A 48353-nucleotide genomic window follows, 5' to 3' on the forward strand; every position below is an offset into this window, starting at 1 on the left:
TCGCGCTCGTCCGGGATGGCGCGGCTCGCGGCGCTCGACGCGATCATGGAGCGCGTGCTCGGCGCGCGTGAGCGCAGCCTGCTGTCCGCCGTGCCCGCGCTGCTCGGCACGCGCTTCGAGCGGCTGCGTGACGCGGAACGGCAGGCGCTGGCCGACGCGCAAGCGGCAGCCGATGCCGGCGCCGATGGCGGCGCGCCGTCCGCCGCGGTGATCGTGCCCAGCACGTGGCTCGAGTCGTTCCGCGACGAGATGCGAAGCATCCTGCTCGCCGAACTCGAAGTCCGGTTTCAAACGGTAGACGGGCTGCTCGCAGCCCTTCGTACCTGCTAATCCCTACGCTATGTCCAGAATTCGTCTTGATCTCGTTGTCTTCATCGCCGGCCTGCTCGCAGTCTGCTGGATTGGCGTCGGCTATGTCGCGTCGAACCCGCTCGCGGCGGCCGTCACGCTGCTGATCGGCGCGTGCTACGTCGCCGGTGCGTGGGAACTGCTGCGCTACCGGCAGGCGACCGCCACGCTGTCGCGCGCGGTGGCCGGCCTGACCGAACCGCCGGCGACCCTCGACACGTGGCTGGATACGCTGCACCCCGGCCTGCGCGGCGCGGTGCGTGCGCGGGTCGAAGGCGCGCGCGTCGCGCTGCCGGGCCCGTCGCTGACGCCGTATCTCGTCGGCCTGCTGGTGCTGCTCGGCATGCTCGGCACGCTGCTCGGGATGGTCGTGACGCTGAAGGGCACGGGCGCCGCGCTCGAAAGCGCGACCGACCTCGACGCGATCCGCGCATCGCTGATCGCGCCGGTGAAGGGCCTCGGCTTCGCGTTCGGCACGTCGATCGCGGGTGTCGCGACGTCCGCGATGCTCGGCCTGCTGTCCGCGCTCGTGCGCCGCGAACGCGTCGACGCGGGCCAGCAGCTCGACGCGAAGATCGCGACGACGTTGCGCGTGCATTCGTCCGCGCATCAGCGCGACGAATCGTTCCGGCTGCTGCAGCGCCAGGCCGACGTGATGCCGGCGCTGGTCGACCGGCTGCAGACGATGATGACGACGCTCGAGGCGCGCAGCGTCGCGCTGCACGATCGCCAGATCGAAAGCCAGCAGGCGTTCTTCGATCGCACCGAGCGCGCGTATGCCGGGTTGGCCTCGAACGTCGGCGACGCGCTGAAGGAAAGCGCTGCCGAAAGCGCGCGCGTGGCCGGCGCCGCGCTGCAGCCGGTCGTCGCGGCGACGATGACGGGCCTCGCGCAGGAGATGGCCGCACTGCGCGACACCGTGACGGGCGCCGTGCAGCGTCAGCTCGACGGGCTGACGGACGGTTTCGAGAAGACGACTGAAAACGTGACGGCCGTATGGAACCGCGCGCTCGACGAGCAGCGCCGCACGGGCGACGCCGTCGCGCAGCAGCTGCAGACGACACTTGGCCAGTTCACCGACACCTTCGCGCAGCGTTCGACGGACCTGCTCGACGGCGTCGCGACGCGCCTCGAATCGACCGAAAGCCGCCTGTCCGACGCGTGGCGCGACGCGCTCGCGCGTCAGGAGCAGGTCGGCGAGACGCTGGCCGGCCAGCATACGCAGGCGCTGGGCGACGCCGCCGCAACGTTCGAGCGGCATTCGGGTGCGGTGCTCGCCGCGATGCGCGAGTCGCATACGGGGTTGCAGACGCAACTGGCCGCGCGCGACGAGGAACGCCTGTCGGCATGGAATGCTTCGCTGACCGCGATGGCGACGAAGCTCGGCGACGAATGGCAGCGTGCGGGCGCGCACAGCGCGGGCCGTCAGCAGGAAATCTGCGACGCACTTGCGCAAACGACGCGCGATCTGACCGCGCAAGCGGCGACGTTCGAACAACGCTCGAACGATCTGCTGTCGACGATTCGCGAATCGCACACGGGCCTGCAGACGCAACTGGCTGCGCGTGACGAAGAACGTCTGTCGGCATGGAATGCTTCGCTCACGGAGATGACGACGAAGCTCGGCGACGAATGGCAGCGTGCGGGCGCGCACAGCGCGGGCCGTCAGCAGGAAATCTGCGACGCACTTGCGCAAACGACGCGCGATCTGACCGCGCAAGCGGCGACGTTCGAACAACGGTCGAACGATCTGCTGTCGACGATCCGCGATTCGCACACGGGCTTGCAGACGCAACTGGCTGCCCGTGACGAAGAACGTCTGGCGACGTGGAATGCTTCGCTCACGGAGATGGCGACGAAGCTCGGCGACGAGTGGCAGCGCGCGGGCGTGCACAGCGCAGGCCGTCAGCAGGAAATCTGCGACGCGCTTGCGCAAACGACGCGCGACCTCGCCGCTCAGGCGGCGACGTTCGAACAACGCTCGAACGACCTGCTGTCCACGATCCGCGATTCGCACACGGGCCTGCAAACGCAACTGGCTGCGCGTGACGAAGAACGTCTGTCGGCATGGAATGCTTCGCTCACGGAGATGGCGACGAAGCTCGGCGACGAGTGGCAGCGCGCGGGCGTGCACAGCGCGGGCCGTCAGCAGGAGATCTGCGACGCGCTTGCGCAAACGACGCGCGATCTCACCACTCAGGCGGCGACGTTCGAACAACGCTCGAACGAGCTGCTGTCGACGATCCGCGATTCGCACACGGGCCTGCAGACGCAACTGGCTGCGCGCGACGAAGAACGCCTGTCCGCCTGGAACGACTCGCTCGCCGCGATGGCTGCCGCGCTGCGCGACGAATGGGCGCGCACGAGCGAACAGGCCGCGACGCGCCAGCAGGACATCTGCGACACGCTGACCCGCACGGCGAACGACATCACCGCGCAGGCGCAGGTGCACGCGAGCGACACGATCAACGAAATCTCGCGCCTCGTGCAGGCCGCGTCGGAAGCGCCGAAGGCCGCGGCCGACGTCGTCGCCGAGCTGCGCCAGCGGCTGTCCGACAGCATGGTGCGCGACACCGCGATGCTCGAGGAGCGTAGCCGCCTGCTCGCGACGCTCGAAACGCTGCTCGGCGCGGTCAATCACGCGTCCACCGAACAGCGCACCGCGATCGACGCGCTCGTCAGCACGTCGGCCGACCTGCTCGATCGCGTCGGCGCACGCTTCAACGACACGGTCGATGCCGAGACGCGCAAGCTGGATGCGGTGGCCGCGCAGGTCACGGCGGGCGCCGTCGAGGTCGCGAGCCTCGGCGATGCATTCGGTGCGGCCGTGCAGATATTCGGCGAATCGAACGACAAGCTGCTGAACCACCTGCAGCGCATCGAGGCCGCGCTCGAGAAGTCGCTCGCGCGCAGCGACGAGCAGCTCGAGTACTACGTCGCGCAGGCGCGCGAGGTGATCGACCTGAGCATGATGTCGCAGAAGCAGATCGTCGAAGACCTGCAGCAGATCGCCGGTCGGCGGGCATCGGTCGGAGCGTAACGCATGCATGACGAAATCGACGACGGCACGCCTTCCGCGCCGGTGTGGCCCGCGTTCGCCGACCTGATGTCGGTGCTGCTCGGCGCATTCGTGCTGATTCTCGTCGGCGTGATCGGCATGCAGTTGCAGCTCACGTCGAAGCTCGAGGAAGCCGTGCGTGCGCGCCAGCAGGAGGCGCAGCAGCGCAAGTCGCTCGAACAGGCGCTCGCCGGGCCGCTCGCGGCCGGCCGCGTGACGCTCGTGAACGGTCGCATCGGCATCAGCGGCGCCGTGCTGTTCGCACTGAACTCCGACCAGCTGCAGCCCGAGGGCCGCGATCTGCTGAAGACGCTGGCCGGGCCGCTGGCCGCCTATCTGAAGACGCGCGACGAGATCCTGATGATCAGCGGCTTCGCCGACGACCAGCAGGTGCGCGCCGGCAACCGCCAGTTCGCGGACAACTGGGAGCTGTCGGCCAAGCGCGCGCTGACGGTCACGCGGGCGCTGATCGACGCCGGCGTGCCGGCGCGGTCGGTGTTCGCGGCCGCGTTCGGTTCCGAGCAGCCGGTCAGCTCGAATGCGGACGACGAAGGCCGCGCGAAGAACCGCCGCGTGGAGATCGCACCGGTGCCGCGCAAGTCCGCATCGAACGGAGGGAAGCCGAAGTGACGGACGACGCGACGCACGTGCGCGCGACGCTCGACGCGTGGCGCGAGCAGGGCGCCGACCGGCTCGATCCGGTGCGTTTCCATCGACTCGACGCGCTCGAGAAGCGCGCGGCCGCGTTCGACGGCGACGCGCGCGCGTTGCTCGATGCGCGGCTCGCGACGCTGCTGGCAGGGTTTGCGGAGATCGTCGCGCGAGCCGGTGAAGCGGCAGCCGCGAGCGAGACGGCGCAATCCGCCGCGCAGGCGCCTGCACGCGGCGCGCTCGGCGGGCTCGTCGAGCAACTCGCGCGCGATGCGCAGGCCGACCGGCGCGGTGTCGATCCCGAGCTGATCGACTACTTCCGCACGATGTGGTCGAAGGTCCGGACCGAACAGCAGTATCGCCAGTCGCTCGACCAGGTGCCGCGCAACGCGGGGCCGCTCAATTCGAACAGCCTCGTGCATCGGTCGCTCGCGACGATGCGCGAGCTGTCGCCGGAATATCTGCAGCAATTCCTGTCGTATATCGATGCGCTGGCGTGGCTCGAGGATCTGGCCGGCGGCGGCGCGCAGCCGGAGAAGGAAGCGCCGCGCGCGAAGGCCGCGAAGCCGGCGAAACCGGCGAGGAAGACCACGCGCACCAAGGCGCGATAGCGCACGCGGTCGGCCGCGTCGATTGTTGTCTAGCGGCCCGGCGCCTGCGCGTCGATCGCCGCGCGCAGCGCGTGCAACGCATCGGTGAGCGCCGACGCGAACGGCGGATGCGCGGCGATGCCCGCCGCATCGAGCTGGCTGCCGAGAATCGGCAGCGCGATCGACGCGCGCTCGACGATGCACGCCGACATCACCGACAGCGTTTCCCGCAGCGCCGCGTCCGCATGCGTCGCGCGCGGCGACGCGTTCAATACCGCGACCGGCTTGTACACGACGGCTTCGCATCCCACGACCCAGTCCAGCGCGTTCTTCATCACGCCCGTCACGCCGTGTGCGTATTCCGGGCTCGCGATCAGCAGGCCGTCCGCGGCGTTCAGCCGCTCGATCAGGTCGCGCACCGCGGCCGGCGACGGATGTTCGGCATCGGGATTGAACAACGGAAATTCGCCGAGACGATCGAAGCGCGTGATGCGCATCCCGCGTGGCGCGACGCGTGCTGCCGCATCCAGCAGCGCCGCGTTGTACGACTGCGCACGCAGGCTGCCGCACAGCGCGACGATGTCGATGCGGCGTTCGGAATCGGTTCGGGGCTCGGTAGCCATCGAGGCGGGTGTCGGTAGGTGGTTTGCGCGGCGGCGTCGCGCGAATCCGCCGGATTATCGCATCGACGCGTGATCGGCGTGAGCGACGCGACGAGCGTTGGCGGCGCCGCGCAGATGGGCGAGTTCGCGTCCCTCCTGCTGACATCTCGCGTCCTGACACCTTGCGCCAGCGACGTCCGTCATTCCGGTTGCCCGCGCCAGGTCACCGAGCGTCCACCCGTCGCCGAGCAACAGCCGGCGCGTATGCAGCGCGCCGTGCACGTGATCCGCGACGGCTTCGCCGAGATAACGCAGCGCGCGGCCTTCGACGTCGACGAAGCCGTGCCGGTAGTCGTGCGCGAGCGCGGTCCACAGCTGCGCCGCGCCGACCGACTGTCGTGCGCCGCTGATCAGGCACAGGCCCGCGTCGAGTCCCCAGCGATACAGCGTCGTCGCGAGGCCCTTGCGTTGCGCGGAACCGCGCAGCCGCGTATGCGGTGCGCGCAGGTAGCGGTCCGCGCGGCGCGGGAGTTCGGGCAACCGGTTGAAGATCGTGTAGCCGGCGAGCTGCCGGGCCGACGGATCCTCGACGTAAAGGAAGTATTCGCCGTCCGCCTCGCGGTGGCGGACGATCAGGCCCGAGTCGCCGAGCGCGACGGCCGGCAGGCCGTGCAGGCGATGGCCCGGCTGGTGCAAACGCGCATGGAGCGCGTCGAGTTCATCGTCGATGTCATGCTGGGAATGCTGTACGTCGATACGCATGGCAAAAGGCGCCCGTCCCGGGCGCATCGAGAAAGGGGTTCATCGCAACGGGGAAGGGACAGGGAAGCGGCCCCCGGGCTCGACGCGCGAGCCGGGGCCGCGAATCAGCTGGGGATGTGCTGGAAACCGGCGGCGATCGCGGCGAGGCCCGCGATGCAGAGTGCGAACAGGATCAGGACTTTGTGGATCACGCCTCTCTCCTCATGAACGCGCGGCGCCGAAGGACGGTGCCGCGGAGACGGTGACGGCGGGCACGGCCCGCGCGGCCGTCGTGCGGGACGACGGTCGGAGGTCCGGCGACAGGCGCGCGCGGACGGTCAGCACCATACGCGACCACCACGGGGCGGGCAATCGCACAGCGGGAGAAAAGCGATGAAACGCGGGGAATCGGCGTGTTTCGCGACAATCGGTCGCAAGCGAGCGGCGTGTGATGGCGATGCGTTTGCGTGAACAGGGCCCGGCGTCCGACATCGCGAATGCATGTGTGTCGCACGTGGGCGACCGGCGCAGTCGCTGCATCGATCGCACGCGTTCCGCCGGGCTGCCATGCTCGAGGCGCTCATCGAACCGATGAGCACGAGACACCCTCACACCGCCTGCCGCCCCCCGAACGCCTGCTTGATCCGCGCGAACAACCCGTGTTGCGCGATCCATTCCGCATACGCGCGATAGTCAGGATCCCGCATCAAATGCCGTTCTTCCGTCTTCGCCCGCGTGTAGTAGATCAGGTTGACCGCGACGAGCCCCGCGCAGTGCATGAGCCCCAGCTGCCAGCCGAGCGGCTCGACGAACGGCACCGACACCATCCAGTACGACAGGTTCTTCGCGATGTACGCCGGATGCTTCGTGAAGCGGTACGGGCCCGACGTGATGATCCCGCGGTTCGTGAGGTTCGAGAAACGCAGCCCGAACGAGATCGTCGACAGCGCGTAGGTCATCAGCAGCAGGATGATCACCGCGCCCCAGATCACGCGCAGCGTCGGCGCGGACAACAGCCAGTTGTCCCAGAACAGCGAACCTTCGTAGCGGATGTAGTTGTTCGAGATCAGCGACCAGAACGGCTGGTAGCACATCAGCGCGGCGACCCAGCCGAGCGTGGTCGGCTCGACGGTGCGCACGTGGCTGTCGAGGATGCGGAACGTGCACAGGTAGCCGACGGTGCCGAACATCAGGTCCATCGTGAACGACAGGTCGTACAGGAACACGAAGGTCGCGAGCGTCATCGGCGCGTGCAGCGCGTTCGCGAGCGATGCGCTCAGGTGATCGGCGTCCTTCGACAGGTAGACGGTCATCAGCGGCAGGAAGAACGCCTTCACGCCCCAGCCGGCGAGCATCTCGCGCACGGGCTGCCAGCTCGCGGGCTTCTCGCGGCGGAACAGGAGGCGGCCCCACAGCAGGTACGCGTCGTCGGTCTCGCGCTGGTGGCGATCCATCCACGCGAAGTAGAACGGCGCGGCGACGATCACGTACGGCGCGAGCGAGCGCAACAGCGACCAGAACGGCAGGTAGAACGCGCCGTGATATTCGGGCAGCAGCCAGTAGAGCAGGCCGATGCCGGCGTAGATCGACGTCAGCGCGCCGAGCCGCGTCGCGACGCGGGCGAGCCCGAGCGTGCGCACGGCCTGCCGCGACAGTCCCGCGCTCGGGCGCAGGTAGACGCGCGAGATGAAGATTTCGTGCAGCGCGATCGTGCCGATGATCGCAAGGCTGGCGATGACCGCGCGTGTGGCCGCGTCGAGGGTCGGCTGGTCGCGCGTGATCCACAGCGCGAACAGGCCGGCTGCGATGCCGAGCAGGCCGGCGCGCAATGGTGTGGCGGAACGGGGCGGGCGGTCCTGGACCGCGGCGATGCCGTCGATGGTGGAATTCATGATCGAATCCTCGTCGGGATGAGGGCCGGCGCCCCCGCTTGGCGGGTGACGCCGGCCGTCGGCCGGGCATTGGATTGGTACGCGCCCGGCCATTGGCCTGTGGTTTTGATGGGTGCAGCGTTACTTCTTCGGGGTGGCGCCGAGCAGGCCGCCGAGCAGGTTCGTCACCGGCGCGAGCAGATTGTTCGTGCCGCCCGCGGCACCGGTCGAGCTGCCGGTCAGGCCGGTCGTGACTGCGCCGCTGCCGGACGGCGTCGTCACCGTGCCGGCCGCGCCGCTCGGGCTGGCCGTGCCGAGCGCGCCCAACGCGCCGGCCGGCGACGTTAGCGAACCCGTCAACGTGCCGACGGGACCACTCGTCAACGCACCGCCGAGGTTGCCGGTGAGGCCGCCGCCCGGCGTCGTGACCGTGCCGGTCAGGCTGGCGCCGAGCGGGGTCAGCGAGTTGACGAGGCCGGTGACCGGCGCAAGCAGGCCGCCGACACCCGAGCCGCTGGTGCCGCTGGTGCCACTCGTTCCGCTCGAGCCGAGGCCGCCGAGCGCACCCGTCACCGTGCCGAGCAGGCCGGTGATCGGCGCGAGCGGGCCGCCGCTGGTACCACTCGTCCCGCTGGTGCCGCCCGACCCGCTCGAGCTGCTGCCGCCACCGAGGCCGCCCGTCAGCGTACCGAGCAGACCAGTGATCGGGGCGAGCGGGTTGGTGCCGCTGCTGGAACTGCCGCTGGACAGCAGGCCGCCGGTCGACGACACCGTGTTGCCGAGCTGGGACACGCTGCCGCCGGCGCTCGTGCCGACCGGGTTGCCGGTCGCGCTGCCGACCTGCGAACCGGCCAGGCCGAGGCCGCTGCCGAGCGTGCTCAGCAGGCCGCTGAGCGGGGCGCCGAGCAGGGTCGCGTTGCCGAGCGTCTGCGCGGCGCCCGGCGTCGTGACGCCGCCGGTCAGCGTGTTCGTGATCGGGTTGATCACGCTGCCGAGCTGCGTTTCGAGTTGCTGGACCGGCGCGGTGTTCAGCGCCGTGTTCAGCGCCGATGCGGTCGAGTTGACCGCGGTGCCGACCGCGTTGACCAGATCGCCGACCAGGGTCGTGGCCGGCGCGAGCGGCGACAGCGGTCCGCTGCCGAGGCTCGTCACTGCGTTGCCGAGGTTGTTGACCGCGCCGCCGGCGCCGGTCAGCAGGCCGGTGGTCGACGTGAGCGTCGGGCCGAGCGGGTTCGGCGACACGCCGATCGAGCCGAGGCCCGCCGCGACGCCGCTGCCGAGCGACTGCACGCCGTTGCCGAGGCTCGTGACCGCGTTGCCGATGCTGGTGGCCGTCGCCGGGTTCGTGCCGGGGACTTGCACGCCGCCGGCCTGCGCACCGCCGTTTGCGACCGTCGTGCCAAGTCCCGTGACGAGCGTGCCGGTTTGCTGGAGGACGTTGCCGAGCGGGGTGACGTTGCCGGAGGTGCCTGAAGTGCCCGAAGTGCCCGAGGTACCGGAGGTGCCCGACGTGCCGGAAGTGCCCGACGTACCGGAGGTGCCCGACGTGCCGGAAGTACCCGAAGTACCCGAAGTACCCGAAGTACCCGAAGTACCCGAAGTACCCGAAGTACCCGAAGTACCCGAAGTACCCGAAGTACCCGAAGTACCGGAAGTACCCGAGGTACCGGAGGTGCCCGACGTGCCGGAAGTACCCGAGGTACCGGAGGTGCCCGACGTGCCGGAAGTACCCGAGGTACCGGAGGTGCCCGACGTACCGGAGGTGCCCGAGGTGCCGGAAGTGCCGGAAGTGCCGGAAGTGCCGGAAGTGCCGGACGTGCCCGACGTACCGGACGTGCCCGAGGTGCCGGAAGTGCCGGAGGTGCCCGACGTACCGGAGGTGCCCGAGGTGCCGGAAGTGCCGGAAGTGCCGGAAGTGCCGGAAGTGCCGGAAGTGCCCGACGTACCGGAGGTGCCCGAGGTGCCCGAGGTGCCCGAGGTGCCGGAAGTGCCCGAAGTGCCCGAAGTGCCCGAAGTGCCCGACGTACCGGAGGTGCCCGACGTACCGGAGGTGCCCGAGGTGCCCGAAGTCCCCGAACTACCGCCTCCCGACGTTCCCGACGAGCCGCCACCGGAAGTCCCCGAACTACCGCCACCGGACGTACCCGTTGAGGTGTTCCCGGATGCGCCCGAAGTCCCCGACGTCCCCGAAGTCCCCGAAATGCCGGACGTTCCCGACGTGCTCGGCTTGACCGACGGCGTGACCGGCCCGTCGACCGAGCCGCAGCCGTAGAGTGTGACGAGCGACAGGACGGCCAGCGATACCGTCGTTTTTTTGAAGTAATGGTGCATGGTGCCCTCGACATTGGAAGTTGTGTCCGGGCCATTACTGCAAATTCCGCGCCATGGCATCTTTCGCGCGACGCACCGGCGCTTTGTTGCGGAAATCGGGAATATCGCCGCGATTTAAACGGAGGAATGGCGGTTTCGTGCGACGGGCGCGACAGCTGGGCTGAACGCGGTTGCCGTGATGTTCCCGTAAGGCGCCGTAACGCGCGGCGCGATGTTACGTAGCGTTCGTCCCGACGCTACGCGACGCGGGTGGCCGCGACCGGAACGCCGCCACTTTGACGAAACGCCCGCGTGCCGCGAACATGACGCGAACCCACCCGGCCGCGGGCGACACCGAAGCGGCCGCGACTTCAGACAGGACACCGACATGAGCGAACAGGACAGGGAACAGGGCAAGGCACGCCGCACCGAAGTCATGGGCGACGCATTCGTCGAGCGCGCGATGCGCGACCTCGACGGATTTTCGCGTCCGCTGCAGAACTGGCTGAACGAGCACGCATGGGGCAGCACCTGGCAGCGCGGCGGCATCGACTTGAAGACGCGCAGCCTCTGCACGTGCGCGATGCTGGCGGCGCTCGGCCGCGGCGCGGAGCTGAAGGGCCACGTGCGCGGCGCGCTCAACAACGGCGCGAGTCTCGTCGAGATCCGCGAGGTGCTGCTGCACAGCGCGCTGTACGCGGGTGCGCCGGCCGCGGTCGAAGCGTTCCGCAGCGCACGCGAGGTGATCACGGAACTCGGGCTGTCGCTGCCCGACGACGAAGCGTGACCGGCGCGCGGTGCCCGGCATCCGCCCCGCAGCGCCGGGGCGCCGTCATCGTCCGCGCGACCGCCCCGTCAACCCGGTGACGCTCAATGCTCGACGTGCGTGCCCTGCGCCGGCACATCGACCGGCGCGGCGGCAACCTCGAGCAGCCAGTCCGCCGTCGCGTCCGGAATCGTGACCGGCAGCATGTGTCCGCCTTCGACGACCGTCAGCCGCACGCGCGCCGACTTGTTCGCCAGTGCCTCGCCGTGCACGCGCCAGTTCAGGATCGGATCGGCGCGGCCGTACAGCACGTCGACCGGCAGCGCGAGCTCCGCGTAGCGTCGCTCCATCGCGGGCAGGTCGACGGGCGCCGACAGCAGGTCCGTCGCCGTCGCGTAGAACACATGCGGGCGCAGCCCGAGCAAACCGCCGCCCTTTACCGGGAAGTCGCGCGGCACGGCTTCCGGCGCGAACACCTGGCTGACGGCCTTGCGGCCGGTCAGGATCGTCAGCGGGACCGCGAAGGTCCACGACACGAAGCGGCGCACCAGCGGCGACGGCAGCATCAGCGGCTTGAACGGCGCCGGCGGCTCGGTCTGCTCGTGCGACAGCGGCGCGATCAGCGCGAGCCGGCTCACGCGCTCCGGATGGTTGAGGCCGACCGCGAGCGCGATCGCACCGCCGAGCGAGTGGCCGACGAGCACCGTCCGGTCGAGCTGCAGCGCATCGAGAAACGCGGCGATCGTGCGGGCCTGCGCGAACACGTTCGCCTGCGAACTGGCGCCGCGCAGCGAGCGGCCGGCGCCGGGCCGGTCGACGAGGATCACGCGATGGTGCTGCGCGAGCCGCGTGAGCGGCAGGTACGCGAAGTTGCGCCACTGTCCGGCGAGCCCGTGCACGAACACGAGCGGCGGGCCGCTGCCGTACTCGACGTAGTGGATGCGATCGCCGCCGATGTCGACGAAGCGGCCTTCGGGCGGAAACGCGCGCGTCACGCGGCGCGCGATGAAGCCGGAAAACAGCGCGAGCACGGCGAGCACCGCGACGAAGCCGAGCAGCACGTTCTGGATCAGATGAAGCGTATGGCTCATGTCGGCCTCAACGGGTTTCGAGTACGGGTTCGGCAACCGGCGCGGCGGCCGGGCCGGCTTTCGCGCGGCGTTCGAACTTCATCGCCGAATCGGCGAGTCCGCTGAACTTCAGCGACGCGAGATCGAGCACGTAGTTCTGGTGGAATTTCCAGGGCTTGCGGTGCCTCTGCCTCGGCAGGATGCCGGCCGCGCGCTGGATGTAGCCCGAGCTCAGGTTTACCGCCGGCACGTCGCCGAGGTCGCCGGCGCCGAGCCGCGGCACGCAGGTGTCGTAGCCGTTCGCACGCATGTGGTTGAGCAGCCGGCACACGTAGCGCGCGATCAACTCGGCCTTCAGCGTCCACGATGCGTTCGTGTAACCGAACGACGACGCGAGGTTCGGCACGTCGCTGTACATCATTCCTTTATAGGACACGGTCTGCGGCAAGTCGACCGCGCGGCCGTCCACCGTGACGCGCGCGCCGCCGAGCATCTTCACCTTCAGCCCGGTCGCGGTGACGATCACGTCCGCGTCGAGCTGCTGGCCGCTCTTCAGCTTCAGGCCGGTCGGCGTGAAGCGCTCGATCTCGTCGGTGACGATCGAGGCGCGGCCCGCGCGGATCGACTTGAACAGGTCGCCGTTCGGCACGAGGCACACGCGCTGGTCCCACGGCATGTAGCGCGGCGTCAGATGCTTCGCGACGTCGAAGTCGGGGCCGAGCTGCTTGCCGGCCGCGCGGATGATGAACTGCTTCGTCCGCTCGGGCTTGCGGCGCGACACGTTATACAGGTACATCGTCAGCAGCACGTTCTTCACGCGCACGAGCCGGTGCGCGAGCCGCGACGGCAGCACGCGGCGCAACGCGTTCGCGATCTTGTCGCGCGCGGGCAGCGACACGATGTAGGTCGGCGAGCGCTGCAGCATCGTCACGTGTTTCGCGTCGGTCGCCATCGACGGCACCAGCGTGACGGCCGTCGCGCCGCTGCCGATCACGACGACGCGCCGGTTCGCGTATGACAGGTCCTTCGGCCATTGCTGCGGGTGCACGATGCGGCCTTCGAACGATTCCATGCCGGCCCAGTCGGGCAGGTAGCCGCCGTCGTAGTCGTAATAGCCGCTGCACATGTAGAGGAAGCGGCACGTGTAGACGAGCGTGTCGACCGTCCCGTCCCGCGTGCGCTCGATGCGCACCGTCCAGCGCGCGCGATTCGAATCCCAGTCGGCCGCGACCACCTTCTGGCCGTAGCGAATCGTCTTGTCGATGCCGTACGCGCGTGCCGTGTCGCGGATGTAGTCGAGAATCGTCTGCCCGTCCGAGATCGCCTTGTCGCTGTGCCACGGGCGGAAGCTGTAGCCGAGCGTGAACATGTCGGAATCCGAACGGACGCCGGGATAGCGGAACAAGTCCCAGGTGCCGCCGATCGCATCGCGCGCCTCGACGATCGCGACGTTCGCGTACGGGCAGCGCTTTTTCAGGTGATACGCGGCGCCGATGCCGGACAGGCCGGCGCCGACGATCAGCACGTCGAGGTCGCGGCTGTCGCCGCAGGCGGACGGCGCGTCGCGCCGGTCGGTCGTCGTCGAACTCATGCGGGGTCCTTGGTCGGTGGGGTCGGGCGTGCGGCCGGTGCGTGCGTTCGCTCTCCCGCGGCGGCGTCCTTCGGGCGGAGGTTGCGTGCGCGGGCGCGGCGCACGTGGCGCAACACCAGCTGCTGGTAGCCGGCGCCGAGCAGGCGCGCGATCCTGTCGAGGCGCCGCGCATCGGCGCCGACCAGCACGCGGCGCGCATTGCGCTCGACGCCGGCGAGAATCTGCCGCGCGGCGTCGTCGGCCGTCGTTGCGTTGATCAGGCGGTTCGCCTGGCGGCGGTGGGTCGCTTCGTCCTGGCCCGTGAGCGCGTGGATGCTGGTGTCGACGCGGCTCGCGTCGACGATGTTGGTCGCGACGCCGCCCGGATGCACGCAGGTCGCGCTGACCGGCGCGCCGTCGAGTTCGAGCTCCATCCGCAGCGCCTCGGTGAAGCCGCGCACCGCGAACTTGGTTGCGTTGTACGCGCTCTGCGTCGGCATCGCGACGAGCCCGAACAGGCTCGACGTGTTGATCACGTGGCCGTCGCCCGACGCGCGCAGATGCGGCAGGAACGCCTGCGTGCCGTGCACGACGCCCCAGAAGTTGATGCCGACGATCCATTCGAGATCGGCGATGCGCGCGGTCTCGGCGCTCGCGGCCAGCGACACGCCCGCGTTGTTGAAGACCAGGTTGACCTTGCCGTGTTCGGCGCGCACGAAATCGGCCCACGCGAACACCGCGTCACGGTCGGCGACGTCGAGCCGCCGCATGCTCGTGCGCACGCCGTGCTTGCCGCACGCGGCCGCCGTGCCGGCGAGACCGACATCGTTGACGTCGGCGAGCGCGACCTCGCAGCCGCGACGCGCGAGCTCGAGCGCGAGGCTGCGGCCCATGCCGGAACCGGCACCCGTGATCGCGGCGACCTTGCCGGAAAAACCCTTCATTCGTCTTCCTCCCGTTCCGCTTGCACTGCGCCGGCGGCGTGCTTATTGTGGTGATGTTCATCACCACTTTAGTTTTCGGGTGTCCTGATGTCAAATAGCGAAATGGAGAAAGCACTCGAAACGGAAAAACGGGGGCGCGCGTACGGCGGTGTCGCGCCCGAGGTGCGGGCCGCCGAGCGGCGCGACGCGCTGATCCGCGCGGCGACGCGCGTGTTCGGCACGGTCGGCTTTCGCAAGGCGACCGTGCGCTCGATCTGCCAGCAAGCGAAGCTCAACGACCGCTATTTCTATGCGGCGTTCGACAGCACGGAGGATCTGCTGCGCTGCACCTACCTGCATCACGCGCAGCAACTGCACGACGCGGTCGAGCGGGCGGTGGCCGAGCGCGGCGGCGATCTGCACGACCGCGTCGATGCGGGGCTCGCCGCGTTCTTCGGCTTCCTGCGCGACCCGTGCGCGGCGCGCGTGCTGCTGCTCGAGGTGATGGGCGTGAGCGCGGATACCGACATGACCTACCAGCGGATGCTGATCGACTTCGGCAAGCTGATCATGGCGATCGGCGCGGCGCGCGAGGCCGTAACGCCCGCCGAGCGCACCGAACAGCGGCTCGTCGGGCTCGCGCTGGTCGGCGCGATGACGAACGTCGGCGCCGCATGGCTGCTCACCGAGTATCGCGATCCGGAGGCCCAGATGGTGGCGAGTTGCAGGAAAGTGCTGCTGGGCACGTTGCGGGAAGAGGGCTAGCGCGGGGCCAATCGGCTGGCGGCGCCCGAAATGAAGGGGTCGAAGCCGACTGCGCGCATGGGGCGATTTGATCGTGTTTTCGCGTTCGTGAATGCTCGCGCAATCCGTATCGATAATTATCGGGTTGGGATCGATATTAACAAGGCGCAGAATTTCATTGAATTGTCATTGGTTATTTCATTTTTTGATTGGTCGGTTTGTAAATATAGATAATCGAATTTAAATGAAAACAAGCCGGCGCAACGCCAATGAAAAATTGACGTTGCGCCGGCGCTGCGCGCGAAACGTGTCGCGCTCGCGAAATGCGAGATTACGAGCCCGTGTATGCGCCCCGGGTCCAGCCTTCACCATCCCAGCACCATTCGGTGGTCGCACCCCCGCTGGTCGCGTACACGCGAATATGCACGGCGCTCCCGCTCAGCCAGCACGTCGCCGACACATTGTCGCCGGCCTGATTGAACGCACCGGTGTACCAGTTCGAACCGTCGTAGCAGCGTTCGGTGATCTTGTTGCCGTTGGCCGTGTAGACGCGAATCGACGGCGTTGTTCCCCAGGAAATTGCGGCGGTTTGCATGTTCAAACTCCTTGATTGGAATAAGGCGGAGAATTGAAACGTTTCGGTAAACGCTGTTCCGCGTATTACCGGGAATAAGGTTAGATGAAAATCTCGAAAATCAATATGAGATTTTTTATGAATAAATGGCGTGATTAATTCGGCGTGAGAAAATCCGCTGCCGCCGGTGCGGTTTCCGCGATCCGCGCCTTCATCGCGTCGATGAACGCGCGCACCTTCTGCGACGGCAACCGCGTCGACGGATACACCGCATGAATCCCCTCCCGCGCCGAGCGCCAGGCGGGCAGCAGCCGGACGAGCCGGCCGGCAGCGATGTCCTCCGCGCTAGAGAAATCCGTCAGGAACCCGAAGCCGCCGCCCGCGAGCGCGATCGCGCGGCAGGCCGTCGCGGTATTCGAAACGACCGGCGCGGTGCAGCGCACCGACGCGTGGCCGCCGCTCGTATCGTCGAGTTCGAGCGTATGCGGGCGTGACGGCGTCGACAGCATCACGAACGGCAGCGCGGCGAGCGCGTCCGGATCGCGCGGCAGGCCATGCCGTGCGACGAACGCGGGGCTCGCCACCACCCATTTCTCGTATTGACCGAGCTGCACCGCGCGATAGTTCGAATCCGCGAGGCGGCCGAGGCGGATCGCGACGTCGAGGTTGTCCGCGACCAGATCGACGACGCGGTCGTTCGCGATCAGTTCGACGTCGAGCCCCGGATGAGCATCGCGCAGCGCGACGATCGCCGGCGCGACGACCAGCGCGCCGTAGTCGATCGGCACGCTCACGCGCAGCGTGCCGCGCAACGGTCCCGCGTCGGACGACACCGCGTCGAGCGCGCTTTCGGTCGCGCGCACGATGTCGCGGCACGCGTCGTAGAACGCGCGCCCCGCATCGGTCACGCTCAGCCGCCGCGTGGTGCGGACCAGCAGGTTCGCGCCGACTTCGGATTCGAGGCGCTGCATGTGCGTGCTGACGACCGTCTTCGCGAGGCCGAGCCGCTCGGCCGCGGCCGTCAGCGAGCCGGCATCGACCACCGCGACGAAGATCGCCAGCCGGTTCAGGTTCACGTCGCGCAGATCGGCCATCGGTGATTGTCCTATGGGAAAGGATAATGTTTCAGCGATTATCCGCCTTCTGAATGTGAACGGCGAGCGCTACGCTGCGGGCTGGTCGTCGCCGATTCCCGGCGGCGCGAGATCCAGGAGCCTTTCCATGCCAGCCGCCAGCAAGCCCGTCCGTCCGGTTCGTGTCTATTCGTTCCCGCTGTCCGGGCATGCGCACCGCATTCGGCTGTTCCTGTCGCTGCTCGGGCTGCCGTCCGACATCGTCGACGTCGACCTCGCGGCCGGCGCGCAGCGCGAACCCGCGTTCCTCGCCCTCAATCCGCTCGGCCAGGTGCCGGTGATCGACGACGACGGCACCGTGCTCGCCGATTCGAACGCGATCCTCGTCTATCTCGCGAAGCGCTACGGCGACGCGCACTGGCTGCCCGACGATGCGGCAGGCGCGGCGACCGTGCAGCGCTGGTTGTCGTATGCGGCCGGGCCGATCGCATCGGGGCCGGCGGCCGCGCGGCTCGTCACCGTGTTCAACGCGTCGCTCGATCACGACGCGGCCAAGCGCACGGCCGCGAAGATACTCGCCGTGATCGACGGCGAGCTCGCCGGCAAGCCGTTCGCCGCGGGCGCGCAGCCGACGATCGCCGACATCGCCGCCTACACGTACATCGCGCACGCGCCGGAAGGCGGCGTGTCGCTCGAACCGTATCCGCACGTGCGGGCGTGGCTCGCGCGCGTCGAGGGGCTGCCGGGCTTCGTCGGCATGCCGACGACCCGTGCCGGCCTGCTCGCCGCCTGACGCGAAGCGCCACGACACGTCTTTACCGGGAGAAACGCGATGACCGCACCGACCGCCGCCGTACCGGGCTGGGAACTTGACGTTGCGCCTTTTCATGCGGGCGAGCTCGCCGTGCAGCAGCGCGCGGGCGTGACGGAGGCTGCGGGCGCGGCCGGCCGGCGCGGGATCCGGCGCTTCATGCCGGACCAGCACCGGACGTTTTTTGCGCAGCTGCCGTTCTTCGTGCTCGGCGGCGTCGACGCGCACGGCCAGCCGTGGGCGACGCTGCGGGTCGGGATGCCCGGCTTCGTGACGGCGCCGGACGCGCGCACGCTGCACATCGACGGCGATGCGCTGCCCGGCGATCCGCTGGCCGGTGCGTGGCTGCCGGGTGCGCCACTTGGCGGGCTCGGCATCGAGTTCGCCACGCGCCGGCGCAATCGCGTGAACGGCGTCGTGCGTGCGGTGGACGGCGGTGCGCTGACGATCGCGGTCGAGCAGAGCTTCGGCAACTGCGCGAAGTACATTCAGGGTCGCACACCCACGTTCGAGGCGCGTGAAGGCAATGCGTCCGGCGAGGCCGACGTGTCGGACCGGTTGAGCGACGCGGATCGCGCGCTGCTCGCGCAGGCCGATACGTTCTTCGTCGCGAGTGCGAACACGTCGGCCGATGCGGGCGCGGCGCGCGGCGCGGACGTGTCGCATCGCGGCGGCATGCCGGGCTTCGTGCGCGTTGACGACGCGCGCACGCTGACGACGCCGGACTTCAGCGGCAACCGTTTCTTCAACACGCTCGGCAACCTGCAGCACGATCCGCGCGCGGGGCTGCTGTTCATCGATTTCGACAGCGGCGACGTGCTGTATGTCGCCGCGCGGGCGGAGATCGTGTGGGACGGGCCACTCGTCGCGTCGTTCGACGGCGCGCAGCGGGTCGTGCGGTTTCATGTGCGCGAAGTGCGGCGCATGCGGGGCGTGTTGCCGTTCCGGTGGTCGGTGCCCGAGCGGGCGCCACAGTTTGCGGCGATGGCTGAGGGTTCGGCGATCGCGGGTGCGCAGGCCGCATCCGCATCCGCGTCGACCCCCAGCTGGCGCCCGCTGCGCATCGCGAAGATCGTCGATGAAGCCCGCGCGATCCGCTCGTTTCATTTCGAACCGGCGGACGGTGGCGCGCTGCCGGCCCATGAAGCCGGGCAGCATCTGACGCTGCGCATCGCGCTGCCGGACAACGAGGCGCCGACGATCCGCAGCTACACGCTCTCCGATGCACCCGGCGCACCGCATTACCGGATCACCGTGAAGCGCGAAGGACGCGTGTCGGCATGGCTGCACGACCACGCGCATGCCGGGATGACGCTCGATGCGCAAATGCCCCGCGGCCGCTTCACGTTCGACGTCGCGAGCCCGCGTCCGGCCGTGCTGGTGTCGGCCGGCATCGGCATCACGCCGATGTTCGCGATGCTGCGACGCGCGCTGGCGGACGACACGCCGTCGCGCCGCGTCGTGTTCGTGCACGGCGCGCGCGATACGGCCGACCGGCCGTTCGCGGCGGAGCTGACGCGCATCGCGGACGCCGACGCACGCGTGGCGCTGCACTGGTTCGACAGCCGGCCGCAGCGCGATGGCGCGGCGCGGCCGGGCCGCATCGACGTCGCGCAACTGAAGCGCATCCTGCCGTTCGACGACTACGATTTCTACCTGTGCGGGCCGTCCGCGTTCATGCGCGATTTGTACGATGGATTGCGTGCGCTGAACGTGCCGGACGAGCGTATCCGCTTCGAGGCGTTCGGGCCGTCGAGTGTCGTGCGCAGTGCGACCCGCGCGGCGGGAGCGCCGTCGGTGGCGAGCGTGCCCGTCGTGTTCCGCCGTTCCGCGCGCGACGCCGCGTGGACGCCGGCCGACGGCACGCTGCTCGAATTCGCGGAAGGTCAGGGCGTGGCGGTGCCGTCCGAATGCCGGTCGGGTTCATGCGGCACGTGTGCGACGCGCGTGCTGTCCGGGGCGGTCGATTACGTGCAGTCGCACGATGCGCCGGTCGAGCCCGGTTGCGCGCTGCTGTGCGTCGCGCAGCCTGCCGAAGGGGCCGCGGAGCCGCTGGTGCTCGATCGCTGATATGCGTGCGTCATGCGGTCGCACAGCGTGTGCTGCGCAAAAAGCGCTCGCAACTGCTTCTTTTCCAGAAGGCCTGTCGGATCGACGATAGCGTCAACCGATAGAGGAAAGGAGCAACATCATGAAACTGTTCACCATGATCCGCCTGGTTCTGTGGAGTTTCTTCGGCGTACGCAACAGCAAGGCGCACGCGTCCGATCTCGCGAACGTCAACTTCACGCTGCTGCCGTTCGTCGCGATCGTGCTCGCGGTGCTGGTCGGCGCGGTGATCTACGGCGTCGTCCATCTGGTCGTCGATCCGACGGTGACGATGCAGGGGTTCTGAGCGCTCGCCGAATCACGCGGGCTCCCATTCCCGCGTTCCCGCCTCTCGCCGCCCGCTTCGGCCGATTCTCCGGCCGTCCGCCCCGCCCGGGGTAAAATGCGCGCCACGCCGCGATGTCGCGCGCGACGGGCATTCCGCCGTTCCGACGAACGGCGCACGCAAATGCCCGGCGCCCGCACCGGGGCGTTCGAAGCGTCCCCTGCATGACAACACCGCGCGACGCAGCCGGCCGCCCGACACGCACCCGATCCCCGGATCGGCGGCCGCGTCGGCGCCTGGCGCGTCACCGGCATCCGATGTCCCATCCTGCGCATTCCCGATCGATCGGCACGCAAGCGGCCGGATCGTCAGATTCGTCAGATTCGTCCGATGAATGTCGTGCCGACGGTCGTGCCCGGCGGTTCGCCTGGACCGTCGCGGGGTCATGCGCGAGGCTGCGCTTCGCGGCTGCATAACGGGTTTCGACAGGGTCGAGTGGCGAGTTTTCCATCCAGAACAATGACGGTGAATAGAACAACAGCGTCGCCCGCACGGCGGCGGCGCGCGAAGGTCGGCGTGGGCGTCGGTCTCGGCATCACGCTTTTCGCGGCGCAGGCCGCCGCGGCACAGGGCGACGCGCCGGCTCCCGAAGCCGATGCGGCCGCCAGCGCGACGCTGCCGGCGATCGCGGTCAGCGGCGAGCGCGGCGGCGCGTTTCGCGCGCGCGAAGCGTCGGTTGCGGGGCTCGACGACGCGCCGCTGCGCGACACGCCGGCCTCCGTCAGCGTCGTCACGCGCGCGCAGCTCGACGACCAGCAGGCCAAGCGCCTGAGCGACGTGGTGCGCAACGATGCGTCGGTCGTCAACGACTACGCGCCCGTTGGCTACTTCGAAGGCTTCGCGATTCGCGGCTTCCCGGTGGATCTCGCGAGCGCGATCCGGATCGACGGGCTGACGGTGTCCGGCGAGCAGAACGTGCCGCTCGAGAACAAGGAGCGCGTCGAGATCCTGAAGGGGCTGGCCGGCATCGACAGCGGCGTGGTCGCGCCGGGCGGCGTGATCAACTTCGTGACGAAGCGCTCGGCGAACGTCGCGAGCGTGACCACCGGCGTCGACAGCCGCGGCTCGACGTCGGCGGCCGTCGATCTCGGCCGCCGCTTCGGCCCCGACCATCAGTTCGGCTTCCGGATCAATGCCGCGAAGGAGAACATGCACTCGTACATCGACGGCACGAACGGACGGCGCACGTTCGGCTCGATCGCCGCCGACTGGGACATCAGCCCGCGCGCGAGCCTGCAGCTCAACGCGGAATTCCAGCAGTGGATCCAGCGTTCCGCACCCGGTTACCAGCTGCTCGGCGGCACCGTCGTGCCGTCCGTCAACACGACGTCGAAGGCGCTCGGCACGCAGCCGTGGGCGAAGCCGGTGACGACCGACGCGCTGAACCTGAACGCGCGCTTCGACTACCGGTTCAACGACGACTGGAACGCCTACATCGCCGCGGGCCGCAGCCGCACGATGATCGACGACAACAGCGCGTTCGCGTACGGCTGCTATTACGCGCCGAGCTGCGCGGCCGGCGCGACGTCGCCGTTCTTCTTCGGCGCGAACGGCGACTACGACGTGTACGACTTCCGCAGCCCCGGCGAATACCGCCGCAACGACGACCTGCGCGCGGTGACGACGGGCAAGTTCACGACGGGCCCGCTACGCCACGAGCTGACGCTCGGCGTGAGCGTGCAGCGCCGCGTCGTGCACATGGCGAACGCCGTGTACGACTACGTCGGCAGCGAGAACATCTACGGGCCCGACGTCGCGTTCGCGCCGTCGCCGAACACGGCCGGGCCGTCGTATCCGCAGCTCGATTCGTGGCAGTACGGCGTGTTCGGGCTCGACCGCATCAGCATCGGCGAGCACTGGCAGGTGCTCGCGGGCGGCAAGGAAGTGCTGCTGCGCCAGCGCAGCTGGGACAGCCTCGACGGCGACGCGACGCATACCGACCGCTCGGTGTTCCTGCCGCAGGTCGCGCTCGTCTACAAGCCGGTGAACGTGCTGTCGCTGTACGCGTCGTACAGCAAGGCGCTGTCGCTTGGCGACCAGGCGCCCGTGCGCGCGACCAACGCATATGCGTTCCTGCCGCCGGTCGAATCGCACCAGTTCGAGCTCGGCGCGAAATACGACTGGCTCGACCGGCTCAGCCTGACGGCCGCCGTGTTCTCGATCAGCAAGCCGTTCCAGTTCGCCGATCCCGATGCGTCCGGCACGAGCTACACCTTCGTGCAGCGCGGCACGCAGCGCCACCAGGGGATCGAGCTCGGCGCGGCCGGGCTGCTCACCGAGCGGCTGTCGCTGACGGCCAGCGTCGCGGCGATTCGCGCGCGCGCGTACGATTCGGGTTCGCCGGCGTACGAAGGGCACCAGATCATCAACGTGCCGGCGCTGCGCGCGTCGCTGTACGCGGACTACGCGGTGCCGGGCGTCGCGGGCCTGAACATGCTGGGCGGCGTCGAGTACAGCGGAGGCCGCAACGCGAACGAAGAGGGCACCGCGCGCGTGCCGTCGTGGTTCGTGTTCAATCTCGGCGCGCGCTATACGACGAAGATCGGTGGCCATCGCACGGTGCTGCGCGTATCGGTGGACAACCTGTTCAACAAGTTCTACTGGCGCGACGCGGGCGAGCAGCAGGGCGACGCGTACCTGTTCCCGGGCGCGCCGCGCACCGCGCGCGTGTCGCTGACCTATGATTTCTGATCGACCGGATCCGGCCGCGTGACACGCGGCCCCGGCAGCTAACCAGGAGAGCATGGACGATGTCCCCACTCGAAATTGCCGGCGTAATCGTCAGCGCGCTCGCGATCTGGCTGACCGCGAAGCGGCGCATGCTGTGCTGGCCGGTCGGGCTCGCGTCGGTCGCGCTGTACGGCTGGATCTTCTTCGACGCAAAGCTGTATTCCGACATGCTGCTGCAGGGCGCGTTCGCCGTGCTGCAGGTGTACGGCTGGCGCCGCTGGATCGCGCAGCGTACGCTGGAGGCGAGCGGCGGCGCGGCGCCGGCAGGCGACGTCGCACCCGTCGCCGGCGTGCGGCCGCGCCAGATGCTGCCCGACCTGATGGCGGCCGTCGTCGGTAGCGCGCTGCTCGGCGGGATGATGGCCCGCTGGACCGACGCGGCGCTGCCGTTCGTCGATGCGTCGCTGACCGCGTTCAGCCTCGTCGCGCAATACTGGACCGCGCGGCGCTACATCGCGTCGTGGGGGCTGTGGATCGTCGTGAACGTCGTGTACGTCGGGATGTTCGTGTTCAAGGAGCTGTATCTGACGGCCGGACTCTACGCGCTGTTCATCGCGCTCGCCGTCATCGGCTGGCGCGACTGGAGCCGGACGGCCGACGCGCTGCGCGCGAGCGCGAACCCGGCGGCCTGATTCACGAGCCGATTCAACTACGGAGCTACGTCGTTCATGTCATTTCCCCTCGAGCCGGACGGGCCGCTATCGCCGGACGTCGCACCGCCGCAGTTCGGCGTCGACGGCGAGCAGGCCGAGCGCGACTGGCCGCTGATGACGCACGACGAGGTTGCGGCGCTGCTTGCGCGCATCGACGGCGCCGGCGAACCGGGGCGGCTCACCTGGCACAGTCCACGGCAGTTCGCGGCGGCCACGCTGGTGCGGATGACGGACGGGCGCGCACTGTTCGTCAAGCGTCATCACGTGAGCCTGCGTGACGTCGCGGGGCTCGAGGAGGAGCATCGTTTCATCGCGCATCTGCGCGCGCGCGGGATGCCGGTGGTGGACGTGCTGGCCGATCGCAACGGCGCGACGGCCTTTGCGTCCGGCGACTGCACGTACGAGGTGCATGTGGTCGCGCCCGGTGTCGACGCGTATCGCGGTGTGATGTCGTGGCAGCCGTTCACGCATCCCTCGCACGCTTACGCGGCCGGCCGCGCGCTGGCCGAGCTGCATCGCGCGTCGGCCGGTTACGACGCGCCGGCGCGGCCCGTGCGCACGCTGCTGTCGAGTTTCCGCGTACTGTCGTCCGACGATCTGGTGGGCGCGCTCGAACGCTGGGTGGACGCGCAGCCGCTGCTGGTGCGCGCGCTCGGCACGCGCGACTGGCGCGGCGATGTCGCGGATGCGATCGGCCCGTATCACGCGCGCCTCGTGCCGCTGCTGCCCGCGCTGCCGCCGCTGTGGACCCACGGCGACTGGCATGCGTCGAACCTGCTGTGGACCGACGCCGGCCCCGGCGCGCAGGTGCGCACCGTGCTCGACTTCGGCCTGTCCGATCGCACCTGCGCGGTGATGGATGTCGCGCTTGCGATCGAGCGCAACACGGTCGACTGGATGGCGCCGCCCGACGCGCGCCGCATCGAATACGCGCACATCGATGCGCTGCTCGACGGCTATGAATCGCTCGAACCGCTGAGCGACGATGCGTATGCGGCGCTGGTCGCGATGCTGCCGATCGTGCATACGGAGTTCGCGCTGTCGGAGGTCGCGTATTTCGGGTGCATCATCGACGCCCCGGCGATCGTCGATATCGCGTACGACGGTTATCTGATCGGGCATGCGCGCTGGTTCGGTGAACGCGACGGGCGGCAATTGCTCGACTGGCTGGTGCAACGCCGGCGTGCGAAGCAGGGGATCGTTTGATTCTTGGGAACACCCTGATCGCATCACCAGTTCGGCGAGTAATAGGTCGTTCGAATCATTATCGAATCGACCATCGAAATCTCGCCCGGATCGATTTGATGGACCATCACACGCGAGTGCTGGATGTGCGAGCTTGTCGCACGTGCGGCGACGATAAATGAGCCAACTCTCATGTCAATGACTCGTGCAGCAGTTGTCCAGGCAGCCGGGGCTCACTTGGACGGTGACCTCACGGGTTTCCGACGTTGATTCGGCTGTGCCACTGGCTGGATAAATTTGCGTCTTTATCTGAAATGGTGCGTTTATCAGACCATCGTCTATGATGGCTTTCGTTACCATGGAGGCGCGTTTAGTTGCAAGTTTATCGGGGGAGGTTTCATTTTTGGATGCGCTACCAATTATGTAGATCCAGTTTTGAATTGGGTGCTTGGAATTAATTGCCGATACCCATTGTTCAATTCGCGTTTGCTCTGATTTGGTGATCTCATGACTCTTGGGTGAAAAGGCTACGAACAATTGTTCCGATGGCAGATTTTGTGATCCCTGGCATTCCGCGGTGGCATTTGTTGAAAAAATGAATAGAGTTGAGATCAGTGATGAAATAAAAATTCTCATGCTGAATTTGGCTCCTTACTCTGCAAATAAGTCTTCGCCGTAGATCACGAATCCGGTGAGTGTATCCGCATTCCTCAATGCTAGGTCAGGATTGGCTCTTGCCCATGCGGCCGCTGTGGGGTCGAGCCCGTAGCGAGGGTCGTCGCTACCGAAGGTGTCAACGAAATGGGTTACTTCGTGAATGAGCGTGGACAGGCGCGAATCTCCGAACATATTCTGATCACGCAAGCCGGTACAAAATTTCATGGCAATACTTATAAGCCTACGCTCCGTGTTGGGTCCGCAAACATGAGCGGCTTCGTTATCAATATTGCTCATATTCGGAACGCAGCCTAGCATTCTATCGAGGCTCGGGTCGCTTCGAACGAAATTGTGTGGCGTTAGCGTTTTAAGAACGGAAAGCTGTCGTGAAAAACCGCTGAGAAGATAGTGTCGAGTATTTTCATCGCATCGATTGAACCAATAGATCATTCTCTCTTTGGTTTTTTCGTCATACCTCTTCAGGTCGGTGATCCTTCGCTCAACTAGAATCACGGACCATTTAAGAAGTCGCGCTATCATGATTCGAAATTCGCTGTTGGTCATGTTGGGGCAAATGGGTGTTGTGTTAATGTGAACATGAACCATCGATCCCGGATTTGTGTTGGTGACGGCTCCGGAGTGAACGAGGAACCATTCATTGTCTTCGTCATAATCAAAGTTGTACTCGTTGTGATTGGAAATATTATTCATTGCTTTAAAGTCTCGCCGTGTCGATTTTCAAGAATGTTGTCGTATCAGAAACAAAGTGGCGCATTGTTGTCGGCTCCTCAATTGAAGCTGGTTAAAATCCGATCGCACGACTCCGGGGTTGTAGAGCGGCATGGTTGCATTCGTGCTCCCGGAACCTTGAACAGTCATCTTTTCAAGTGAAGATGTCTATAGAACTCGTTCGAAATTTTGGAATGCAAAAAATTTTTGTGATTTTGATGTAACCGAATTGGATGATCGGAAGCGATGCGACGAGTTCGATGAGCTTTGACGGCACCATCGGATCGCACGCGAGTGCGTAGACGTCGCGTACAGATGACCATCTGGACAGTTATGCACGCTTTGTTCGGGGGAGTACAAAGCGCCAAAAATGACGGGAATATCATCTTCGCCTCATGTCCGCACTGCGCCCGATCCGTAGCATCGGTTGCGAACCGTTATCGCAGAAGGCGAACATGCTCAAGAGCGCTTGTCGCGGATGATCGAGGACATGCCGTTTCTCGCGCGCTCGGAGCGGGCCGGCACGCCGATCGACGTGCGGCGGCTCGATGCGGCCGAGGAAGCGTCGCGCGTCGCCGGCTACTACGAGTCGCTCGCGGAGGATGCGGGCGTGTTGGTGAAGGTGGACGGCTGTGCGTGGGTCGATGCGGATCTCACGCTGTATCAGCGCGCGTTGAGCAACCTGCTGTCCAGTGCGCTGGCTTACGCGCCGCGCGGCAGCGTCGTGACGATCGACTGTGCGGAGCAGGGCGGCGCGACGACGATTGCCGTGTCGGATACCGGGCCGGGCATCGACGCGCAGCATGTCGAGCGGTTCTATCGCGTCGATCCGTCGCGGCACGATTCGGCATCGGGGACGGGCCTGGGCCTCGCGATCGTCCGGTCGATCATGGACAACCATGGCGGCGAATGCGGCGTCGACAGCGATCCCGGCCGGCGCACGACATTCTGGCTGCGCTTTCCGCAGCGGCCGCTGGTCGTGCCGAGGGCCGTGCCGGCAGCTCATGCGTGAGATCGCGGCAATCAGGCACGGCCGCACATTCGCCGCGATAACGCGGCGCGCGGCACGCTGCCCGCGATCGCGGGGCAGCGCACGCGCCTGACCGGCATCAGCGAGTCGCGAGGCTGTCGTGATTATCGGCCTGCGGTGTCTTCTCACCGGCATGCATCGAAATCACGTGAAGTTCCTTGTTGCGCGCGATCATCTCGCTGGTCGGCGGGTACTGCGTCTTGCTCGTCGGCACCACACCGTCGTGTTGCGCCTGCTTCAGTTCGTTGATGACTTCCGTGCGGGTCTTGCCCTGCGTTTGCGTTTGCGCGAACGCGGCTTGCGTGGTGATGCCGAGCGACAGTGTGGCGGTGACGAACAGGGCCGTGAGTTTTGTCGTTTGCATGGAGCTCTCCTTGATAAGGCCGCCGGGTGGCGATCCATGCATTCAGTATGCGAAAGCAGCCGGGCGTGACCGTGATCGGAAGATGAAAAGTGCGTCAGATTGCGCGATGGCGCGCGTGACGCAATCGTCATGTTCGGGTCATGCATGCGACGGGAGCAAAGCGGAACATGCAGTCAACCAGCGGTGGACATGTCGCGGCGCAATGCCGCCGATATGCGATCCGGCCGCTGGCATGCGCATCGTTCGCCACGAGAATCTCGACAGCGGACGAGCCCGTCACGACTCTTCCATTCGTTCGCCAAATGAATCGCCTGTCTGTCCGCTCGTCGCGCCTCGTCATGCTGGTCGTCCCGCTTCTCGTCTCGCTTCTCGCAGGCTGCGCGTCCGTGCGCCCAGGCACCGGACCGGCGGCATCGACCAGCGCGGCAAAAGCAAAGCCCGTCGCCGGCGAGTTGATGCCAGGCGAGCAGATCGACTACGCGGGACATCGCTGCGGCAATCCGAACCTGTACGTGAAGACGCATCCGTGCCTGTTTCCGCAGCGCAACGTTGCGCGCTGAATAGCGTGGCTGCGGCCTCGGGCGCGTGAAAGACCGTGCAAAAAAAGTTCTTCGTGGATTTCCGTAGACGTCGCTTGCCGACCCGAAACGGACAATCATCGATCTCAATAGCGGACACTCCCCGACAAGTTGACGAGTCCTCTCCTGTTAATCGCATTGGCGGGATAACTATGACGAGGTTACTGTGGCGATCTGCGTGGCTTAAATAATCGCCAGCCCCGGAAAAACAAAAAGATGAGCACGGCTGCGGTGGGTATGACGAAATGGTAGGCGGGGAAGTAATAGTGACCTTCAGAGTCAACGTCCGGCAGCACTCCGTGTGTTGGAGCGTATGTGCCAAACCATATCGCTATCCGGACAGCATCTAGCAGAGAAGCCCGCGGGAAATCGTGAAAAAACGTCCACGCTCCGGCGGCCAATCCGCTCAGCGGATATGCGAGTGCTGTCGCGGCGCCAGTTTTGGTGATGCGCCACAACATGCATCTGAAAATGCCGTGGCTCACCTCAACCCTTTGCTCTCCGGCCATACGATAGCCAAGCGAAAGTAGTGTGCCGCCATAGATAGCAACAGGCACTACGAATAGCGGCCAGAACGATAACCACCAGAGCCAGCCGTAACCTGAGGGTGGGGCCTCGGCGACGAACGTAACGTTCTCACTCAAAATTGTTGGGCCCACATCGACTACTGAAATGGTCAGGTGGGTGATTCCTCCCGGCAACAACTGAGCGTCAGCGCGAAGGGGCCACGGAAGGCGGTTAGGGTTACCGTTGCCTTCGCTGGCAACCAAATCTCGCCACATATCACTCCCGCTAGATCTCGACCTCGGCATTGCGTGGAACAGCGCGTCCATGCCGGGGTCAGACGTGATGCGAATCGTGATGGGTTCTCCAGGTTCCTTAAATTGCAAATACCCGCTCGCCCTGAAATTCGAGTTATACGAGTAGTTGCCCAACTCAGGGCGTTTGTCTGCCCAGCCATTGCGCTTGAAGTCGATTCCGACCGCAAGCGGGGCTCGCATTAGACGAAATACGGAGAAGCTGATGGTGGCGCCGGGCTTCAGAGACAGTTCAACACTATGCGAAGCACGGGACAGTTCGAATGCCGCTACGGCCACGCTGAACAATATGGTGAGCGCGCCCCAGCACACCCAGTGGACTTTTAGCCGAGCAGACATGGATGACTCTCCTGCCAAGGATGAGTACAGCTGGACCTGCCAGATAGCCTGAGCCGCATACTTTCTGTCCACAACGGGACCTTGTGGAAGGTACGGCGGCGAGCGCTAGAAGATCTTGCACGATCTCGCGTTTGCGCCGAAAACGTCCCGCCGATTGTCGACGATCCTGGCACCTATGTCGACTGACCGTTCCTGGCCGAACCCGGTCGGTTGGCATCGGGGTGGCGGCCGACTGGCGGATGCCGACCCACTTCAGCCCTTCGACGCCGCCTGAATCAACGGCGGCTTGCGCGGTACACCGGCTATTTCCGCCATCGTCCAAACCAACGGAAGTTGGGTCCGTACCTGCGGTTCACGCGTTCGTGATAATTCCCCAACTTCCGAGCCGAAGCCGTTGGCGTGCGGGCACCTTGGAAGGCCGCCTGACGGCAGACCAGTTGAGAACTGCTTGACGCTTTTGCAGTCGCCAGAGTTCCCTAGGCCCAAAGCGTCAATCACCCCGCCTCTTAATACCGCCGGTCAACAAAGAGATCGCGGTACGCAGTAGATCGTCGATGTGATCGACATCCAGTCGAAGGCTATCGGGGCGCCACATCAGGCTGATAACGCCATTCATCATTGCCCACAGCGCCGTCGAGGCGTGTTCCGGCTCGACGTCTGCATGCACCCACCCTTCATCGATACCTCGGCTGATCAATGCGGCCAATTTGGCGTTTTGCTGTTTGATGAGGGCAGCGATGCGCGCGAGCGCCTCCGGCTCATTCGGTGGTTCGACAAGGATACGGAATTGGTGCGGGCGCTCCTTGGCGAACCGCGCGTAAGCATCTGCCACACAACGTAGTTTCTTCTCCACATCACCATCGGATGCATAGGCCGCGTCCATGTACTCGCGGTTTTCTTCCAACGCGCGCTCCGCCACGGCAATGAGCAACGCGGAACGGCCACCTACACGGTTATAGAGCGTCTGCACTGCGACATCCGCCCGGCTCGCAACCGCTTCAGGCGTGACCGCGTCTAGCCCGCCCTCCGTCAGCAAAGTCTCGGCGGCTTGCAGGATCGCCAGTCGGGTCGAGGCTGCCCGGCGCTGAGTTCTCGATTCCATACGGGGTTTACCTCATTAATTGGATTGCATTCCAAAGTTAGAATACATTACAACATTGGATTGTAATCTATTCTCTCACACCTTGGAGGGACACATGGCTGGGCGGAGAAGTGTCGAGTTCGTGGCTGGCGGTCGCGGAGAACATTGCCGTGGCTGGCTGTACGAGCCTCGCGGGACGGGTCGGTTTCCTGTCATCGTGATGGCACACGGGCTGGGCGGAATCAAGGAAATGCGGCTCGACGCCTATGCGGAACGCTTTTGCGCGGATGGCTACGCGTGCCTCGTGTTCGACTATCGACATTTCGGCGCGAGCGACGGCTCCCCTCGCCAATTGCTCGATATCGATCGTCAACTGGAGGACTGGTCGGGTGCGATCGCTTTTGCACGCGCGAACAGCAATCTCCGTTCGGATCAGGTGGTCCTGTGGGGAACATCCTTCGGCGGCGGTCATGTGATTCTCTCCGCAGCACGCGACCCGACCGTTGCCGCTGCCATCGCGCAATGCCCGTTCACGGACGGGGTCGCGTCGTTGTTCGCGTTGAACTGGCGTAGCGCGCTCAAGGTTACCGCGCTCGCTCTATGCGATGTACTGCTATCCCTCGTCGGCAGGGCGCCGGTGATGGTGCCGACGGCGGGTCCCCCCGGTTCTGCCGCGTTGATGACTGCACCGGATGCCCTGGATGGCTATCTCGCGCTTGTCCCTGACGGGACTGCATTTCGCAATCAGGTCACAGCACGCTTCGGCCTGAACATCGTTCGGCACCGCCCCGGTCGCAAAGCAGGCGACATTTCCTGTCCGATTCTGTTTTGCGTTTGCGAAGCCGACTCCGTCGCTCCGGTGGGGCCGACGAAACGGTACGCCAGGCGCGCTCCCAAAGGGGAAATGCGCGCGTATCAGGCAGGCCACTTCGACATCTATGTGGGCAAGGACTTCGAACAGGTGGTCGCCGACCAGCTGGCATTTCTCCACCGTCACGTTCCAACGAAGCAAGGAGGCGCGCATGTCGACTTATAAGCTGGCGAACAAGGTGGTGGCCATTACCGGTTCCACCGGCGGCCTGGGATCGGCCTTGGCCGAAGCGCTGCACGCACGGGGCGCGCGTCTCGCACTTTTCGACCTCGAGGCAGACAGGCTCACGGCGCAAATTCGCAGCTTCGGCCGCCCTTCTGATGTTCTTGGCTGGACCGCCGACGTCCGCGATTTCGAAAGCATCGAAGCCGCAATGGCCAATGCGGCGTATCACTTTGGTCAAATCGATGTGGTCATCGCAAACGCGGGCATTGACACCATGGCCCCGATGGCCACCATCGACCCGGCCGCTTTTGATCGTGTCATCGACATCAACCTCAACGGCGTGTGGCGTACGTTCCGGGCCGGCTTGCCGTTCGTCCAGCAACAGCGCGGGTACATGCTGGCGATTTCGTCAATGGCCGCGTTTGTGCATTCGCCGCTACAGGCGTCCTATACGGCCAGCAAGGCAGGCGTCTGGGCGATGTGCGACAGCATCCGTCTGGAGCTTCGTCATCTGGGAATCGGGGTCGGCAGCGCGCATCCGACGTTCTTCCCGACGCCCCTGATGGACGATGTCGTTGCCGATCCTGCCGGCCGGGCATTGTGGCGAGGCAACGATCGAGGCTTCTGGAAGATGATCCCGCGAGAGCAGGTCGTGCGGGATATCGTGGCAGGCATTGAGCGGCGCGCGGACATGATCGTCGTACCAAAGATCAACAGCATCGTGGCCAAGGCACCCGGCTTCTTCAGGCGCTTCGTCGAACGCGCTGGCTTTCGCAGCGAGGACATTCAACGCGCCATCAGTCTGGCGTCGGCAACTGGATGGAACGACTCGGCTGCGCACGCTCCAGCGAAATGAATGGGCATCCGGTGGCCGCAGAAACCGATCGGCTTCGCGTGATCAGCGGAGCCGATGGCCCGGCATCCATCGCCCCCTGTTTGCGCAGCAATGGAAATCCAATAGCAGAGGAGCAGTACACAATGGCTTACGATCTTCAGGGAAAAGTCGTGCTTATCACGGGTGCTGCAGGCGGCATTGGTGCTGCGACCGCGCGCGAGTTGCATGCATGTGGAGCACGACTCGTTCTAACCGATGTGACGCAGGCTTCAGTGGACCGCCTCGCCGCGGAGTTTGACCCGGAGCGCACGATTGCCCTGGCGCTCGATGTCACTGATGCTGCCGCCACCAGGGCGGTCGTCCAACACGCCGTCGATAGATTCGGCCGCCTCGACGTTGCGTTCGCCAATGCCGGCATCTCATGGCACGATGTGCCCGCCACCGTGTACAGCTGCGATGAACAGGAGTTCGAACGAATCGTCGAGGTCGACCTGTTTGGTGTTTGGCGCACGATCAAGGCCGCATTGCCGGAGATCGTCCGCAATCGAGGTCAGGTCCTGGTCACCGCTTCGGTCTATGCGTTCGTGAACGGCATGGTCAACGCGCCTTACGCAGCGTCCAAAGCCGCAGTCGAGATGCTCGCGCGTTCACTGCGCGCCGAACTAGGCGGCACCGGGTCCACGGCGAGCGTGCTCTATCCGGGATGGGTGGCTACAGCAATTGCCAAGGTCGGCTTTGGCGGAAATGCGCTGGCGACGAAATTGATTGAAAAAGGGTTTCCTGCACCGTTGCGGCGACCGATACAACCCGAAGACGTCGCTAAGGCTGTCATAAAAGGGCTGCGAGACCGCCAACCGCGCATCGTCGTCCCGTTCCGGTGGGCACCGTTTTCGTGGACGCGAGGAATCTTCAACATCGTGACCGACTGGCATCTCGGGCGACAACATGAAATGCATAAGTTGATGCGCGAGCTTGAGCGCGCTCGAGACCGACAAAGCTAGCGCGAGTTCTGAGCGGTATGTTGGCAGCGCCGGCGAGCGGCTTTCCGTCTGAAAGGACGGCTGCTGCGCGCTAGCGTAAGACTCCCGGCAACTGAGAGGATCGGGTTGCCTCCAAATGGCCGTTTGCTAGTGCGGAGCGGACGTCCACGCGTCCATGTGACTGTGCTGGAGAATGACGCCTCCTGGCCGAACGCCGACGTTCCTCCCCAGCGTTCCCCCCGTAATCCGAGATGAACCAAAAAAAAGCCCGGCACTTCACGTGTCCGGGCCTAACGCGTGTTCGTGCCGTGCGGCAACGAATCGCTTGCGTGGGTGTAACGGGCATTGCCCGTCACGTTGTCGATCGTATCGAAGCGACCCATCGCGAAGCTGATCGGGACATGAAATTTTTGTCATGCAGGGGCGAATGCGTCGCGGTGCGACTCGCGTGATTCGTCTTCGACCGGTGACGCAACCGTCGTCGCACAATCACGATCTCACAGGCGCGCGCCACGCGGCGGCGAGGACGCCGCCGCAGGCGTTGCGATGCGCGGTGGTTCGGGAACGAACACCTTGAAGCCGCTGCGCGTTCAAGACAAAGCGGGCGTGTCGGCACGCCCGCGTCGGGTCATACCTGCGCGAGCGCCTGGTCGAGGTCGGCGAGCAGGTCGTCGATATGCTCGATGCCGATCGACAGCCGCACGGTTTCCTCCTTCACGCCGGCCTTCGCGAGTTCGGTGGGCGATAACTGGCGGTGCGTCGTCGAGGCCGGATGCGTTGCGAGCGACTTCGTGTCGCCGATGTTGACGAGCCGCGTGAACAGCTTCAGCGCGTCCTGGAACTTCGCGCCGCCATCACGGCCGCCCTTCACGCCGAAGGTCAGGATGCCGGGCGCGCGGCCCGACAGGTAGCGCGCGACGAGCGGATGGTCGGGGTGATCGGGCAGTCCCGCGTAGTTCACCCATTCGACGTGTTCATGGCGCGCGAGATGCTGCGCGATCTTCAGCGCGTTGTCGCTGATGCGTTCGACGCGCAGCGCGAGCGTCTCGATGCCCTGCAGGATCTGGAACGCGTTGAACGGCGAGATCGCCGCGCCCATGTTGCGCAGCGGCACGACGCGCGCGCGGCCGATATAGGCAGCCGGCCCGAACGCTTCTGTATAGACGACACCGTGATAGCTGACGTCGGGCTCGTTGAGCCGCTTGAAGCGGTCCGCATGCTGCGTCCACGGGAACTTGCCCGAATCGACGATCGCGCCGCCAAGGCTCGTGCCGTGGCCGCCGAGATACTTCGTCAGCGAGTGCACGACGATGTCCGCGCCATGTTCGAACGGGCGCAGCAGATACGGCGACGGCACCGTGTTGTCGACGATCAGCGGGATCCCGTGGCGATGCGCGATGTCGGCGAGCGCGACGATGTCGGTCACGTTGCCGAGCGGGTTGCCGACCGATTCCGCGAAGATCGCCTTCGTGCGCGCGTCGATCAGCGGCTCGAACGATGCGGGGTCGCGCGGATCGGCGAAGCGCGTCGTGATCCCGTATTGCGGCAGCGTATGCGCGAACAGGTTGTAGGTGCCGCCGTACAGCGAACTGGCGGACACGATGTTGTCGCCGGCTTCCGCGATCGTCTGGATCGCGTACGTGACGGCCGCCTGGCCCGACGCGAGCGCGAGTGCGCCGATGCCGCCCTCGAGCGCGGCGATCCGCTGCTCGAGCACGTCCGTCGTCGGGTTCATGATGCGCGTGTAGATGTTGCCCTGGACCTTCAGGTCGAACAGGTCCGCGCCGTGCTGCGTGTCGTCGAATGCGTACGCAACAGTCTGGTAGATCGGCACCGCGACCGAGCGCGTGGTCGGGTCGGGGCGATAGCCGCCGTGCACGGCGATGGTTTCGAGGCGCCAGTTCGATGCGGCCTGATCGGTCATGAGTGCTCCGCTTGTTGTTGTGGTGGTCGGCCGATTATAGGAGCACGTGCGCCGCTTTCTTTAGAACGAATGGTTTGTTGCTTATGGGGTGACGCGCATGGAATGCCCTTTCTGAAGGGCCGTGACGGGTTCTCGATCGTCGGCGCTTGAGCGAGCCGACGCCGATGCATCAGCGCGAGTTGTCGATCGAACCAGCCGTGCGATACAGCCGCGGCCACTGATCCTGGAACAACCCGTTGCAGGCGCCGTGCATCGCGACGTCGTTCAGCACGAAGCGTCGGCCGTCGAACACCCACGACGCGCTCGATCCGCAATCGCCGGCACTGCGCACGCGGTCGACGCTCGACAGCATCGCACGCGCGGGATCGTAGCTTGCTTCGGTCAACTGGTTCGTGAACGACGCCGGATCGAGCCCCGCGCTCGCGTGCTCGCCGAAATCCAGCGGCGTCGGCGCGTACGGCGCGCTGCGATGCACGCGATACCAGAGGTCCGTATGGTTGTACGCGCTGCTCGTCTGGCACGGGATCGACACGATCGCGTCGGTGGTCGAGATCGCGATGGCCGACGCCGTCTTGCGGCGATCGTGCGCCGACATTTCGTCGCCGGCATCGGCCACGCAACGCTTCACGTTGCCGCTGAATTTGTCGAACACGGCGTCGACCAGTGGGCGTTGTTCGGCGGGCGTGAGGTCGGCCACACGCGGTGCGGGGACGGGCGCGGGCGGCAACGCCGGTGCGGCGGGCACCGACGACGCGGGCCGCGTGCCCTTGCGCAGCAGCGCGGTGACCGTGCCGATGCGGCCCTGCGTGTCGTCGATCAGCAGCAGGGCGGCGTTGAGCCCCGACAGCGAGACGCGCGGTGTGCGCGCGGCGGCCGGGTCGCCGAAACTGACCATCTGCGCGTTGTGTGACATGGTCAGCCACGCGTCGACGGTCGTCGGGTCGCTGGTGCGGATGCGGAACGGATAGACGTCGCCATCTTCGTTGCCCGTCCTGGCGACGGCGTGCCACTCGACCGGCATCGCGTCGAACGGCTGGCCGTCCGCGCGTGCGGTGCGCAGGTCGAGCGGTGCCGATGCGAAGATTTCCAGCGACGCTCGCGCGTCGGCGCCGGCATCGCGCGTGAGTCGCACGATCATGCTGGTGCGGGTGTCGTCGATGTCGTCGTTGCCGCCTTCGGCGACACAGCGGTTCGCGTTGTCGCAAACGACTGACCAGTTCTTGAAGTCGCGCGCGACCGAATGTTGCGCGGGATCGCGCGCGGCGGCGGAGAGCGACGCGGTGAGCAGGGTGACGGCGACGGCAAGCGGGAGATGACGAAACATGACGGTTCGTATCGGCGGTGACGGGGCGAAGGGCGGATGTCCGGTTGCACGCGCATCGCGAGCGCGCGATGCGGATCGGGCGCGGCCGGACAGCATCAAGTATACCGCCGCTACGATGACGATTCGTGTGACGGTTGTCGAAGAGCGCGTGGATCGCGGGGCGGTGACGAGAAGCCCCGGCCGTGGCTGCCCGATTCGCAGGCGAACAGCACGCTCACGTGATGGCGTCGCTCGACGTCCTCCAGTTCCGTCATCACGCGCGCCGCGCTATCCCTTCACGCACACCACCTGCCGCAGCGTATGCACCACTTCGACGAGGCTGCGCTGCGCCGCCATCACCGCATCGATGTTCTTGTAGGCCATCGGAATTTCGTCGACGACGCCCGCGTCCTTCCGGCATTCGACGCCGCGCGTCGCCTTCACCTGGTCGTCGGCCGTGAAGCGGCGCTTCGCCTCGGTCCGGCTCATCGCGCGGCCGGCGCCGTGGCTGCACGAACAGAAGCTTTCCGGGTTGCCAAGCCCGCGCACGATGAAGCTCTTCGCGCCCATCGAGCCCGGAATGATCCCGAGCTGCCCCTTCTGCGCGGACACCGCGCCCTTGCGGGTCACGAGCACGTCCTCGCCGAAGTGGCGTTCGCGCTGCACGTAGTTGTGGTGGCAGTTCACCGCGTGTTCGTCGACCGAGAACGGCTTCGCGATCACGGCGCGCGCCGCGCCGATCACCGCATCCATCATGGCCTGCCGGTTGCGGCGCGCGTAGTCCTGCGCCCAGCCGACCGCTTCGAAGTAATCGTCGAAGTGCCGGCTGCCCTCGGTGAAATACGCGAGGTTGCGATCCGGCAGGTTCGCGATGTGCTGCCGCATGTCGGCCTGCGCGAGTTCGATGAACAGGCTGCCGATCGCGTTGCCGACGCCGCGCGAGCCGCTGTGCAGCATGAACCACACGTGATCCGCTTCGTCGATGCACACCTCGATGAAGTGGTTGCCCGTGCCGAGCGTGCCCAGATGCGCGTAGTGGTTCGTCTTTTCCAGCTTCGGATATTTATCGACGATGCGCTTGAAACCCGGCAGTAGCGACTTCCACGACTCGGTCACGGCGGCCGGCGTGCGGTCGCCCCAGGCGCCCGGATCGCGACGGCCCGGCGCACGGCCGTGCGGCACCGCGCGTTCGATCGCGCTGCGCAGCCCGCCGAGCGAGTCCGGCAGGTCTGCGGCGGTGAGCGTCGTGCGCGCGGCCATCATCCCGCAGCCGATGTCGACGCCGACCGCGGCCGGGATGATTGCGCCCTTCGTCGGGATCACGCTGCCGATCGTCGAGCCCTTGCCGAGGTGGACGTCCGGCATTACCGCGACGTGCCTGAAAATGAACGGCATCTGCGCGGTGTTGCGCAATTGTGCGCGCGCGTCGTCCTCGACCGCGACGCCTTGTGTCCACATCTTCACCGGCTTGCCGTTCGCCAGTTCCATCACCTGAAAATCGTCGTTACTCATTTGCATCACCATTCATTCGTCCGGCGCGGCTTGGTCGATCCGTTCCGCGACGCGCCCGAGCGTTTCCAGCTCCTTGAGCCGCAGCGCGGTCGGGTCATCTTCCATCACCTTCGCGGTGTTCAGCGCTTCCCCATATTCTTGTCTTTTTCTTCAACGGCCGCCGGGCGACACACATCGCCCGGATCGGGGTCCGACGCGATCGGGTGGGCGGCGCGTGGATTCGGCGCGGCCGCACGCTGCGACGCATCCTGCATCGCGTTGTCGTGCGGCGTGCCGTCCGGTCGAGCCGGCCCGATATTCGACCGCTCAAACGCGGCAGATCGCAATGATCTCCGCGCTGGCCGCGTCGTCGAACGGCGCGCCGTGCCAGTCGCCGCACCACTCAGTCGACGAGAAACCGGCGGCCGCGACCCGCGCCTGCAGTTCGCTTTGCGCGATGAAGCGCAGCCGGCTCGCGTTGTTCACCTGCGTATCGTCACGGTGAAAGCGGTAGACCGTGTCGAACGACACGATCGGCCCGTCGACCGCGGTCACCGCGTGGTGCAGCTCGACGACGCCGAATTCCGGCGACTCGATGCGGGATACTGACGCTTGCGGCGTCCACGCACGCCACGGCTCGACACGCGGGTTGCGGGTTTCGAACAGGAAGCGGCCACCGTCGGCCAGCACGCGCCGTACGCCGCGCAGCGTCGCGTCGATCTCCGCGTCGGTCAGCAGGCACTGGAACGCGTGCCCGGTCATCACGACGGCGTCGAATGGCGCGCCGCGCGGCAGGCCGTCGAGGCCGCACGCGAACCAGCGCACGGCGTCGGCGCCCGGCTGGCGTCGCGCATGGCCGATCATCGCGGGCGCGGGATCGATCGCGACGACGTCGTGTCCGGCCGACGCAAGCCGCCGCGCGAACGTGCCGGTGCCGCAGCCGAGATCGAGGATCCGTTGCCGCGCGGCGCCGATGCGCGAGGCGTAGAACGCGAAGTCGCGATCACCGGCGTTGAACCGGTCGTAGACCGCGACGAGGCGCGGGTCGGTGTAGAGGCGTTCGCCGGCAGGCGCGGCGCCGGACGTCATGCGAAACGCGCGGGTCAGCGCTGCTGCACCGCGACGCGCAGCCCGAGCGCGATGAAGATCGAGCCGATGATCTTCCCCTGCCAGCGCGTGAGCCATGCGAGCCGCTTCACGACGCGCCCGAGCGGGCGGATCGAGCACGCGATCAGCGTCGTGTAGAGCGAGCTCAGCACGACGAAGATCAGCCCGAGCACTGCGAACTGGACGAACGTCGAGCCGCGCTCCGGATGCACGAACTGCGGCATGAACGCGAGGAAGAACAGCGCGGTCTTCGGGTTCAGCACTTCGGCGGGAATCGCCTGGAGGTACGCCTTCAGCGGCGTGATGGCCGACACCTTCGGCAGCGACGGATCGGATGGCCGGTCGAGCAGCGCACGCACGCCGAGGTAGATCAGGTACGCGGCGCCGATCAGCTTCACGACGTTGAACGCGAGCGCCGACGTCATCAGCAGCGCCGACAGCCCGACGGCCGCGAACAGCGTATGCACGAAATCGCCGCTCGCGACGCCGAGACCGGTCAGGATGCCGGTCTTGCGGCCGCCCTGCACGGTGCGACTCAGCACCAGCAGCACGGCGGGGCCCGGGATCAGGAACAGGCCCAGAACGACGGCCGTGAAGGTGGTCAGCGTGGTCAGGTCGAACATGGCGGCTCCAGCAAGGTGGGCGCTGCGGCGGGGGAGGATCGACGCATTGTATTCGGTTCGCCGCTCGTCCGCTCCCGCCCCGTCACCCACCCAGCTCCCCCGCCAGATAGTCCACGAACGCGCGTATCCGCGCGGACATCTGATGCCGTTGCGCATACACCGCGTAAATGTCCGCGGCCGGCGTCTCGTAGTCGGGCAGCACGACGACGAGGCGCCCGTCGGCCACGTAGTCGCGGATATCCCATTCCGCGCGCATCAAAATCCCGTGTCCGTCGAGCGCCCACTTCACCGCGATCTCGCCGTCGTTCGTCGTCAGGTTGCCGTTGATCCGCACGGCCTCCGTGTTGCGCGCCGCGCCGCGTCCGCCCGTCAGCCGCCAGATCCCGTAGCCTTCGTCGCCTTGCCGGATGCCGATGCAGTTGTGCCGCGTCAGCTCGTGCGGTGTGCCCGGTGTCCCGTGCCGAGCGAGATACGCGGGCGCCGCGCACAGCAGCCGGCGGTTCGGCGCGAGCCGCCGCGCGACGACGCGCGTGTCGGGCGGCTCGCCGAAGCGGATGCACACGTCGAACGCGTCGTCCGTCAGCGGCGGCGGCATCACCGACAGCTGCAACTGCACCGACACTTCCGGATAGCGCGCGACGAAGCGCGAGATCGCCGGGCCGACGTGGCTGCGCCCGAAGCCGAGCGTCGCGTTCACGCGCAGCAGCCCCTTCGGCCGCTGTTTCGCGCTGCCGAGCAGTTCGCCCAGTTCGTCCATCTGATCGAGGATCCGGCGGGCGTAGTCGAGATACACGTCGCCCTCGGGCGTCAGCATCATGCGCCGTGTCGTGCGGTTGACGAGCGTCACGCCGGCGCGGCGCTCCATCTGCGTGAGCCGCTTGCTGACGGCCGCGGCGGTCAGCCCGAGTTCGCGCGCGGCCGCGCTCAGGCTGCCCGATGCGGCCAGCGTCGAGAAGAAGCCGAGATCGGCCGGCTGGACGGTATCCGACATGACGGGATTCATGAATAAAAGTTAAAGATGCTTTGAGTCTAGCACCGGTTCCCGTACTGCCGGTTCGGTAAAGTGCATTCACGCTTACGATCAATCGAGGATGTCAGCATGAAGACCTACCGTATCGCAACCATTCCCGGCGACGGCATCGGCAAGGAAGTGGTGCCGGCCGGCAAGCAGGTGCTGGAAGCGCTGGCCCGCGGCAGCGACCGCTTTGCGTTCGAGTTCGAGGATTTCGACTGGGGCGCCGATTACTACCGCCAGCACGGCGCGATGATGCCGGCCGACGGCCTCGACGCGCTGCGCGGCAAGGACGCGATCCTGTTCGGCTCGGCGGGCGATCCCAACGTGCCCGACCACGTGACGCTGTGGGGCTTGCGCCTGAAGATTTGCCAGGGCTTCGACCAGTACGCGAACGTGCGCCCGACGCGCATCCTGCCCGGCATCGACGCGCCGCTGAAGCGCTGCGGGCCGGACGATCTGAACTGGGTGATCGTGCGCGAGAACTCGGAGGGCGAATACGCGGGCGTCGGCGGCCGCGTGCACCAGGGGCATCCGATCGAGGCCGCGACCGACGTGTCGATCCTCACGCGCGCCGGCGTCGAACGCATCATGCGCTTCGCGTTCCGGCTCGCGCAGTCGCGTCCGCGCAAGCTGCTGACCGTCATCACGAAGAGCAACGCGCAGCGTCACGCGATGGTGATGTGGGACGAGATCGCGAAGCAGGTCGCGCAGGAATTCCCCGACGTCACGTGGGACAAGGAACTCGTCGACGCCGCGACCGCGCGCATGGTGAACCGCCCGGCGTCGCTCGACACGATCGTCGCGACGAACCTGCACGCGGACATCCTCAGCGATCTCGCCGCCGCGCTCGCCGGCAGCCTCGGCATCGCGCCGACCGGCAACATCGATCCCGAGCGCCGCTATCCGTCGATGTTCGAGCCGATCCACGGCTCCGCGTTCGACATCATGGGCAAGGGCCTCGCGAATCCGGTCGGCACGTTCTGGTCGGTCGTGATGCTGCTCGAGCATCTCGGCGAGACGGACGCCGCCGCGCGCGTGATGCAGGCGATCGAGGCCGTCACGGCCGACCCGTCGCTGCATACGCGCGACCTCGGCGGCAGCGCGAGCACCGCGCAGGTGACGGCGGCCGTCTGCGAGCGCGTCGCGAACGCGGCGGTCGCCGCCTGACGGCAACGAGGACGGTAACGGCCGCGCGCGTACGCAGCCGTTCGTCGTCGATTCACCGCCCCTGAATTTTCTGCCTGCGACTCGCGCATTCGACGCGAGCCGGGCGCCGGTGTGCGCGCGTCGTCGTGACACCGGCCGGCACCCACTGGGCACGCGCGCACCGCGCACGGCTCGACCTCCAAGGAGGAGACACATGCAAGCGGATCTTGAAACCCGTGTCGCGCAGAAACTGATGTGGCGCATCATTCCGTTCGTGATGCTGCTTTACTTCGTCAGCTTTCTCGATCGCGTCAACGTCGGCTTCGCGGCGATGACGATGAACAAGGCGATCGGCCTGTCGCCGACCGCGTTCGGATTCGGCGGCGGCCTGTTCTTCATCGGCTACTTTCTCTTCGAAGTGCCGAGCAATCTGATTCTCCATCGCGTCGGCGCACGCATCTGGATCGCGCGCGTGATGATCACGTGGGGCATCGTGTCCGCGGTGTCCGCGTTCGCGGCCGGGCCGACGAGCTTCTACGTGCTGCGCTTCCTGCTCGGCATGGCGGAAGCCGGATTCTTCCCCGGCATCATCCTGTACCTGAGCCTGTGGTTTCCCACGAAGCAGCGCGCGGTGGCTGCCGCGTGGTTCATGGCGGCCGCGCCGATCTCCACCGCGATCGGCTCGCCGCTGTCGGGCGCGATCATGCAGATGCCGCCGATGTTCGGGCTCGCCGACTGGCAGATGCTGTACATCGTCGAAGCGCTGCCGGCGGTCTTGCTCGGCTTCGTCGTGCTGAAGTGCCTGACTGATTCGCCGTCGAAGGCCGCGTGGCTGCAGCCGGACGAGCGCGACTGGCTGATCGCGAAGCTGAAAGCCGAAGCCGACGCGCGCCACACGCATGCCGGGCATACGGCCGGCGCATGGCAGGCGCTGCGCGATCCGCGCGTGCTGGCGCTCGCGCTGATCTACTTCGGCACGTCGGCAGGGCTGTATACGCTCGGCCTGTGGGCGCCGCTGATGGTCAAGCAGTTCGGCTTCACCGCGTTGCAGACGGGCTTGCTCACCGGCATCCCGAGCATCGCCGCGGTCGTCGCGATGATCGTCTGGGCGCGGCATTCGGATCGCACCGGCGAGCGCACGTGGCATGTCGTGATTCCGTGCGTGCTGGCCTGCATCGGCTTCGTGTTCGCGGGGCAGGCGAGCACCGCGCTCCTGACCGTGCTCGCGCTGGTCGTCGTCAACATCGGGATCAGCGCCGCGAAGGCACCGCTGTGGGCGATGCCGAGCGCGTTCCTGTCAGGCGCCGGCGCGGCCGCGGGGATCGCGATGATCAACTCGATCGGCAACCTCGGCGGCTTCGTCGGGCCGTTCGCGATCGGCTGGCTCAAGCATGTGACGGGCGGGTATGCGGCCGGGCTGTACGTGGTGGCGGGCACGCTCGCGGTGTCGGCGGTCGTTACGTTGATGCTCAGTCGCAAGGAGGCGAGGGCGCACATCGTGACGGGGGCGCAGCAGCATCATTGAAGGCTGCGCGCGTCCGCGGTCATGTATCCGGCACACGCACGGCGCGCGCCCGCATTCACCGGTTCGGGCATGTCTTACGCGTTGAACCAGAACCACAGGCCCGGGATGCAGAGCAGAAGGTGCAGCGGGAGCGCGATGCGGAATGAAGTTTCCGGACGCTGGTCCGGTTTCGACGTATCGGCCACGAGACAACCGACGCCGACGGCAAGCGCCAGGACGGAGACAGTGGCCATGCTCCGCAGGCCGAAGCCGAGAACGCCGACACCTGCGTAAGGATCGATCATCGAGCTGGCATAGCCGTAGCACATCACCATCGCAATGATTTCAATGACCGCGAGCCACGCGAGAAGAGAGCCGAGTCGTGTTGTCATGTTGTATCGGGTGTCGTTTCAGGTTGGCGAAAAGCCTCGAGGATACACGGCGCGCCGACGACGTTCCCGGCGACGACGTGATCGAAGCGGGCGCGTCAATGTGCGGGAAGCGCCGCACGACGAGCGATCTCCGTCGCACACGCATCGGTCGACGCTTTCGACGTATCGACGAAGCAATCGCTGAACACGCGCGCCGCATACCCTTCGCGATACATCTCGGCGATCCGTTGCCGCTCCCAGTCCGTCAGTGCGCGCGTGCCGCGATTCGACGACGCGATCGCTTCGGGCGGCGCGAGCGTGACGACGAACAACCGGGCGGCGCGTGCGTCGCAGACCGCGCGCAGTTGCTCGTATTCCGCTTCGCCGATCGGATAGGCGATCACCAGATGACGTTCGCTCGCGTGCATGATCTGCGTAACCAGACGCTCCAGCGCGATCGCCCACTGTACGTCGAACGGGGCGTCGTCGGGCGCGTCGTGATCGTCGCCGTCGATGAAGCGCGCATCGGGCAGCACGCGTGCGAGCGCGAGACCGATCGTCGTCTTGCCGCTATTGATCGGGCCGTTCAGGTGGATGACGGTGAGAGGCGCGTTCGATGGAACAGTCATGAAGGGCGTGCTTGATCGGAACGCCTGCATTGTGCCTCCAAATGAAATCCGTTTGTAATGTCAGCCGCGAAGCGATCAGAAGAATTATTCGATCAAGCACCCTAAAGAAACCTTCAGCGTCCGCCGTTACCTTCCTCGGTAGCTCACCGAAGTATTGCTGAAGCTGCACGACCACACGACCAGACAACCGGGGGCGCACGGCCGGCGAAGCCATGCGCATGATCAGAAGATGAGACGCACCGATTCGATTCGGCGCGCAGGCAACGGGGCCCGCGCGTCGTCTGCCTTTGCGTTGCCGCAGCCGGCCTGCTGCGGCATTGCGCCGTCATCTCCGCGGATGTCGCTTCAACGTTCCGTCAACAACAAAACGCCACTCATCCAATGAAGAACTCCTCCAAAGCCACCCTGTTCGGTTGCGGCCTGCTCGTGACGCTGCTGTCCGGCTGCGTCACGCTGCCGAACACGGACATGAAACCCGAAGCGCGTCAGAAGCTGCATTCGATCGCGATCCTCGACGTCACCGAGCCGAAGCGTGTCGCGGTCGTCAACCTCGGCGGCGCGGCGGCCGGGTTCGGGCTGATCGGCGCGCTCACGCAAGCCGCCGTCAACTCGAGCCATACGAGCACCTACACGGATCACGTGACGGTCGGCAAGATCGCGTTCGCACCCGACATCGTCGACGGCGTAACGGGCCGCCTTACCGATACCGGATATCAGGTCGTGAGGCTGAATGGCCAGAAGGTGAAGCTCGCCGATGACGGCAAGTCGGACGACTATTCCGCGATCCAGACCGATGCGGATGCGATCATGAACGTATGGTTCACGTCGTTCGGCTATATCTCGCCGCCCAACCAACTCGATTACATCCCGTGGGTGGTCGTCCGCGCGCGCATTCTCGACGCGAAGACGAAGCAGGACATCTATTTCAAGACGTTCGCGTGCGGCTACGACATCAAGGCGAACAGCGTCCACGTCGACAGCGATTTCGCTTACACGTACGGCAGCTTCAGCGATCTCGAGAAGAATTTCGACAAGTCGGTGGAAGGGATCAAGTCGTGCGAGAAGTCGGTCGCGGACATGATCGGTCGGGATCTGGCACGCACGCCGGCGCCGGTGACGGCTTCCACGGCGATGACGACGACTGCGGCCACTGCGACCGCGACGGCCACGGCAGCGAAATGATCGTGATGCGCGTGCAGGATCGTCGCGATACGCGTTCGCGTTCCGAATCCGGCAGGGCTTGAAGAAAGCGGGAAGGGGAGTACTGCACGCGGGCGGGCGGCGTAAAAGCCGCCCGCCCGCTCGCGAAAGCGACTGGCTTACTTGTCGCTATCGCCCTTGATCTGCGGCAACGCCGACGTTTCACCCGGCGTCAGCAGGCCGACTTGCGAGTACACGCGCAGCTTGTCACGCGTATCGGTGATGTCGAGGTTGCGCATCGTCAGCTGGCCGATCCGGTCGCGCGGCGAGAACGTCGATGCAACCTTCTCCATCGACAGGCGTTCCGGCTGGTACGTGAGGTTCGGCGACTTCGTGCTCAGGATCGAGTAGTCGTTGCCGCGGCGCAGTTCGATCTTCACTTCACCGGTGATCGCGCGTGCAACCCAGCGCTGTGCGGTTTCGCGCAGCATGATCGCCTGCGGGTCGAACCAGCGGCCCTGGTACAGCAGGCGGCCGAGACGGCGGCCGTTCTCGCGGTACTGCTCGATCGTGTCTTCGTTGTGGATGCCGGTGACGAGGCGCTCGTAGGCGATGTACAGCAGCGCGAGGCCCGGGGCTTCGTAGATGCCGCGGCTCTTCGCCTCGATGATGCGGTTCTCGATCTGGTCGCTCATGCCGAGGCCGTGGCGGCCGCCGATGCGGTTCGCTTCGAGCAGCAGCTCGACCGGGTCCTTGAACTCGACGCCGTTCAGCGCGACCGGCTGGCCGGCTTCGAAGCGTACCGTCACTTCCTCGGCGGCGATCTTCACGTCGTCGCGCCAGAACGCGACGCCCATGATCGGGTTCACGATCTTGATGCCGCTTTCGAGGCTTTCCAGGTCCTTCGCCTCGTGCGTCGCGCCGAGCAGGTTCGAGTCGGTGGAATACGCCTTCTCGGCCGACATCTTGTACGCGAAGCCGGCCTGGTTCATGAATTCGGACATTTCGGCGCGGCCGCCGAGTTCGTCGATGAACGTCTGGTCGAGCCACGGCTTGTAGATCTTCAGATCCGGGTTCACGAGCAGGCCGTAGCGGTAGAAACGCTCGATGTCGTTGCCCTTGTACGTGCTGCCGTCACCCCAGATGTTGACGCCGTCTTCCTTCATCGCGGCGACGAGCATCGTGCCGGTCACGGCGCGGCCGATCGGCGTCGTGTTGAAGTACGTGACGCCGGCCGTCGTGATGTGGAACGCGCCGCTTTGCAGCGCCGCAATGCCTTCGGCGACGAGCTGCGCGCGGCAGTCGATCAGGCGGGCGCCGGCTGCGCCGTATTCGATCGCGCGTTTCGGGATCGCGTCGTAATCGTCTTCGTCGGGCTGGCCGAGGTTCGCCGTGTATGCGTACGGGACGGCGCCCTTCAGTTTCATCCAGTGCAGCGCGGCGCTGGTGTCCAGGCCGCCGGAGAAGGCGATACCGACCTTCTGGCCGGTCGGGAGGCTTTCGAGAATCGTGCTCATAGGAATTACCGTGGATTGAAGCCGGTGGGATCGTATTTCGCGGAATATGCGAGTATCGGCTGTCCGGGAAGTTGGGGCAAGACCTGATTTTCGCGCCAATGCGTCGTCGGGCCTGTCGCGGCGGGCCTGGCGGCCGGTTAACCGCCCGGAGAATCCGCCGCGAAGCGGCCCCGAAAGGCGGCCGAAACCGGCGGGAACGCGCCGGTACGCAAGCGCTGTTGCCGGGGCCGGATCGACCGAAAAGGGCGACCGATGTCGTCACGATGCAATCCCGGCCTAATGAAAGGCATGTGAAAGTTTTCTCGCCGTCTGCCGGAATCCGTCGAGCTTCAGACCTTCAGATATTCCATGCCTGCGCGGTATCGAGCAGTTTCTCGCGCAACTGATCCACTTCGGCGGCCAGCTTGGCCGTGATCGACACGTAGCCCAACAACTGCGGCGGCGGCGCGTCGTGCGGCGGATCGGCCGGCCGGCGGCGCGGCGCGAGCCGGCTCGGCGTGCCGAACTTGAGCGCGCGGCTCGCGCCGACGAGCGTGTCGCGGATGCGCCGGTTCACGGCCTTCATCCCGATTCGCATGTATTCGCGGGCGGCGAGGTCGTCGCGGGCCGGCACGGCGCTCGACAGGATCTCCAGGTAGCCGATGCACAGGCGCAGGCTGCGCTGGATTGCCTCGAGGTGGGTGACCGAGATCTCGCACTCCTTCGACACCGACGGCATCAGCGAACGCAACTGCACCAGCAGCGCGCTCAGCGCGGCCATTTCCTTCAGGTGCGCGTCGTCGCTCACCTGGCGGTCGCCCGCGAGCCGTGCGTGCACGGCCGCGCACGCGCGCAGCGCGTCGGCGAGCTTGTAGCGCCACGAGTAGGTCGCATAGAGCGGCAGCGCGAACGAGAACGCCAGCGCGATCACGATGCCGACCAGCACATTCACCGCGCGCCACAGGCCGTCGACGATCTCGTTGTCGCCGTGTCCGGCGACGATCACCATCGTGATCGCCGACAGCAGCGCGATGTAGCCGGCCTTGCCGATCGCGTGATACGCGCAGAGCCCGCACGCGATCGACATCAGCAGGTAGATCGCGAGCGGCGCGTGCAGGACGGAATACAGCACGATCAGCCCGAGCCCCGCGAGCGCGCCGATCGACGTGCCGAGCGCGCGCTCGGCCGCCTTCTTGCGGATGTTGCCGTGGTGCTGCAGCCCGCCGACGACGATCAGCACGGTGATCGTCGACCATTCGCCGTGCGGCACGCGGAGGCCGGTGGACAAGCCGATCGACACGAGGATCGCGAGCGCGACGCGCGCCGCATGGATCAGCTTCGCGTGCCGGTAGCGGCGGTACGGGTCCAGCAGAGGACGGAGCGCGTGGCGCAGGAGCGGCGGCAGTCGGGCAGGGAGCTGGGCAGTCATGACGGAGTGGGGGTGGCCGGCGGG

The 48353-nt window shown here is 66.4% G+C and carries 44 protein-coding genes and 2 pseudogenes; 21 read left to right on the forward strand and 25 right to left on the reverse strand.

The window, feature by feature from the left end:
• From F3J14_RS15105 to F3J14_RS15120, 4 genes are all read left to right on the forward strand, one after another.
• The coding region (locus F3J14_RS15105; RefSeq protein ID WP_166723669.1) for a DUF3348 family protein at positions 1–330 on the forward strand (330 nt) is incomplete at its 5' end.
• 10 nt (positions 331–340) lie between these two features.
• Positions 341–3388 carry a DUF802 domain-containing protein gene (locus tag F3J14_RS15110; protein ID WP_166723670.1) on the forward strand — a complete coding sequence of 1016 codons (3048 nt, stop codon included), beginning with the start codon at positions 341–343 and terminating at the stop codon, positions 3386–3388.
• A 3-nt stretch (positions 3389–3391) separates the two neighbouring features.
• The gene (locus tag F3J14_RS15115) at positions 3392–4036 is read left to right on the forward strand and encodes an OmpA family protein (RefSeq protein ID WP_166723671.1); all 645 of its coding nucleotides are present in this window, start codon (positions 3392–3394) and stop codon (positions 4034–4036) included.
• Positions 4033–4668, forward strand: a complete 636-nt coding sequence (locus tag F3J14_RS15120) for a DUF2894 domain-containing protein (RefSeq protein WP_166723672.1) — start codon at positions 4033–4035, stop codon at positions 4666–4668. Before F3J14_RS15115 ends, F3J14_RS15120 begins: the two co-directional genes overlap by 4 nt.
• 29 nt (positions 4669–4697) lie before the next feature.
• Here the strand turns inward: F3J14_RS15120 and F3J14_RS15125 are convergent, their stop codons facing one another.
• From F3J14_RS15125 to F3J14_RS36190, 4 genes are all read right to left on the reverse strand, one after another.
• Positions 4698–5270, reverse strand: a complete 573-nt coding sequence (locus tag F3J14_RS15125; protein WP_166723673.1) for an NADPH-dependent FMN reductase — start codon at positions 5268–5270, stop codon at positions 4698–4700.
• A 54-nt stretch (positions 5271–5324) separates the two neighbouring features.
• Positions 5325–6011: a histone acetyltransferase gene (locus F3J14_RS15130; RefSeq protein WP_211080357.1), complete on the reverse strand. Its 687-nt coding sequence runs from the start codon at positions 6009–6011 to the stop codon at positions 5325–5327.
• 587 nt (positions 6012–6598) lie between these two features.
• Positions 6599–7882, reverse strand: a complete 1284-nt coding sequence (locus tag F3J14_RS15135) for an isoprenylcysteine carboxylmethyltransferase family protein (RefSeq protein ID WP_166723675.1) — start codon at positions 7880–7882, stop codon at positions 6599–6601.
• 120 nt (positions 7883–8002) lie between these two features.
• The gene (locus F3J14_RS36190) at positions 8003–9223 is read right to left on the reverse strand and encodes a collagen-like triple helix repeat-containing protein (RefSeq protein WP_348771996.1); all 1221 of its coding nucleotides are present in this window, start codon (positions 9221–9223) and stop codon (positions 8003–8005) included.
• On the opposite strand from F3J14_RS36190, the gene F3J14_RS36195 reads away from it, so the two are divergent.
• Together F3J14_RS36195 and F3J14_RS15145 are read left to right on the forward strand one after the other, a co-directional pair.
• Positions 9168–10133, forward strand: a complete 966-nt coding sequence (locus F3J14_RS36195; RefSeq protein WP_348771997.1) for a highly repetitive protein — start codon at positions 9168–9170, stop codon at positions 10131–10133. The two genes, F3J14_RS36190 and F3J14_RS36195, sit on opposite strands and share 56 nt — an antisense overlap.
• 426 nt (positions 10134–10559) lie before the next feature.
• Complete coding sequence (locus tag F3J14_RS15145; protein WP_166723677.1) at positions 10560–10958, forward strand: carboxymuconolactone decarboxylase family protein; 399 nt, start codon at positions 10560–10562, stop codon at positions 10956–10958.
• Positions 10959–11041: 83 nt separating this feature from the next.
• Here the strand turns inward: F3J14_RS15145 and F3J14_RS15150 are convergent, their stop codons facing one another.
• The 3 genes from F3J14_RS15150 to F3J14_RS15160 are packed head-to-tail and all read right to left on the reverse strand — an operon-like array spanning position 11042 to position 14521.
• Positions 11042–12028: an alpha/beta fold hydrolase gene (locus tag F3J14_RS15150; RefSeq protein WP_166723678.1), complete on the reverse strand. Its 987-nt coding sequence runs from the start codon at positions 12026–12028 to the stop codon at positions 11042–11044.
• A gap of 7 nt (positions 12029–12035) precedes the next feature.
• Positions 12036–13598 (reverse strand): NAD(P)/FAD-dependent oxidoreductase, encoded by a 1563-nt coding sequence (locus tag F3J14_RS15155; protein WP_166723679.1) that lies wholly within the window; start codon positions 13596–13598, stop codon positions 12036–12038.
• Positions 13595–14521, reverse strand: coding sequence for an SDR family NAD(P)-dependent oxidoreductase (locus F3J14_RS15160; protein WP_166723680.1), 927 nt, complete (start codon positions 14519–14521; stop codon positions 13595–13597). Before F3J14_RS15160 ends, F3J14_RS15155 begins: the two co-directional genes overlap by 4 nt.
• Before the next feature lie 87 nt (positions 14522–14608).
• On the opposite strand from F3J14_RS15160, the gene F3J14_RS15165 reads away from it, so the two are divergent.
• Positions 14609–15265: a TetR/AcrR family transcriptional regulator gene (locus tag F3J14_RS15165; protein ID WP_166723681.1), complete on the forward strand. Its 657-nt coding sequence runs from the start codon at positions 14609–14611 to the stop codon at positions 15263–15265.
• 310 nt (positions 15266–15575) lie between these two features.
• Here the strand turns inward: F3J14_RS15165 and F3J14_RS15170 are convergent, their stop codons facing one another.
• Both F3J14_RS15170 and F3J14_RS15175 read right to left on the reverse strand, forming a co-directional pair.
• Complete coding sequence (locus F3J14_RS15170) at positions 15576–15839, reverse strand: fucose-binding lectin protein (protein WP_166723682.1); 264 nt, start codon at positions 15837–15839, stop codon at positions 15576–15578.
• 134 nt (positions 15840–15973) lie between these two features.
• Positions 15974–16912: a LysR family transcriptional regulator gene (locus F3J14_RS15175; RefSeq protein WP_166723683.1), complete on the reverse strand. Its 939-nt coding sequence runs from the start codon at positions 16910–16912 to the stop codon at positions 15974–15976.
• Between the two features lie 127 nt (positions 16913–17039).
• Between F3J14_RS15175 and F3J14_RS15180 the strand changes: the two genes are divergently transcribed.
• From F3J14_RS15180 to F3J14_RS15205, 6 genes are all read left to right on the forward strand, one after another.
• A complete protein-coding gene (locus tag F3J14_RS15180) occupies positions 17040–17684 on the forward strand; it encodes a glutathione S-transferase (protein WP_166723684.1) in 645 nt (214 codons plus the stop codon).
• Positions 17685–17723: 39 nt separating this feature from the next.
• Positions 17724–19772 (forward strand): pyridoxamine 5'-phosphate oxidase family protein, encoded by a 2049-nt coding sequence (locus F3J14_RS15185; RefSeq protein WP_166723685.1) that lies wholly within the window; start codon positions 17724–17726, stop codon positions 19770–19772.
• A gap of 121 nt (positions 19773–19893) precedes the next feature.
• Positions 19894–20097 carry a DUF2970 domain-containing protein gene (locus F3J14_RS15190; protein WP_166723686.1) on the forward strand — a complete coding sequence of 68 codons (204 nt, stop codon included), beginning with the start codon at positions 19894–19896 and terminating at the stop codon, positions 20095–20097.
• Between the two features lie 498 nt (positions 20098–20595).
• On the forward strand, positions 20596–22827 hold the full coding sequence (locus tag F3J14_RS15195; protein WP_166723687.1) for a TonB-dependent siderophore receptor: 2232 nt from the start codon (positions 20596–20598) through the stop codon (positions 22825–22827).
• 59 nt (positions 22828–22886) lie between these two features.
• Positions 22887–23498, forward strand: a complete 612-nt coding sequence (pnuC, locus tag F3J14_RS15200; RefSeq protein WP_166723688.1) for a nicotinamide riboside transporter PnuC — start codon at positions 22887–22889, stop codon at positions 23496–23498.
• A 36-nt stretch (positions 23499–23534) separates the two neighbouring features.
• Positions 23535–24725 (forward strand): phosphotransferase, encoded by a 1191-nt coding sequence (locus F3J14_RS15205; RefSeq protein WP_166723689.1) that lies wholly within the window; start codon positions 23535–23537, stop codon positions 24723–24725.
• A 174-nt stretch (positions 24726–24899) separates the two neighbouring features.
• Here the strand turns inward: F3J14_RS15205 and F3J14_RS15210 are convergent, their stop codons facing one another.
• Both F3J14_RS15210 and F3J14_RS15215 read right to left on the reverse strand, forming a co-directional pair.
• A complete protein-coding gene (locus F3J14_RS15210) occupies positions 24900–25340 on the reverse strand; it encodes an OmpA family protein (RefSeq protein WP_166723690.1) in 441 nt (146 codons plus the stop codon).
• Positions 25341–25355: 15 nt separating this feature from the next.
• The gene (locus F3J14_RS15215; protein ID WP_166723691.1) at positions 25356–26072 is read right to left on the reverse strand and encodes a M35 family metallo-endopeptidase; all 717 of its coding nucleotides are present in this window, start codon (positions 26070–26072) and stop codon (positions 25356–25358) included.
• 481 nt (positions 26073–26553) lie between these two features.
• On the opposite strand from F3J14_RS15215, the pseudogene F3J14_RS15220 reads away from it, so the two are divergent.
• A pseudogene (locus F3J14_RS15220) lies at positions 26554–27102 on the forward strand (ATP-binding protein); the annotation flags it as partial.
• Between the two features lie 97 nt (positions 27103–27199).
• Here F3J14_RS15220 and F3J14_RS15225 read toward each other — a convergent pair.
• Positions 27200–27484: a DUF4148 domain-containing protein gene (locus tag F3J14_RS15225; protein ID WP_166723692.1), complete on the reverse strand. Its 285-nt coding sequence runs from the start codon at positions 27482–27484 to the stop codon at positions 27200–27202.
• A gap of 302 nt (positions 27485–27786) precedes the next feature.
• Here F3J14_RS15225 and F3J14_RS15230 point away from each other — a divergent pair, with 302 nt between their 5' ends.
• Positions 27787–28044, forward strand: coding sequence for a hypothetical protein (locus F3J14_RS15230; RefSeq protein WP_166723693.1), 258 nt, complete (start codon positions 27787–27789; stop codon positions 28042–28044).
• A gap of 179 nt (positions 28045–28223) precedes the next feature.
• On the opposite strand, the gene F3J14_RS15235 is transcribed toward F3J14_RS15230, so the two are convergent.
• Together F3J14_RS15235 and F3J14_RS15240 are read right to left on the reverse strand one after the other, a co-directional pair.
• Complete coding sequence (locus F3J14_RS15235) at positions 28224–29219, reverse strand: hypothetical protein (RefSeq protein WP_166723694.1); 996 nt, start codon at positions 29217–29219, stop codon at positions 28224–28226.
• A 490-nt stretch (positions 29220–29709) separates the two neighbouring features.
• Positions 29710–30321, reverse strand: a complete 612-nt coding sequence (locus F3J14_RS15240; protein ID WP_166723695.1) for a TetR/AcrR family transcriptional regulator — start codon at positions 30319–30321, stop codon at positions 29710–29712.
• A 94-nt stretch (positions 30322–30415) separates the two neighbouring features.
• Between F3J14_RS15240 and F3J14_RS15245 the strand changes: the two genes are divergently transcribed.
• From F3J14_RS15245 to F3J14_RS15255, 3 genes are read left to right on the forward strand one after another with little or no spacing between them, the layout of a single operon-like run.
• Positions 30416–31336 (forward strand): alpha/beta fold hydrolase, encoded by a 921-nt coding sequence (locus F3J14_RS15245; RefSeq protein ID WP_166723696.1) that lies wholly within the window; start codon positions 30416–30418, stop codon positions 31334–31336.
• Positions 31323–32192 (forward strand): SDR family NAD(P)-dependent oxidoreductase, encoded by an 870-nt coding sequence (locus F3J14_RS15250; RefSeq protein ID WP_166723697.1) that lies wholly within the window; start codon positions 31323–31325, stop codon positions 32190–32192. The genes F3J14_RS15245 and F3J14_RS15250 overlap by 14 nt, the downstream gene beginning before the upstream one ends.
• Positions 32156–33172, forward strand: a complete 1017-nt coding sequence (locus tag F3J14_RS15255) for an SDR family NAD(P)-dependent oxidoreductase (protein WP_247682224.1) — start codon at positions 32156–32158, stop codon at positions 33170–33172. The genes F3J14_RS15250 and F3J14_RS15255 overlap by 37 nt, the downstream gene beginning before the upstream one ends.
• Before the next feature lie 607 nt (positions 33173–33779).
• Here the strand turns inward: F3J14_RS15255 and F3J14_RS15260 are convergent.
• The 7 genes and pseudogenes from F3J14_RS15260 to F3J14_RS15290 all read right to left on the reverse strand — a co-directional run bounded on the left by F3J14_RS15260 (position 33780) and on the right by F3J14_RS15290 (position 40590).
• On the reverse strand, positions 33780–35075 hold the full coding sequence (locus F3J14_RS15260; protein ID WP_166723698.1) for an aminotransferase class I/II-fold pyridoxal phosphate-dependent enzyme: 1296 nt from the start codon (positions 35073–35075) through the stop codon (positions 33780–33782).
• Positions 35076–35244: 169 nt separating this feature from the next.
• A complete protein-coding gene (locus F3J14_RS15265; RefSeq protein ID WP_166723699.1) occupies positions 35245–36399 on the reverse strand; it encodes a DUF1176 domain-containing protein in 1155 nt (384 codons plus the stop codon).
• 161 nt (positions 36400–36560) lie between these two features.
• Positions 36561–36653: pseudogene (locus tag F3J14_RS15270) on the reverse strand (nucleotidyltransferase domain-containing protein); the annotation flags it as partial.
• A 13-nt stretch (positions 36654–36666) separates the two neighbouring features.
• A complete protein-coding gene (locus tag F3J14_RS15275) occupies positions 36667–37890 on the reverse strand; it encodes an RtcB family protein (RefSeq protein ID WP_166723700.1) in 1224 nt (407 codons plus the stop codon).
• A 306-nt stretch (positions 37891–38196) separates the two neighbouring features.
• Positions 38197–38958 (reverse strand): class I SAM-dependent methyltransferase, encoded by a 762-nt coding sequence (locus F3J14_RS15280; RefSeq protein WP_166723701.1) that lies wholly within the window; start codon positions 38956–38958, stop codon positions 38197–38199.
• A gap of 14 nt (positions 38959–38972) precedes the next feature.
• Positions 38973–39599: a LysE family translocator gene (locus F3J14_RS15285; RefSeq protein WP_166723702.1), complete on the reverse strand. Its 627-nt coding sequence runs from the start codon at positions 39597–39599 to the stop codon at positions 38973–38975.
• Between the two features lie 82 nt (positions 39600–39681).
• Positions 39682–40590, reverse strand: a complete 909-nt coding sequence (locus F3J14_RS15290) for a LysR substrate-binding domain-containing protein (protein WP_166723703.1) — start codon at positions 40588–40590, stop codon at positions 39682–39684.
• A gap of 108 nt (positions 40591–40698) precedes the next feature.
• Here F3J14_RS15290 and F3J14_RS15295 point away from each other — a divergent pair, with 108 nt between their 5' ends.
• A complete protein-coding gene (locus tag F3J14_RS15295; protein ID WP_166723704.1) occupies positions 40699–41781 on the forward strand; it encodes a tartrate dehydrogenase in 1083 nt (360 codons plus the stop codon).
• A 193-nt stretch (positions 41782–41974) separates the two neighbouring features.
• Positions 41975–43285, forward strand: coding sequence for an MFS transporter (locus tag F3J14_RS15300; protein WP_166723705.1), 1311 nt, complete (start codon positions 41975–41977; stop codon positions 43283–43285).
• A 74-nt stretch (positions 43286–43359) separates the two neighbouring features.
• Here F3J14_RS15300 and F3J14_RS15305 read toward each other — a convergent pair whose 3' ends face one another.
• A complete protein-coding gene (locus F3J14_RS15305) occupies positions 43360–43656 on the reverse strand; it encodes a hypothetical protein (protein WP_166723706.1) in 297 nt (98 codons plus the stop codon).
• 95 nt (positions 43657–43751) lie between these two features.
• Positions 43752–44264, reverse strand: coding sequence for a shikimate kinase (locus tag F3J14_RS15310; protein WP_247682225.1), 513 nt, complete (start codon positions 44262–44264; stop codon positions 43752–43754).
• A 381-nt stretch (positions 44265–44645) separates the two neighbouring features.
• Here F3J14_RS15310 and F3J14_RS15315 point away from each other — a divergent pair, with 381 nt between their 5' ends.
• Entirely contained in the window at positions 44646–45446 is an 801-nt protein-coding gene (locus F3J14_RS15315; RefSeq protein ID WP_166723708.1) for a hypothetical protein, read from the forward strand.
• Between the two features lie 137 nt (positions 45447–45583).
• On the opposite strand, the gene argG is transcribed toward F3J14_RS15315, so the two are convergent.
• Complete coding sequence (gene argG, locus F3J14_RS15320; protein WP_105830012.1) at positions 45584–46921, reverse strand: argininosuccinate synthase; 1338 nt, start codon at positions 46919–46921, stop codon at positions 45584–45586.
• A gap of 337 nt (positions 46922–47258) precedes the next feature.
• Positions 47259–48329, reverse strand: a complete 1071-nt coding sequence (locus tag F3J14_RS15325) for an FUSC family protein (RefSeq protein WP_166723709.1) — start codon at positions 48327–48329, stop codon at positions 47259–47261.
• Positions 48330–48353: the final 24 nt, after the last annotated feature.

The sequence above is a fragment of the Burkholderia sp. Tr-862 genome, from assembly GCF_011753085.1.
In the GTDB taxonomy this organism is placed as follows: domain Bacteria; phylum Pseudomonadota; class Gammaproteobacteria; order Burkholderiales; family Burkholderiaceae; genus Burkholderia; species Burkholderia ambifaria.

Excerpts from the sequence above, each read along its gene's own strand:
- argG (WP_105830012.1), bottom strand. The coding sequence starts at position 46,921 with ATGAGCACGATTCTCGAAAGCCTCCCGACCGGCCAGAAGGTCGGTATC.
- F3J14_RS15245 (WP_166723696.1), top strand. The coding sequence starts at position 30,416 with ATGGCTGGGCGGAGAAGTGTCGAGTTCGTGGCTGGCGGTCGCGGAGAA.
- F3J14_RS15145 (WP_166723677.1), top strand. The coding sequence starts at position 10,560 with ATGAGCGAACAGGACAGGGAACAGGGCAAGGCACGCCGCACCGAAGTC.
- F3J14_RS15205 (WP_166723689.1), top strand. The coding sequence starts at position 23,535 with ATGTCATTTCCCCTCGAGCCGGACGGGCCGCTATCGCCGGACGTCGCA.
- F3J14_RS15155 (WP_166723679.1), bottom strand. The coding sequence starts at position 13,598 with ATGAGTTCGACGACGACCGACCGGCGCGACGCGCCGTCCGCCTGCGGC.
- F3J14_RS15185 (WP_166723685.1), top strand. The coding sequence starts at position 17,724 with ATGACCGCACCGACCGCCGCCGTACCGGGCTGGGAACTTGACGTTGCG.
- F3J14_RS15215 (WP_166723691.1), bottom strand. The coding sequence starts at position 26,072 with ATGAATAATATTTCCAATCACAACGAGTACAACTTTGATTATGACGAA.
- F3J14_RS15195 (WP_166723687.1), top strand. The coding sequence starts at position 20,596 with ATGACGGTGAATAGAACAACAGCGTCGCCCGCACGGCGGCGGCGCGCG.
- pnuC (WP_166723688.1), top strand. The coding sequence starts at position 22,887 with ATGTCCCCACTCGAAATTGCCGGCGTAATCGTCAGCGCGCTCGCGATC.
- F3J14_RS15180 (WP_166723684.1), top strand. The coding sequence starts at position 17,040 with ATGCCAGCCGCCAGCAAGCCCGTCCGTCCGGTTCGTGTCTATTCGTTC.
- F3J14_RS15315 (WP_166723708.1), top strand. The coding sequence starts at position 44,646 with ATGAAGAACTCCTCCAAAGCCACCCTGTTCGGTTGCGGCCTGCTCGTG.
- F3J14_RS15225 (WP_166723692.1), bottom strand. The coding sequence starts at position 27,484 with ATGCAAACGACAAAACTCACGGCCCTGTTCGTCACCGCCACACTGTCG.
- F3J14_RS15130 (WP_211080357.1), bottom strand. The coding sequence starts at position 6,011 with ATGCGTATCGACGTACAGCATTCCCAGCATGACATCGACGATGAACTC.
- F3J14_RS15255 (WP_247682224.1), top strand. The coding sequence starts at position 32,156 with ATGGAACGACTCGGCTGCGCACGCTCCAGCGAAATGAATGGGCATCCG.
- F3J14_RS15290 (WP_166723703.1), bottom strand. The coding sequence starts at position 40,590 with ATGTCGGATACCGTCCAGCCGGCCGATCTCGGCTTCTTCTCGACGCTG.
- F3J14_RS15160 (WP_166723680.1), bottom strand. The coding sequence starts at position 14,521 with ATGAAGGGTTTTTCCGGCAAGGTCGCCGCGATCACGGGTGCCGGTTCC.
- F3J14_RS15110 (WP_166723670.1), top strand. The coding sequence starts at position 341 with ATGTCCAGAATTCGTCTTGATCTCGTTGTCTTCATCGCCGGCCTGCTC.
- F3J14_RS15250 (WP_166723697.1), top strand. The coding sequence starts at position 31,323 with ATGTCGACTTATAAGCTGGCGAACAAGGTGGTGGCCATTACCGGTTCC.
- F3J14_RS15295 (WP_166723704.1), top strand. The coding sequence starts at position 40,699 with ATGAAGACCTACCGTATCGCAACCATTCCCGGCGACGGCATCGGCAAG.
- F3J14_RS15165 (WP_166723681.1), top strand. The coding sequence starts at position 14,609 with ATGTCAAATAGCGAAATGGAGAAAGCACTCGAAACGGAAAAACGGGGG.
- F3J14_RS15210 (WP_166723690.1), bottom strand. The coding sequence starts at position 25,340 with ATGAGAATTTTTATTTCATCACTGATCTCAACTCTATTCATTTTTTCA.
- F3J14_RS15305 (WP_166723706.1), bottom strand. The coding sequence starts at position 43,656 with ATGACAACACGACTCGGCTCTCTTCTCGCGTGGCTCGCGGTCATTGAA.
- F3J14_RS15175 (WP_166723683.1), bottom strand. The coding sequence starts at position 16,912 with ATGGCCGATCTGCGCGACGTGAACCTGAACCGGCTGGCGATCTTCGTC.
- F3J14_RS15150 (WP_166723678.1), bottom strand. The coding sequence starts at position 12,028 with ATGAGCCATACGCTTCATCTGATCCAGAACGTGCTGCTCGGCTTCGTC.
- F3J14_RS15265 (WP_166723699.1), bottom strand. The coding sequence starts at position 36,399 with ATGTTTCGTCATCTCCCGCTTGCCGTCGCCGTCACCCTGCTCACCGCG.
- F3J14_RS15240 (WP_166723695.1), bottom strand. The coding sequence starts at position 30,321 with ATGGAATCGAGAACTCAGCGCCGGGCAGCCTCGACCCGACTGGCGATC.
- F3J14_RS15285 (WP_166723702.1), bottom strand. The coding sequence starts at position 39,599 with ATGTTCGACCTGACCACGCTGACCACCTTCACGGCCGTCGTTCTGGGC.
- F3J14_RS15170 (WP_166723682.1), bottom strand. The coding sequence starts at position 15,839 with ATGCAAACCGCCGCAATTTCCTGGGGAACAACGCCGTCGATTCGCGTC.
- F3J14_RS15235 (WP_166723694.1), bottom strand. The coding sequence starts at position 29,219 with ATGTCTGCTCGGCTAAAAGTCCACTGGGTGTGCTGGGGCGCGCTCACC.
- F3J14_RS15325 (WP_166723709.1), bottom strand. The coding sequence starts at position 48,329 with ATGACTGCCCAGCTCCCTGCCCGACTGCCGCCGCTCCTGCGCCACGCG.
- F3J14_RS15135 (WP_166723675.1), bottom strand. The coding sequence starts at position 7,882 with ATGAATTCCACCATCGACGGCATCGCCGCGGTCCAGGACCGCCCGCCC.
- F3J14_RS15260 (WP_166723698.1), bottom strand. The coding sequence starts at position 35,075 with ATGACCGATCAGGCCGCATCGAACTGGCGCCTCGAAACCATCGCCGTG.
- F3J14_RS15125 (WP_166723673.1), bottom strand. The coding sequence starts at position 5,270 with ATGGCTACCGAGCCCCGAACCGATTCCGAACGCCGCATCGACATCGTC.
- F3J14_RS15300 (WP_166723705.1), top strand. The coding sequence starts at position 41,975 with ATGCAAGCGGATCTTGAAACCCGTGTCGCGCAGAAACTGATGTGGCGC.
- F3J14_RS15115 (WP_166723671.1), top strand. The coding sequence starts at position 3,392 with ATGCATGACGAAATCGACGACGGCACGCCTTCCGCGCCGGTGTGGCCC.
- F3J14_RS15275 (WP_166723700.1), bottom strand. The coding sequence starts at position 37,890 with ATGAGTAACGACGATTTTCAGGTGATGGAACTGGCGAACGGCAAGCCG.
- F3J14_RS15190 (WP_166723686.1), top strand. The coding sequence starts at position 19,894 with ATGAAACTGTTCACCATGATCCGCCTGGTTCTGTGGAGTTTCTTCGGC.
- F3J14_RS15310 (WP_247682225.1), bottom strand. The coding sequence starts at position 44,264 with ATGACTGTTCCATCGAACGCGCCTCTCACCGTCATCCACCTGAACGGC.
- F3J14_RS15280 (WP_166723701.1), bottom strand. The coding sequence starts at position 38,958 with ATGACGTCCGGCGCCGCGCCTGCCGGCGAACGCCTCTACACCGACCCG.
- F3J14_RS15230 (WP_166723693.1), top strand. The coding sequence starts at position 27,787 with ATGAATCGCCTGTCTGTCCGCTCGTCGCGCCTCGTCATGCTGGTCGTC.